The 57,671-nt window shown below is 73.8% G+C and carries 47 protein-coding genes, 1 pseudogene and 1 riboswitch (1 of these 49 running past the window's edge); of the genes and pseudogenes, 30 read left to right on the forward strand and 18 right to left on the reverse strand.

Features of this window, described 5'->3' with window-relative positions; genetic code table 11:
• The coding region (locus ACH01S_RS31715) for a pyruvate carboxylase subunit B (RefSeq protein WP_157406338.1) at window positions 1-1,830 on the forward strand (1,830 nt) is incomplete at its 5' end.
• A gap of 14 nt (window positions 1,831-1,844) precedes the next feature.
• On the opposite strand, the gene ACH01S_RS31720 is transcribed toward ACH01S_RS31715, so the two are convergent.
• A complete protein-coding gene (locus tag ACH01S_RS31720; RefSeq protein WP_067900142.1) occupies window positions 1,845-2,477 on the reverse strand; it encodes a TetR/AcrR family transcriptional regulator in 633 nt (210 codons plus the stop codon).
• 198 nt (window positions 2,478-2,675) lie between these two features.
• On the opposite strand from ACH01S_RS31720, the pseudogene ACH01S_RS31725 reads away from it, so the two are divergent.
• The 3 genes and pseudogenes from ACH01S_RS31725 to ACH01S_RS31735 form a co-directional block, all read left to right on the forward strand.
• Window positions 2,676-3,578, forward strand: a pseudogene (locus ACH01S_RS31725) (RNA polymerase sigma factor); the annotation flags it as partial.
• Window positions 3,579-3,852: 274 nt separating this feature from the next.
• A complete protein-coding gene (locus tag ACH01S_RS31730; RefSeq protein WP_246236593.1) occupies window positions 3,853-5,058 on the forward strand; it encodes a serine hydrolase domain-containing protein in 1,206 nt (401 codons plus the stop codon).
• A 79-nt stretch (window positions 5,059-5,137) separates the two neighbouring features.
• The gene (locus ACH01S_RS31735; protein ID WP_067900147.1) at window positions 5,138-7,675 is read left to right on the forward strand and encodes a DUF7824 domain-containing protein; all 2,538 of its coding nucleotides are present in this window, start codon (window positions 5,138-5,140) and stop codon (window positions 7,673-7,675) included.
• Window positions 7,676-7,761: 86 nt separating this feature from the next.
• Here ACH01S_RS31735 and ACH01S_RS31740 read toward each other — a convergent pair whose 3' ends face one another.
• The 3 genes from ACH01S_RS31740 to ACH01S_RS31750 all read right to left on the reverse strand — a co-directional run bounded on the left by ACH01S_RS31740 (window position 7,762) and on the right by ACH01S_RS31750 (window position 11,415).
• Entirely contained in the window at window positions 7,762-8,703 is a 942-nt protein-coding gene (locus tag ACH01S_RS31740; RefSeq protein ID WP_067900149.1) for a threonine/serine dehydratase, read from the reverse strand.
• A 196-nt stretch (window positions 8,704-8,899) separates the two neighbouring features.
• Window positions 8,900-10,177 carry an RNA polymerase sigma factor gene (locus tag ACH01S_RS31745; RefSeq protein WP_342786994.1) on the reverse strand — a complete coding sequence of 426 codons (1,278 nt, stop codon included), beginning with the start codon at window positions 10,175-10,177 and terminating at the stop codon, window positions 8,900-8,902.
• An 884-nt stretch (window positions 10,178-11,061) separates the two neighbouring features.
• Window positions 11,062-11,415, reverse strand: a complete 354-nt coding sequence (locus tag ACH01S_RS31750) for a YciI family protein (RefSeq protein WP_067900152.1) — start codon at window positions 11,413-11,415, stop codon at window positions 11,062-11,064.
• A gap of 266 nt (window positions 11,416-11,681) precedes the next feature.
• Here ACH01S_RS31750 and ACH01S_RS31755 point away from each other — a divergent pair, with 266 nt between their 5' ends.
• The gene (locus ACH01S_RS31755; RefSeq protein ID WP_067900153.1) at window positions 11,682-12,518 is read left to right on the forward strand and encodes an SAM-dependent methyltransferase; all 837 of its coding nucleotides are present in this window, start codon (window positions 11,682-11,684) and stop codon (window positions 12,516-12,518) included.
• Window positions 12,515-13,438: a Sco1979 family transcriptional regulator gene (locus ACH01S_RS31760; RefSeq protein ID WP_083981370.1), complete on the forward strand. Its 924-nt coding sequence runs from the start codon at window positions 12,515-12,517 to the stop codon at window positions 13,436-13,438. Before ACH01S_RS31755 ends, ACH01S_RS31760 begins: the two co-directional genes overlap by 4 nt.
• On the opposite strand, the gene ACH01S_RS31765 is transcribed toward ACH01S_RS31760, so the two are convergent.
• A complete protein-coding gene (locus ACH01S_RS31765) occupies window positions 13,435-14,001 on the reverse strand; it encodes a dihydrofolate reductase family protein (protein ID WP_067900155.1) in 567 nt (188 codons plus the stop codon). The two genes, ACH01S_RS31760 and ACH01S_RS31765, sit on opposite strands and share 4 nt — an antisense overlap.
• Before the next feature lie 231 nt (window positions 14,002-14,232).
• Here ACH01S_RS31765 and ACH01S_RS31770 point away from each other — a divergent pair, with 231 nt between their 5' ends.
• The 8 genes from ACH01S_RS31770 (at window position 14,233) to ACH01S_RS31805 (ending at window position 26,895) form a co-directional block, all read left to right on the forward strand.
• A complete protein-coding gene (locus ACH01S_RS31770) occupies window positions 14,233-16,809 on the forward strand; it encodes an FtsX-like permease family protein (RefSeq protein WP_067900158.1) in 2,577 nt (858 codons plus the stop codon).
• 127 nt (window positions 16,810-16,936) lie between these two features.
• On the forward strand, window positions 16,937-20,209 hold the full coding sequence (locus tag ACH01S_RS31775; RefSeq protein WP_067900161.1) for an FtsX-like permease family protein: 3,273 nt from the start codon (window positions 16,937-16,939) through the stop codon (window positions 20,207-20,209).
• Window positions 20,206-22,764, forward strand: a complete 2,559-nt coding sequence (gene cas5, locus ACH01S_RS31780; RefSeq protein WP_067900164.1) for a CRISPR-associated protein Cas5 — start codon at window positions 20,206-20,208, stop codon at window positions 22,762-22,764. The genes ACH01S_RS31775 and cas5 overlap by 4 nt, the downstream gene beginning before the upstream one ends.
• Window positions 22,761-23,699 carry an ABC transporter ATP-binding protein gene (locus ACH01S_RS31785; protein ID WP_067900167.1) on the forward strand — a complete coding sequence of 313 codons (939 nt, stop codon included), beginning with the start codon at window positions 22,761-22,763 and terminating at the stop codon, window positions 23,697-23,699. The genes cas5 and ACH01S_RS31785 overlap by 4 nt, the downstream gene beginning before the upstream one ends.
• A complete protein-coding gene (locus ACH01S_RS31790; protein ID WP_067900169.1) occupies window positions 23,696-24,388 on the forward strand; it encodes an ABC transporter ATP-binding protein in 693 nt (230 codons plus the stop codon). The genes ACH01S_RS31785 and ACH01S_RS31790 overlap by 4 nt, the downstream gene beginning before the upstream one ends.
• A gap of 82 nt (window positions 24,389-24,470) precedes the next feature.
• Window positions 24,471-25,667, forward strand: coding sequence for a Tm-1-like ATP-binding domain-containing protein (locus ACH01S_RS31795; protein ID WP_067900172.1), 1,197 nt, complete (start codon window positions 24,471-24,473; stop codon window positions 25,665-25,667).
• Window positions 25,667-26,488 (forward strand): phosphoenolpyruvate hydrolase family protein, encoded by an 822-nt coding sequence (locus tag ACH01S_RS31800; RefSeq protein ID WP_067900176.1) that lies wholly within the window; start codon window positions 25,667-25,669, stop codon window positions 26,486-26,488. Before ACH01S_RS31795 ends, ACH01S_RS31800 begins: the two co-directional genes overlap by 1 nt.
• A complete protein-coding gene (locus ACH01S_RS31805) occupies window positions 26,488-26,895 on the forward strand; it encodes a cupin domain-containing protein (protein ID WP_067900178.1) in 408 nt (135 codons plus the stop codon). The genes ACH01S_RS31800 and ACH01S_RS31805 overlap by 1 nt, the downstream gene beginning before the upstream one ends.
• A 4-nt stretch (window positions 26,896-26,899) precedes the next feature.
• On the opposite strand, the gene ACH01S_RS31810 is transcribed toward ACH01S_RS31805, so the two are convergent.
• Window positions 26,900-28,072 (reverse strand): ROK family protein, encoded by a 1,173-nt coding sequence (locus ACH01S_RS31810; protein ID WP_067900181.1) that lies wholly within the window; start codon window positions 28,070-28,072, stop codon window positions 26,900-26,902.
• A gap of 61 nt (window positions 28,073-28,133) precedes the next feature.
• Between ACH01S_RS31810 and ACH01S_RS31815 the strand changes: the two genes are divergently transcribed.
• Window positions 28,134-29,285, forward strand: coding sequence for an MFS transporter (locus ACH01S_RS31815; protein WP_067900184.1), 1,152 nt, complete (start codon window positions 28,134-28,136; stop codon window positions 29,283-29,285).
• Here the strand turns inward: ACH01S_RS31815 and ACH01S_RS31820 are convergent.
• From ACH01S_RS31820 to ACH01S_RS31830, 3 genes are read right to left on the reverse strand one after another with little or no spacing between them, the layout of a single operon-like run.
• Window positions 29,263-30,378: an NAD(P)/FAD-dependent oxidoreductase gene (locus tag ACH01S_RS31820; RefSeq protein WP_083981371.1), complete on the reverse strand. Its 1,116-nt coding sequence runs from the start codon at window positions 30,376-30,378 to the stop codon at window positions 29,263-29,265. The two genes, ACH01S_RS31815 and ACH01S_RS31820, sit on opposite strands and share 23 nt — an antisense overlap.
• Before the next feature lie 49 nt (window positions 30,379-30,427).
• On the reverse strand, window positions 30,428-31,312 hold the full coding sequence (gene sigJ, locus ACH01S_RS31825) for an RNA polymerase sigma factor SigJ (protein ID WP_067900188.1): 885 nt from the start codon (window positions 31,310-31,312) through the stop codon (window positions 30,428-30,430).
• Window positions 31,282-31,662, reverse strand: coding sequence for a YchJ family protein (locus ACH01S_RS31830; protein WP_083981383.1), 381 nt, complete (start codon window positions 31,660-31,662; stop codon window positions 31,282-31,284). The genes sigJ and ACH01S_RS31830 overlap by 31 nt, the downstream gene beginning before the upstream one ends.
• A gap of 133 nt (window positions 31,663-31,795) precedes the next feature.
• Here ACH01S_RS31830 and ACH01S_RS31835 point away from each other — a divergent pair, with 133 nt between their 5' ends.
• From ACH01S_RS31835 to ACH01S_RS31845, 3 genes are all read left to right on the forward strand, one after another.
• The gene (locus ACH01S_RS31835) at window positions 31,796-32,962 is read left to right on the forward strand and encodes a hypothetical protein (RefSeq protein WP_148344283.1); all 1,167 of its coding nucleotides are present in this window, start codon (window positions 31,796-31,798) and stop codon (window positions 32,960-32,962) included.
• 126 nt (window positions 32,963-33,088) lie between these two features.
• Entirely contained in the window at window positions 33,089-33,901 is an 813-nt protein-coding gene (locus tag ACH01S_RS31840) for an SAM-dependent methyltransferase (RefSeq protein ID WP_370671595.1), read from the forward strand.
• 38 nt (window positions 33,902-33,939) lie between these two features.
• Window positions 33,940-34,812 carry an SAM-dependent methyltransferase gene (locus tag ACH01S_RS31845; RefSeq protein ID WP_083981372.1) on the forward strand — a complete coding sequence of 291 codons (873 nt, stop codon included), beginning with the start codon at window positions 33,940-33,942 and terminating at the stop codon, window positions 34,810-34,812.
• Here the strand turns inward: ACH01S_RS31845 and ACH01S_RS31850 are convergent.
• Window positions 34,785-35,348 carry a CGNR zinc finger domain-containing protein gene (locus ACH01S_RS31850; protein WP_067900194.1) on the reverse strand — a complete coding sequence of 188 codons (564 nt, stop codon included), beginning with the start codon at window positions 35,346-35,348 and terminating at the stop codon, window positions 34,785-34,787. The genes ACH01S_RS31845 and ACH01S_RS31850 overlap by 28 nt on opposite strands.
• Window positions 35,349-35,402: 54 nt before the next feature.
• On the opposite strand from ACH01S_RS31850, the gene ACH01S_RS31855 reads away from it, so the two are divergent.
• Together ACH01S_RS31855 and ACH01S_RS31860 are read left to right on the forward strand one after the other, a co-directional pair.
• Window positions 35,403-36,644: an MFS transporter gene (locus ACH01S_RS31855; protein ID WP_067900198.1), complete on the forward strand. Its 1,242-nt coding sequence runs from the start codon at window positions 35,403-35,405 to the stop codon at window positions 36,642-36,644.
• Window positions 36,645-36,874: 230 nt separating this feature from the next.
• A complete protein-coding gene (locus ACH01S_RS31860; RefSeq protein WP_067900202.1) occupies window positions 36,875-39,496 on the forward strand; it encodes an ATP-binding protein in 2,622 nt (873 codons plus the stop codon).
• Here the strand turns inward: ACH01S_RS31860 and cobF are convergent.
• Window positions 39,469-40,209, reverse strand: a complete 741-nt coding sequence (cobF, locus tag ACH01S_RS31865) for a precorrin-6A synthase (deacetylating) (RefSeq protein ID WP_067900205.1) — start codon at window positions 40,207-40,209, stop codon at window positions 39,469-39,471. The genes ACH01S_RS31860 and cobF overlap by 28 nt on opposite strands.
• Before the next feature lie 96 nt (window positions 40,210-40,305).
• Between cobF and ACH01S_RS31870 the strand changes: the two genes are divergently transcribed.
• From ACH01S_RS31870 to ACH01S_RS31895, 6 genes are all read left to right on the forward strand, one after another.
• The gene (locus tag ACH01S_RS31870; protein WP_303621476.1) at window positions 40,306-40,941 is read left to right on the forward strand and encodes an HAD family hydrolase; all 636 of its coding nucleotides are present in this window, start codon (window positions 40,306-40,308) and stop codon (window positions 40,939-40,941) included.
• A 66-nt stretch (window positions 40,942-41,007) separates the two neighbouring features.
• Window positions 41,008-42,198: a helix-turn-helix domain-containing protein gene (locus tag ACH01S_RS31875; protein ID WP_148344285.1), complete on the forward strand. Its 1,191-nt coding sequence runs from the start codon at window positions 41,008-41,010 to the stop codon at window positions 42,196-42,198.
• A 182-nt stretch (window positions 42,199-42,380) separates the two neighbouring features.
• Window positions 42,381-42,842, forward strand: coding sequence for a hypothetical protein (locus tag ACH01S_RS31880; RefSeq protein WP_148344286.1), 462 nt, complete (start codon window positions 42,381-42,383; stop codon window positions 42,840-42,842).
• Complete coding sequence (locus ACH01S_RS31885) at window positions 42,839-43,099, forward strand: hypothetical protein (RefSeq protein WP_067900215.1); 261 nt, start codon at window positions 42,839-42,841, stop codon at window positions 43,097-43,099. The genes ACH01S_RS31880 and ACH01S_RS31885 overlap by 4 nt, the downstream gene beginning before the upstream one ends.
• Window positions 43,100-43,198: 99 nt before the next feature.
• Window positions 43,199-43,510, forward strand: coding sequence for a hypothetical protein (locus ACH01S_RS31890; RefSeq protein ID WP_067900217.1), 312 nt, complete (start codon window positions 43,199-43,201; stop codon window positions 43,508-43,510).
• Window positions 43,511-43,601: 91 nt separating this feature from the next.
• Window positions 43,602-44,015, forward strand: a complete 414-nt coding sequence (locus tag ACH01S_RS31895; protein ID WP_148344287.1) for a hypothetical protein — start codon at window positions 43,602-43,604, stop codon at window positions 44,013-44,015.
• Between the two features lie 329 nt (window positions 44,016-44,344).
• On the opposite strand, the gene ACH01S_RS31900 is transcribed toward ACH01S_RS31895, so the two are convergent.
• Window positions 44,345-45,064, reverse strand: coding sequence for a hypothetical protein (locus ACH01S_RS31900; RefSeq protein ID WP_067900222.1), 720 nt, complete (start codon window positions 45,062-45,064; stop codon window positions 44,345-44,347).
• A gap of 150 nt (window positions 45,065-45,214) precedes the next feature.
• On the opposite strand from ACH01S_RS31900, the gene ACH01S_RS31905 reads away from it, so the two are divergent.
• The 3 genes from ACH01S_RS31905 (at window position 45,215) to ACH01S_RS31915 (ending at window position 48,133) form a co-directional block, all read left to right on the forward strand.
• Window positions 45,215-46,435 (forward strand): bifunctional cobalt-precorrin-7 (C(5))-methyltransferase/cobalt-precorrin-6B (C(15))-methyltransferase, encoded by a 1,221-nt coding sequence (locus ACH01S_RS31905; protein ID WP_067900224.1) that lies wholly within the window; start codon window positions 45,215-45,217, stop codon window positions 46,433-46,435.
• A 226-nt stretch (window positions 46,436-46,661) separates the two neighbouring features.
• The gene (cobM, locus tag ACH01S_RS31910; RefSeq protein WP_067900227.1) at window positions 46,662-47,405 is read left to right on the forward strand and encodes a precorrin-4 C(11)-methyltransferase; all 744 of its coding nucleotides are present in this window, start codon (window positions 46,662-46,664) and stop codon (window positions 47,403-47,405) included.
• A complete protein-coding gene (locus ACH01S_RS31915; protein ID WP_067900232.1) occupies window positions 47,402-48,133 on the forward strand; it encodes a cobalt-precorrin-6A reductase in 732 nt (243 codons plus the stop codon). The genes cobM and ACH01S_RS31915 overlap by 4 nt, the downstream gene beginning before the upstream one ends.
• On the opposite strand, the gene ACH01S_RS31920 is transcribed toward ACH01S_RS31915, so the two are convergent.
• The 3 genes from ACH01S_RS31920 to ACH01S_RS31930 form a co-directional block, all read right to left on the reverse strand.
• Complete coding sequence (locus ACH01S_RS31920) at window positions 48,124-49,605, reverse strand: precorrin-2 C(20)-methyltransferase (RefSeq protein ID WP_067900236.1); 1,482 nt, start codon at window positions 49,603-49,605, stop codon at window positions 48,124-48,126. The two genes, ACH01S_RS31915 and ACH01S_RS31920, sit on opposite strands and share 10 nt — an antisense overlap.
• 76 nt (window positions 49,606-49,681) lie before the next feature.
• Complete coding sequence (locus ACH01S_RS31925) at window positions 49,682-50,302, reverse strand: precorrin-8X methylmutase (RefSeq protein ID WP_067900239.1); 621 nt, start codon at window positions 50,300-50,302, stop codon at window positions 49,682-49,684.
• Window positions 50,299-51,396 (reverse strand): ferredoxin-like domain-containing protein, encoded by a 1,098-nt coding sequence (locus tag ACH01S_RS31930; protein WP_067900242.1) that lies wholly within the window; start codon window positions 51,394-51,396, stop codon window positions 50,299-50,301. Before ACH01S_RS31930 ends, ACH01S_RS31925 begins: the two co-directional genes overlap by 4 nt.
• Window positions 51,397-51,457: 61 nt before the next feature.
• A riboswitch (cobalamin riboswitch) is annotated at window positions 51,458-51,579 on the forward strand.
• 54 nt (window positions 51,580-51,633) lie between these two features.
• On the opposite strand from ACH01S_RS31930, the gene cobN reads away from it, so the two are divergent.
• Entirely contained in the window at window positions 51,634-55,302 is a 3,669-nt protein-coding gene (gene cobN / locus ACH01S_RS31935) for a cobaltochelatase subunit CobN (RefSeq protein ID WP_067900246.1), read from the forward strand.
• Here the strand turns inward: cobN and ACH01S_RS31940 are convergent.
• The 3 genes in view from ACH01S_RS31940 to ACH01S_RS31950 are tightly spaced (at most 8 nt apart) and all read right to left on the reverse strand, a layout consistent with a single transcriptional unit that may run on beyond the window.
• Window positions 55,257-56,576: a cobyrinic acid a,c-diamide synthase CobB gene (locus ACH01S_RS31940; protein ID WP_067900329.1), complete on the reverse strand. Its 1,320-nt coding sequence runs from the start codon at window positions 56,574-56,576 to the stop codon at window positions 55,257-55,259. The two genes, cobN and ACH01S_RS31940, sit on opposite strands and share 46 nt — an antisense overlap.
• 8 nt (window positions 56,577-56,584) lie before the next feature.
• Window positions 56,585-57,187, reverse strand: a complete 603-nt coding sequence (cobO, locus tag ACH01S_RS31945; RefSeq protein WP_067900249.1) for a cob(I)yrinic acid a,c-diamide adenosyltransferase — start codon at window positions 57,185-57,187, stop codon at window positions 56,585-56,587.
• A gap of 2 nt (window positions 57,188-57,189) precedes the next feature.
• On the reverse strand, window positions 57,190-57,671 hold the 3' end of the coding sequence (locus tag ACH01S_RS31950; protein WP_067900333.1) for a VWA domain-containing protein. 1,423 nt of this gene lie beyond the right edge of the window; 482 of the gene's 1,905 nt are visible here — the last part of the coding sequence; its start codon lies off the right edge, out of view; its stop codon occupies window positions 57,190-57,192.

Genomic DNA, 57,671 nt, shown 5'->3' on the forward strand with positions numbered 1-57,671 from the left:
GAGCAACTCCGGTCGCAGAGCGCTCTGGCCGTCACCGACACGACGTTCAGGGACGCGCACCAATCGCTCCTCGCGACGCGAGTACGCACCTATGACCTTCTCGCCGCCGCCCCCTATCTCGCCCGCATGACGCCTCAGCTCTTCTCCGTCGAGGCGTGGGGCGGGGCAACGTACGACGTCGCGCTTCGCTTTCTCGGGGAGTCGCCCTGGGACAGGCTCGCCGCGATCCGTGAAGCCGCACCGAACCTCTGCATTCAGATGCTTCTGCGAGGGCGCAACACCGTCGGCTACACGCCCTACCCGGACTCGGTGGCGCGGGCATTCGTGAAGGAAGCGGCCAGTACGGGAGTCGACATCTTCCGTGTGTTCGATGCGCTGAATGACGTGGAACGCATGCGTCCGGCCATCGACGCGGTTCTCCAGACCCATGCCGTGGTGGAAGGGACCCTCTGCTACACCGGCGACCTGTCGTCCCCGGACGAGAAGCTCTACACCCTCGACTACTACCTGCGTCTGGCGGAAGAACTCGTCGAGGCGGGCGTCCACATCCTGTGCATCAAGGACATGGCCGGTCTGCTCCGCGCGCCCGCCGCGCACACATTGGTCAAGGCGCTGCGTGAGCGGTTCGACCTCCCGGTCCATCTGCACACCCACGACACGGCGGGCGGGCAGATCGGCACCTACATCGCGGCCATCCAAGCTGGGGTCGACGCAGTAGACGGTGCCGCAGCGCCCCTCTCGGGGACCACGAGCCAGCCGCCGCTCCAGGCGATCGTGGCGGCGACCGATTTCACCGCCCACGCGACCGGCATCGACCTGGACGCGCTGACCTCCATGGAGCCGTACTGGGAAGCCGTCCGGAAGCTGTACGCGCCGTTCGAGATGGGTCTGCCGTCACCCACCGGACGGGTCTACCGGCACGAGATCCCCGGCGGGCAGTTGTCGAACCTTCGGCAGCAGGCCGTCGCGCTCGGCCTCGGTGACCGCTTCGAGGAGATCGAACGGCTGTACGCGGCGGCGGACGCGATCCTCGGACGGCTCGTGAAGGTCACCCCGTCCAGCAAGGTGGTCGGTGACCTGGCACTGCACCTGGTCGCGGCGGGCGCCGCCCCGGACGACTTCGCCGAGAACCCCGACCGCTACGACATCCCCGACAGCGTCATCGGCTTCCTGAACGGGGAACTGGGCGACCCGCCCGGCGGATGGCCCGAACCGTTCCGCACCAAGGCCCTCGCAGGACGCCAATACACGCCCGCCCGAGCCGAACTCACCAGCACGGAAGAGAAGGCCCTGGCCGGGGCAGAGGTACGTGACACGCTCGACCGTCTCCTCTTCCCCGGCCCAGCGAAGGACTACCGGGAGGCACGCGCCGCCTACGGCGACCTCTCGGTCCTGCCCACCGGCCCGTTCCTCTACGGCCTGCGCACAGGACACGAGGTCGCGTTCGACCTCGAACCGGGCGTGCGGGTGCTCGCCGCTCTGGAAGCGGTCGGCGACGTGGACGAGGCGGGCGTCCGGCAGGTGATCTGCACGGTGAACGGGCAGCTTCGCACCCTCTCCGTCCGGGACAAGTCCGTGGCGTCGGACGCGCCGCCGGTCGAACGCGCCGACCCGGACGAGCCCGGCCATGTCGCCGCGCCGTTCGACGGGTCGGTGACGCTCCGCGTGGCGAAGGGCGACGAGGTCGCGGCGGGCGACGTGGTCGCCACGATCGAGGCGATGAAGATGGAGGCCGCGATCACCGCGCCCGTGGCGGGCACCGTCGACCGGCTGGCCGTCAAGGGCGCCACGCCCGTCCAGGCGGGCGACCTGCTCCTGGTGATCGCCTGACCGTGCCGAAAGGGTCAGTTCGGGGAGGGCGTCCCGGCGTAGTCGGCGAGGGCCGGTTCGAGCAGGTCGAACGCGGTCCGCGCGGACGCGGTGAGCGCGGCGGCGATCTCGTCGTCGGTCTCGCCGTTCAGGGTGCGGCGGAGGGTCTCCTGGAACAGGACGCGGTGGACGCCGCCCAACTGCGCGGCCACGAGGCGGGGGAGCGGGTCGTCCGGGCCCGCCCCCGTCTCCGCGGCGAGGACGGCGGCCAGGGCGGCCTCGCGCTCCTCGTGGAACTCGCGGAGCCGCGCCACGAGCGCCGGGCTCTGCACGAGCATGCGCGCGAAGTCGCGGCCGGAGAAGCCGATCACCGGGTCGCGCCGGTCGACCGCCCGCTGGAACTCCCGGCGCAGCGCGGCGAGCGCGGGCTCGCCCGCCGGCCGCTCGGCGACGGTCGCGGCGAGCCGTTCGACGAACGCGTCGCGCAGGTCGAGGGCCAGGTCCTCTTTGCGGGGGAAGTAGTTGGTGACGGTCATCTTCGCCACCTGAGCCGCGGCGGCGACGTCGGCGATCGTCACCCGGTCGAAGCCGTGCCGCAGAAACAGGCGTGTCGCCTGGTTCGAGATGTTCTGCCGCGTCTGCTGCTTCTTCATCTCCCGGAGTCCCATCACCTCATTGTTCCATGGGCGACCTAAATTTGTAATAAGTATATTTCTAGGCTCGTTCAAAGTTTAGGTCGCGAGACTATCGGGTACCGAGACCGGGTGACCCGTTCCCGCCCGGCAGGACGAGCAAAGGACACCGCCCTGAACGCCAGCCACGCGCCCAGCGCGACCCCCCGTGCGACCGTGAACGTGAACCTGGTCGATCCGATGAAGGACTACCTCTCCCGCATCGGCCGCACCGCGCTCCTCACTGCCGAGCAGGAGGTCGACCTCGCCAAACGCATCGAGGCCGGTCTGTTCGCCCGCGAGCGCCTCGAAACCCTAGGCGACGACCTCAGCCTCCAGGACAAGGAGGACCTGGAGTGGATCGCCGCAGACGGAGCACGCGCGAAAGAGCACATGGTGGAGGCCAACCTCCGTCTCGTCGTATCGCTCGCCAAGCGCTACATGGGCCACGGTCTGCCGCTCAACGACCTCGTCCAGGAAGGCAACCTCGGGCTCATCCGCGCTGTGGAGAAGTTCGAGTACCGGCGCGGCCTCAAGTTCTCCACCTACGCCGTCTGGTGGATCAAGCAGGCGATCAGCCGCGCGCTGGCCGACCAGAGCCGCACGATCCGCATCCCCGTCCACGTCGTCGAGGTGCTGAACCGCATGACGCGCGTCCGGCGGCGGATGATGCAGGACCTCGGCCGCGAGCCGACCGCGCGGGAACTGGCCGTGGAACTCGACATCACGGCGGAGAAGGTCGAGTGGCTGCGCAGGCAGGCGCGCGAGCCGCTGTCCCTGCACACCCCGCTCGGGGAGGACGGCGACGGCGAGCTCGGCGACGTCATCGAGGACCCGGACGGCGGCGATCCCGCCGACGTCGTCGCGTCCTCGATGCTGCGCGGGCGGCTCGACGCCGTCCTGGAGACGCTGACCGAGCGGGAGGCGGGCGTGATCTCGCTCCGGTTCGGGCTGTCCGGCGGCGAGCCCAAAACCCTGGAAGAGGTCGGACGCGTATACGGGGTCACGCGGGAGCGGATCCGGCAGATCGAGTCGAAGGGGATGCACAAACTGCGCCACCCGTCACGGCGGGAAACCCTCGCCGACCTGCTCGGCTAGACCGGGCGGGTACAGCCGCCGCACGCCTGTGTGACACGGAACTCGTCCCGCGACGGGGTGACAGCGGGGACGATCTCCGAGGACACTTCTCGTGGACGCGGACGGCGGCTGAGAGACGGGAACGATGGCGAGGCGGTTCGGGCGGCGAGGGCGGGTCACGCGCGCCACGGTGGGTGTCGCCGTGGCGTTCTCGCTGATGCAGTCCCCTGCTTGGGCAGAGACATCTGGGGGCGCGTTCACCGCCCCTACAGCAGTCACCGCCCCTACTACTGCAGTGACGTCCGCACCCGCGGTGGTTCAGCCGCCGACCGGACCGTTCGACCCCGCGAAACTGCGCGCGACCCTCGACGCCACGCACGAGGCGGGGATGTACGGGCTGTTCTCCGCCGCGCAGGACGGGAGCACCGCGTGGGACGGCGCGTCCGGGGTCGCGGACGTCCGGACGGGACGTCCCGTCACCCCCGGCATGCGTCAGCGGATTGGCAGCATCACCAAGTCGTTCTTGGCGACCGCGATCCTCCAGCAGGTCGAGATAGGCCGAATCGACCTCGACGCACCGGTCGGACGGTACCTGCCGAACCTCATCCCGGAACGTCCTGGGAAACAGGTCACCGTGCGGATGCTTCTCAACCACACCAGCGGGATCGGTGACTACGTCCTCACTGCCTTCCCCTCGCTGAAGGCGCTGTCTTCTCAGAGCCTGGACGAGGATCGCTTCCGCTACGTCCGGCCGGAGCAGCTCATCCAGTGGGGTCTGCAAGCACCGCGCACAGGCGAGCCAGGGGAACGGTGGTCGTACTCCAACACGAACTACATCATCGCCGGACGGCTCCTGGAGAAGGTGACCGGGACGACCGCCGAGGAGTACGTCACCCGGCACGTCATCGCCAAGGCCGGGTTGAAGAAGACGTACTTCCCGTCCGGTCCGTGGATAGTCGGACCGCATCCGCGCATGTACGTGTCGCTCTACCAGCACCTCAAACCGCCCCGCGACTACAGCACGTTCAACATGAGCTGGGGATGGACGGCGGGCGCGCTGGTCTCCACCACGGACGACCTCAACCGCTTCTACCGCAAGCTCCTCACCGGAGGGCTCATCGGCAAGGCCGCCCTGGAGGAGATGCAGCGGACCGTCCCCGTGAAGGACGCGGACGGCAACGTCCTCATGAAATACGGTCTCGGCATCTACTCGCTCGACCTCCCCTGCGGGACGTTCTGGGGCCACGACGGCCTCGTCTTCGGGGCGGGCACCCAGTCCCTGTCGTCCGCGGGCGGGGAACGCCAGGTCACGGTCGCGTTCAACCTGACGATGTACCAGCAGCTCGACGCGAACGGGACGCCCGTTCCGCATCCGATCGACAGCGCGCTCGCGGCGCACGTCGTGGAGGCGCTGTGCGGCAGCCGTCCCGCGGCGCGGCCCGAGGAGCCGCAGCGGCCCGTCCAACTGCTGCCGCTGCACCTGGTGCGCGCCGGGCGCTGATCTTCGAGGCAGCGCCCTTTTCTGCGGGCTGACCTGCGAGTTCGAAGAACTGTCAGTGGCGGGTCCTAGCGTCTTCGACATGCCGAGCGCAACGAAGCGAATCGCGGCCCTCATCGACGAGCGCGACGCCGACGCGGTCGCCGCGGCCGTCCGCGACCTGGACGCGGCCGACCGCCGCGCGGTCGCCAGGGCGCTGCCCGGCCACCTCAGGGAGGTGCGGTCGCGGTACGAGCCCTGGGAGGACGTCCTCGACCACGCGCCCGCCTTCCGCGCGGCGGGCGCGGGCACGATGAGCGGCGCGTCCGCGGTCGCGGCCTGGCTCAACCGGCGCGAGTTCAGCACCCGCTGGTCCGGCGAGCACGGCGACACCGACCTCCTCCTCGGCCTCTGGGCCGACCGCGACGACGCCTGGCTCGCCGACCTCGCGCGGCGGCTCACGCTCCGGCTGCGCGGCCCGCGCCACGTCGGGCTCGACCTCGTCCTCGCGCTGCTGGCCGAGACCGGGATCGAGCCGCCCGAGCACGACCCGCTCGTCGTCGGCTGGGTGGCGTCCGCGCCGCCCCGCGCGAAGGACCCGCTGCTCCCGTTCCTGCTCCCGCGCGTCTTCGAGGCGGACGGCGTCGGCCGCGAACTGCGCGACCGCCCGTCCTGGCCGCGGACGCTGGCCACGCTCGCCGCCCGGGGCGAGGTCGACCGGCGCATGCTGCTGGACGGCTGTGTCCGCCGGTTCCTGCGCGGCGGGACGGCCCGCGACCTGCGCTTCTTCGTCCGCCTGCACGGCCTGCTCCTGCCGGACGACCCGGCCGCGCGGGAACGCGAGATCAGCGCCCACGCCCGCGACTACGCGCGGCTGCTCCCGTCCGCGCCGGGCACCGTCGCCGACCTCGCCCTCGGGCTGCTCAGGGAGGTACCCGCGCTGCCGTCCGAGCTGGTCGTCGAGGCGCTGGACGGCGTGCTGTTCCGGCCGGAGGCCGGGCTCGTCAGGTCGGGCCTGTCCTGGCTGGAGCGGACCGTCCAGCGGCGGCCGGGCCTCGCCGCGAGCTGCGCGCCCGCGCTCGCCCGCGCGTTCGGGCACGAGTCGTACGCGGTGCGGCAGCGGGCCGTCCGCATCGCGCTCCGGTTCCCGGACGGAGCCGACGGGCGGGCGTTCGCCGACGCGGTCCCGTTGCTCCCCGCCGACCTCGGCGCGCAGGTCGCCGCCCGGTTCAGCGGCGACGTCGCCGATCCCGACGGGGGCGCCGACGTCCCGCCGCCGCCCCCGTTCGTCCCGCCCCCGCCGCCCGAGCCGCTGCCCCCGCTTCCATCGCCGATCACCACCGTCGCGGAGCTGGCCGAGGCCGTCGAGGACTTCCGGTCCGACTGGGCCGAGGCCGAGCGGACGATGGCCGCGTTCGTCCGGCTGACCTGGGACGACGCGGAGGCCGTGAAGGCGGCGCTGAAGCCCGTCCTGCGGCACGTCTTCTATCCGGGGCTGGAGTCCGACCACCGCTGGCGCGGCCCCCACGAATGGATGATGGCGATCGGACGGGCGCTGACCGGCTCCGGTCCGCTGTCCGCGGGCTGGCGGCACCGGCTCCCGCCCGCCCACGTCGTCGGCGGCCCGAACCTGCTCTACCTGAGCCGGTACGCGGAGCTGTACGCCGCCGTCGAGGACGGGACGCCGCCCCCGGTGCTCCTCGCCACCCCCACCGAGCCGACCGGGCACCTCGACCCGCTGGCACTGGTGGAACGCCTGGAGCGGCTCCAGGCGGCGGGCGCCGACCCCGGCCCGGCCGATCTCCAGCAGGCCCTGCTGCGGCTGCCGCGCGAGATCGACCCGGACGCGGTGAAGCGGGCCGCCGCGCTGACATCGTCCGCCGGACGCGCCGTCGCGCGCCTCCTCGCGGACGGCGGGCTCCCCGTCCCGCAGGTATCGATGCGGCCGTTCGAGGGCGGCCGCCCCGAACCGGTGATCAGCGTGCCGCCGACCGGGCTGCCGCTGGTCGACGCCGTGTTCACCGCCCCGCCGAAGCACGGCGGCGACGGCCACGGCTGGTACCGGGCGACCTGGCCGCGGCTGCTGCCGTCCCATCCGGAGGTCGTCGCGGCGCACGTCCTGCCGCTCCTCGTGGAAGGCCGGTACGCCTTCGAGGTCGGGGCGCCGGTCGAGGAGGTGATCGGGCTCGTCCCCGGCGACGGGCCGTTCGCCGAGGCCGTCGGGCATTTCCTGGCGCGGCAGCTCACCGCGCGGCGGAGCGGGCGGGCCGACCTGGCGCTGCACACCATGGCCGCCCGCGGCGACCTGCCCGCCGCCGCGTTCGGCCGCCATATCGGACGGCTCGTCCTCGACGGCGACATCCGGCTCGCCCGGATCATCGACGCCCTCGAACGCGCGGTGGACGTCGGCGCCCACGCCGCCGTCTGGCGGACGATCGCCGCCGCCCTGCCCGTGCTCTGCCCGGCCCCAGGGCAGCGCCCGGTGCACGGCCTCGACCGGCTGATCGCCCTCGGCCTGCGCACCGCCCGCTGGTCGAACGCCCGCACCCGCATCCCCGAACTGGACGCCCTGGCCTCCCGCAAGGCCTCCACCAACGTGGCCCGCGAAGCCCGCGCCCTCTCCACCTACCTGGCCGGATAGGCGGTGAACCGATGCGGCGCCGCCGGACCGACACTGTGAATCGCGAAGCACGCCCTGGCCTCAGCACCCGGCCGGACGGGCGGCGTCTAGTGCAGGTCGGAGGGGTCGGTGTTGGCGCCGCAGAGGACGATCACGACCCGCTCGTCGGGGGACGGACGGTAGGCGCCGGAGCGGAGGGCGGCGACGGCGGTGGCGGTGCCGTGCTCCACGGCCAGCCGGTACTCCTCCCAGACGAAGCGGCGGGCCTCGACGATCGCCTCCTCCGTGACGAGGACGGGCCGCACCTCCGTCCGCGTCGCGACCGCGAAGGCGATCTCGCCGAGCCGAGTGGCGCCGAGGGAGTCGGCGGCGACGCCGGAGACGTCCACGTCGACCGGGCGTCCGGCGGCGAGGGCGCGTTCGAGCGTCGGGGCGCGCTCCGGCTCGACGCCGACGACGCGGGCGTGGCCGTCGAGGGCGGTGGCGACGCCCGCCATCAGGCCGCCGCCGCCGACCGCGAGGAGGACGGTGTCCACCTCGCCGCCGGTCTGCTCCAGGATCTCCACGCCGAGCGTGCCCTGGCCCGCGCAGACCTCGGGCAGGTCGTAGGCGTGGCAGAACAGGGCGCCGGTGTCGGCGGCGTGCTTGGTGGCGGCGTCCTGCGCCTCGGCGTACCGGGTGCCGACCTGGACCACGGACGCGCCGAGCGCGCGGAGCCGCGCGACCTTCACCGCGGGCGCGGTCTCCGGCACGAACACCTCGGCGGGGACGCCCGCCCGCGCCGCCGCGTACGCGAACGCGAGCCCGGCGTTGCCGCCGGACGCCGCGACGACGCCGGTCTCGGGGAGGCGTCCCTCGTCCCGCGCGGCCAGGACGTGGTTGAACGCGCCGCGCGCCTTGAACGACCCGGTGTGCTGGGTCAGCTCCAGCTTCAGCCACATCCGCTCGGCGGGCGCGAGCGGACCGGGATCGACCGCGATGACCGGGGTACGGCGGATCTCGCCCGCTACGCGGGCGGTCGCGGCGTCGACATCCGAATGAGCGATCACTGGGATTCCCTCCGGCCGGTATCAGTACCAAACCCACCTTGGCACATGACACCCCCTCCGAAGACACCCCTATTCACCTCCCTCACCAGGCCGGAACGCCGGGTCGACAGGGAAGGCCAGCGGCTCTGGGGCGGCGCCGTTGGTACGGGGCGCTGGGTTAGCGGGGGAGGTCGGCGACTTAGAGACGATGCCGGGGTCAGTGGGGAAGGGCGGCGGCTCGGCGGAGGAGGGCCTTGCGTTCGGGGGCGTTGCGGGTCAGGGCGGCGGCGCGCTCGAACTCCGCGCGGGCCTCGGCCGTGCGGTCCAGGCGGGCCAGAAGGTCGCCGCGGACGCTCGGCAGCAGGTGGTAGCCGCGCAGGGACGGCTCGTCCAGCAGCGCGTCCACGATCTCCAGTCCCTTTTCGGGGCCGTCCGCCATACCGACCGCCACCGCGCGGTTCAGCTCCACGACGGGGGACGGGGCGACGCTCGCGAGGATTCCGTACAAGGACGCGATCTGCGCCCAGTCGGTGTCCTCCGGCGCGAGGGCCTGGGCGTGGCAGGCGGCGATCGCGCCCTGCAGGACGTACGGGCCGGGCGGCTCGCCGATCTCCTTCGCGCGGAGCAGGGCGGCGAAGCCGCGGTGGATGAGCAGGCGGTCCCAGCGTCCGCGGTCTTGCTCCAACAGGGGGACCGGCTCGCCGTCCGGCCCGGTGCGGGCCCGCGTCCGCGACGCCTGGATCTCCATCAGCGCGACGAGCCCGTGCACCTCGGGCTCGCGCGGGGCCAGTTCGGCGAGGACGCGGCCGAGCCGCAGCGCCTCCCGGCACAGGTCGGCCCGCAGCCAGTCGTCCCCGGCGGTGGCCGTGTACCCCTCGTTGAAGATCAGGTAGATGACCTCCAGGACGGACGACAGCCGGGCCGCCCGGTCCGGGCCCTCGGGCACCTCGAACGGGACGCCCGCGTCGGACAGGGTCCGCTTCGCCCGGACGATCCGCTGCGCCACCGTCGCCTCGGACACGAGGAACGCCCGCGCGATCTCGTCCGTGGTCAGGCCGCCGAGCATGCGCAACGTCAGCGCGACCCGCGCCTGCGTGGACAGGACGGGATGGCACGCGGTGAAGACGAGGCGGAGCACGTCGTCCTCGATGTGCTCCTCGTCGGGGACGTCGATCTCCGGCGGGGCCTGGGTCTCCAGGTCGCGTCCGAGCTCGGCGAGCTTGCTCTCGAAGCGCTGGTGACGGCGGATCCGGTCGATGGCGCGGCGCTTGCCGACGGCCATGAGCCAGGCCCCCGGGTTGTCCGGGACGCCTGACTCCGGCCACTGTTCGAGCGCGGCGACCAGCGCGTCCTGGGCGAGTTCCTCGGCGAGCCCGATGTCGTTCACCATCCGGGCGAGTCCGGCGATGATGCGGGCGGCCTCCAGCCGCCACACAGCGTCGATGCTCGCGTGCACCCCGGATCCCCGGGCGGACACGCCGTCGGAAGTCGTCACGCCGCCGATGACAGCACCCGCACCACCCCCCACGCAACCTCAACACCACCCCCGCCGCCTGCACGAACCCACCACCACCCGCCGCACAACCCCAACGCCACCCACCCCCGAGCGCCACATGAGCCCGGCAGCGGACGCCCCGCAACCCCAATAGCACCCGCCGCGCGCCCCCAGCCGAGCGCTGTACGAGCCAGGTGGTGACCGCTGCACTACTCCGGTGGGGCCGCCGCGCGAGCCCGACGTCGCCCGCCGTGCGCCCCCGGCCGAGCGCTGCACGAGCCAGGTGGTGACCGCTGCACTACTCCGGTGGGGCCGCCGCGTGAGCCCGACGTCGCCCGCCCTGCGCCCCCGGCCGAGCGCTGTATGAGCCCGGTGGTGACCGCTGCGCTGTTCCGGTGGGGCCGTGGTGTGAGGCTGGGCGGGCGTTGTGCGAGCCCGGTGGTGACGCCGGGCAAACTCTGGTGGCGGCCGTCGTGTGAGGCTGGGCGGGTGTTGTGGGGGCGCGGTGGTTCTTTCCGGCGGTGCCCTGTCGTGTGAGCCCGGCGGCGGCGGGCGCTGTGCAGCTGTGGTGGGGGCCGTTGTGTGAGGCCGGGCGGGCGTTGTGTGGGCCCGGTGGTGAGTGCTGCGCTGCTCTGGTGGGGCCGTCGTGTGAGCCTGACGGCGGCCGTCGTGCGACCCCGGCCGAGCGCTGTGTGAGCCTGGCGGGGGACGCTGCGCAACTTCGGCGGTGCCCCGTCGTGTGAGCCTGGTGGGGGACGCTGTGTAGTTGCGGTGGGGCCGTCGTGTGAGGGCGGTGGGGGTGCGGGGTTCTTGTTGTTTTGAGGTTGGTGGGGGTGGGGGCGGCCCGCCGGGGCGGGGGTGGTTTTGGGCGGGCCGCCCGGGGGTTAGGAGGTGGGGAAAGGGTCTTCGGGGCCGAAGACCTGTTGGATGATGCCCTCGCCGTCGCCGACTATCGAGTAGAAGCGCTTGGAGAGTTCGATGGCCTCCTCGCGGCTGCGGACCTCGATCAGGGCGAAGCCGACGACGGCCTCCTTGGCCTCGGCGAACGGGCCGTCGGTGACGGTGATCTTGCCGCCGGAGGAGGTGATCCGGGTGCCGCCCGGCTCCAGGCCGCCGGTGGCGAGGAGCACGCCCGCCTTGGAGGTCTCCTCGATGAACTTGCCCATCTCCGCCATCATCGCCTCGTCCGGCGGGGCGGCGTCGGAGTTGTCGTCGGTGGTCATCAGCAAGAACCGCATGGCGGGCTCCTCTCTCGCGGGCCGGGTCCCTCCCGGGCCTTCACTGACGCGTCGAACGGGTCGGCCCCGGATCGACATGTCAGCCGAACTTCTTTCAGAATTTTCCCCGAGCCCGTATCGTTCCAGGTCACAGGCGATGCGCGGACGATCCCCGTGCAGAACCGCCGAGATGGCTACGAAGTAGGACAATCTTCCGGTGGGCAAGTCAGCGATTAACGAGTAACTTCGTCCGGTAGTAAGGTTCTTTCGTCCGAGGAGGCCTTCCCGTGGAAGACCCGGCACCGGGTGACGGTGCGCAGAACGAGCCCCGGATCGACAGCACCGTCCCGCAGTCCGCGCGCATCTGGAACTACTGGCTGGGCGGCAAGGACAACTACCCGGTCGACCGCGCCGCGGGCGACCAGTTCGTCGGCGTCTACCCGCAGATCGTGGACGTCGCCCGGCACTCCAGGTCGTTCCTGTCCCGCGCCGTCCGGTACCTGGCCGCCGAGGCCGGGATCAGGCAGTTCCTCGACATCGGCACCGGGCTGCCCACCGTCGACAACACCCACGAGGTGGCGCAGCGCGTCGCGCCCGAGGCCCGCATCGTGTACGTCGACAACGACCCGCTCGTCCTCGCGCACGCCCGCGCGCTGCTGACCAGCAGCCCGCAGGGCGTCACCGACTACATCGACGCCGACCTCCGCGACCCGGGCCGGATCCTGGCCGAGGCCGCGCGAACGCTCGACTTCGACCGTCCCGTCGCGTTGATGCTGCTGAACATCCTCGGGCACGTCCCCGAGTACGACGACGCGCGCGCGATCGTGACGGAGCTGATGGCCGCGCTCGCGCCGGGCAGCCATCTCGCCGTCGCCGACGGCACGGACGTCCTCACCGGCGAGGCGTTCCGGTCCGCGATCGACCTGTGGAACGACGCGGGCGAGACCCCCTACCACCTGCGTACTCCGGAGCAGATCGGCGGATACTTCGACGGCCTGGAGATCCTGGAGCCGGGCGTCGTGTCGGTGTCGCGGTGGCGGGCCGAGCCCGGCCCGTTCGGGCCGCCCGCCGAGGTGGACGAGTTCTGCGCCGTGGGCCGCAAACCCCCGGCGGGACCGGCATGAGCGCGGGCGAGATGACCGGCGACCCCTGGGACGAGACGGCGTCGCTGATCCCGCCGCAGGGTCCGCGGACGGCGGGCCCGACCGTGCTGCGCATGCTGGTCGGCGCGCAACTGCGCCGCTACCGCGAGGCGGCCGGGATCTCCACGGAGAAGGCGGGCTATGAGATCCGCGGCTCGCACTCCAAGATCAGCCGGATGGAGCTGGGCCGGGTCGGGTTCAAGGAACGCGACGTCGCGGACTTGCTGACCCTCTACGGCGTGACCGACCCCGACCGCCGCGAGCCGCTGCTCGACCTGGCCGACCACGCGAACCGGCCGGGCTGGTGGCAGGAGTACGGCGACGTCGTGCCCACCTGGTTCGAGCCGTACCTCGGGCTGGAGCAGGGCGCCGTGGTGGCCCGCGTGTACGCGGTGCAGGACATCCCCGAACTGCTCCAGACGCGCGACTACGCCCGCGCGCTGGTCGCGGCGCGGCACCCGGAGGCGTCCGCGGACGAGGTCGAGCGCCGGGTCGAGCTGCGGATGCGCCGCCGCCGGGTGTTCGAGCGCCCCGACCCGCTGAAGCTGTGGGCCGTGGTCGACGAGGCGGCGCTGCGCCGCACGGTCGGCGGCCCCGAGACGATGCGCGACCAGATCAGGTTCCTGGCCGACATGGCGCGGCTGCCGAACGTCACCGTCCAGGTGCTGCCGTTCGCGTGCGGCGGGCACGCGGCGGAGGGCGGGCCGCTGACGCTGCTGCGGTTCGCCGAGCCGGAGCTGCCCGACGTCGTCTACATGGAGCAGCTCACCGGCGCGGTCTATCCGGACCGTCCGGCCGACATCACCCGGTACCGGGACGTCCTGAACCGGCTCGGGGTGCAGGCGGAGCCGCCCGTCGAGACGCAGAGCATCCTGCGGGACGTCCTGCACCAGCTCGTCTAGCGGCCGTGCGGGCGCGGGCGGTAGGTGGCGACGAGCACGCCGGTCGAGAACGCCGCCGTGTCCGCGAGCTCGAACGCGGCGGCGAAGCCCGCGTGGTTGAGCGAATCGCCCGGCCGGTCGGTGCCGACGAGGACGGGATGGATCCAGAGGCGCAGCTCGTCCAGCAGGCCGTGCCGGACGAGCGTGCGGGAGACCGGGCCGAAACCGTACTGGAGGATGTCGAGGCCGTCCCGCTCCTTGAGCCTGGTGATCTCCGCGACGGCCGCGTCGCGCGGGATCGCCGTCGTGTCGCCCCACCCGGGCTTGCGCAGCGAGTCGGACACGACGTAGTGCGGGAGCGTGTTCATCCGGACGCCGAAGTCCCCGGCCGCGTCCCCGATCGCGGGCCACGCCTGCGAGAAGCCGTCGAACGTCCGGCGGCCCATGAGCAGGGCGCCGCAGGAGAACAGCAGGTCACGCGCGTAGGCGGCGGCCTCGTCCTGGAAGTAGGGGGCGGTCCAGTCGTGCGGTCGCTGGACCACGCCGTCCAGCGACACGTAGGTCGAGTTGATGATCTTCCGCATGGTCCCCCCGGAGTGCGCCGGGCCAGCCTAGGTTCGGGCGGGCCGATTCGGCGGCGTGTCCTTATCTCGGGGAGGTCTGCGAACGGTCAAGGACTCGTCACGGCGTCTTGTGGCCCGCGCCGCGCTGAATGATCATCGGCGGACGTGCGGCCGCGGGGCCCCGCGCCCGGCCGGAGGGCCGATGACCGGACGGGTCCTCCCCGCCGCGCGCCTGCGAATGGGGGACGAACGGTGACCGCACCCGCCCTGCGGCTGGCCCGCGCGCACTGGACGCCTCTCGCGGGCCTCGCCCTGCTGACGTTCGTCTCGGCGCTGCTCGCCGTGCTCGTCCCGGCCCGGACGGCCGCCGCCTACGACCGCGCCGCGGCCGCCGCGGTGGCGGGCACCGACGTGCAGGTGCGGGGCAAGGCGGGCGGCGCGGCGGCGTTCGGCCGGATCTCCTCCGGCGAGGCGATGGCGTCGGCGGCGGTCGGCTGGCGGTCGCTGCTGCCGTCGTCCCTGGCCCGCGTGACCGGCGACCCCGAGCCGTCGATCGCGACGGCCGACCTGACGGTCATCGGACGGTTCAAGCGGCCGCGCATGCTCGCGCTGAACTTCGCGCCGGACGCCTCCCGGCGGATCCGGATCGTGGCGGGCGAGCCGTCGCTGCCGTGGGGCGCGGCCGGACCCGACGAGATCGGCGTCCTGATCCCGAAGACGTGGGCCGACCTGCTCGGCTACCGTCCCGGCGACCGGATCGAGCTGTTCGAGCGGAAGCAGCCGGGGATGGTCAAGGCCCGCGTCGCCGGGGTGTACGCCCCGCTGAACGCCGCCGACCCCTACTGGGCGCCGCACCCGAGCATGCTGCAGCCCCAGAAGGTCACGATCGACAGCGAGGGGACGAAAGCCGAACTCGGAACCGCGCTGATGGACGGCGACGGCTACAGCACCATCACCCGGACGTCGACCCGCATGCTCAACTTCACCTGGCGGTTCCCGGTGCGCCCCGGCGAGGTCGACGCGCGCGACGCGGACGAGGTCGCCGCCGCCCTGGACGCCTACCGCTCCGCCGTCTCCGGCCGCGCGGACATCTTCCCCTGCACCGTGAGCACCGTCCTCGACACGCGGCTGGACGGGTACCTGGGCCGCCTGCGCGCCGCGCAGTCCGTCCTCGCGCTGGCGTTCGGCGGGCTCGCGGGCGTCGCCGCCGGGGTGCTGCTGCTCGCCGCCGGGCTGTTCGGCGAGCGGCTGCGTCCGGCGCTCGGGCTGATGCGGGCGCGCGGCGCGGCGGCGCGGCAGCTCGCGCCGCTCGGCGGCGGGCTCACCGCGGCGGCGGTCGTGCCGTCCGCCGCGCTCGGCTACCTGGCCGGACGGCTGCTCGACGCCGGTCCGCCGCAGCCGTCCTCGGCGTACGTGGTCGGCGCGTCGGCGGTCGCCGCCCTCGCGGTGGCGGCGGTCGGCTCCGTGCTCGGCACCCGCCGGGCCTGGACCGGCGCGGACCGGCGGGACGACGTGGCCGCCGCCCGCCCGTCCCGGCGGCGCCGCGTCGTGGAGGTGCTGCTGATCGCGCTCGCCGCGACCGGCGTCGTGCTGCTGCGCCGCCGCGGCGCGGGCGCCGGGGCCGATCCGCTGGTCGCGGCCGTCCCGGTGCTGCTCGGCGCGGCGGCCGGGGTGCTCGTCCTGCGCGGCTACCCGTACCTGCTGCGGGCCGCCGGCCCGGCGCTGCGCCGCCGCCGCGGGACGGTCGCGTTCCTCGGCCTCGCCCGCGCCGGCCGGCAGAACCCGGTGGGGGCGCTGCCGCTCGCCGTCCTGCTGCTGGCCGCCGCCGTCGCCGGGTTCGCCGCGACGGTGAACGCCGAGCTGCGGGCCGGGCAGGAGCGCGCGTCCTGGGCGCGGACCGGCGCGGACGCCCGCGTCACGGCCGGACCGCTGGACGACGCCGCGCTCCGCCGCATCCGCGCCGTGCCGGGCGTGACGGGCGTGGTCACGGCGCGGGTCATCGAGAACGCGTCCATCGCGACGGACCCCGCGCCGATGACGGTGATCGGCGTGGACCTCGGCGTCTACCGCAAGCTCGCGCCCGGCGTCCCGGACGTGCCGCGCTCCGGCGTCCTCATGTCGCCGCTCGCCGCGCAGACGATCAGGTCGGGCCCGGTGGTGCTCAGCCGTCCGGGGCTGGACCCGCTGCGGGTCACGCCGGCCGGGACGATCGACCGCTTCCCCGGGCAGGACGCGGGCACCGCGTTCGTGATCGTCCCGTACCGGCTGGTCGCGGAGGAGCACGGCTTCCCGCGCGAGGTCTTCGTCGCCGGGCGGCGCATCGACGCGAAGGCGCTGCGCGCGGCCGTCCCCGGACGCGACGTCCGCATGCGGGAGGACGAGCTGCGCGCCCTGACGCGGGGCCCCATGGTCGGCGTCGTGCACGGCACGTTCCGGGACGGCGCGCTCATCGCCGGCGCGTTCGGCCTGCTCGCGGTGCTGCTCGTGCTGGTCGCGGGCGCGCAGGCCCGGGGCCGGGTGACCGCCACCCTGCGCATGCTCGGGCTGAGCCGGCGGCAGGGCCGCCTCCTCGCGCTGGTGGAGGTCGCGCCGGTGCTGCTGTGCGCGGTGGGCGCGGGCTGGGTGCTCGGCCTCCTGCTGCCGCAGATCACCGGCCCGGCGGTGGACCTGCGCCCCTACACGGGCGGCCACTCCGTCATCGCCTACGTCCCGGACCCGCCCGCGCTGCTCGGGCTCGCCGGGGCGCTGCTGCTGGCCGCCGCCGCGACCGTCGCGGTCGACCGCGCCTTCGACCCCGACCCGGGAACGGTGCTGCGAACCGGCACCTAAAGGGTGATTTGTCCTTATTGCGGAATAGTTTCGAATAGTCAAAGAATCATCACGGCCCCTTGTGGTACCCGTCACCTTTCAATGATCATGAGCGGCCGTGGGACGACGGGGGCTTGTACTCAGGCGGATGGCCGGCGACCGCGCGCTCGTACTGGCCGCGTGCGCGACGGCCCTGTTCGCGACGACCGTCCTCGCCGCGCTGGTCGGCTACACCGGGTCGGTCACCCGCGAGGGCCTGCGGCGCACGCTCGCGGACGCGACCTTCGCCTCGGTCGGCACGACGATCGGCACCAACGTGCCCCCGGACGGTCTCGGCGAGGTCCAAAAACGGATCCGGACGGCGCTCGACCAGATCTACGGCGACGTGCCGCTCACGATCTCGATGAGCGTCCGCAGCGACTCCTACACCATGCCCGGCCAGGAGAAGAGCGACCATCCCGACCTGACCGCCTTCGAGACCTACACCGGGATCGAGAAGCACACCCGGCTCAGCGCGGGACGCTGGCCCGCCCAGGCCGCCGGGTCCGCCGAGACCGAGGCGGCGCTGCCCGGCCCGGCCGCCCGCGCCATGCGCGTCGGCGTCGGCGACGTCCTCACCCTGCGCGGGCGCGTCGACAAGAAGTCGGTCGTGAAGGTGCGCGTCGTCGGGCTGTTCGACGTCCCCGACCCCGAAAGCTACTTCTGGCAGGGCGACAAGCTCATCACCACGGGCGTGGAGCGGCTCGACTACACGACCTACGGGCCGTTCGTCGTCCGTCCCGAGGTGTTCGCGGAGCGGTTCACCGGGACCGGCGCCGACGCCCGCTTCACCGTCATGCCGGACCTGCGCGACGTCCGCTCCGGCGACCTCGGCCCGCTCGGCGACCGGGTCGCCGCCGGGCCCGAGACGTTCAAGCGGGCGGGCGGCGGCGCGCAGTTCTCCGTCGTGACGAAGCTGCCGGAGCTGACCGGGCAGTTGCGCGTCGCGCTCCAGGTGGCGCGTTCCACGATGCTGATCCCGGTGATCCAGCTCGTCCTGCTGGCGGGCTGCGCGTGGCTGCTCGTCGCCCGGCTGCTCGCCGACCACCGGCGCAGCGAGGTCGCGCTGCTGCGCACCCGCGGCATGGGGATGCGCCAGCTCGCCGCGCTCGGCCTCGGCGAGGGGCTGCTGATCGTGCTGCCCGGCGCGCTGCTCGGCCCGCTGCTCGCCGGGCCGCTGCTGCGGCTCGCCGGGCACGCGCCCGCCGTCCGGGCGTCCGGGCTGCGGCTGGACGCCGGGCCCGCCGCGCCGCTCTGGATCGTGTCGATCGCGCTGGCGCTGGCCTGCGCGGTCGCCCTGACGGTGCCGACGCTGCGCGGAGCGAACCGGACGTTCGTCGAGACCCAGGCCGGGATCGGACGGCCCGGGCACGGCGGGCTGCGCGGCGCGGGCACCGACCTCGCGCTGCTGCTCGTCGCCGGGCTCGCGATCTGGCAGCTCACCCGGTACGGCGCGGACGGGGTGGGCGGCGGCACGGCCGGGATCGACCCGTTCATCGTGTCCGGCCCGGCGCTGGCGCTGCTCGCGGGCGGGGTGCTGCTGCTGCGGACCGTGCCGTTCGCGTCCCGTGCCGCCGAGCGGCTCGCCACCCGCGGCAGCGGCCTCGTCACCGCGCTCGGCACCCGGCAGGTCGGGCGGCGCAGGCTGCGCTACGCGGGGCCCGTCCTGCTGCTGGTCATGGCGATGGCCGTCGGGATCCTGTCGGTGACGACGATGGCGACCTGGCGCCGGTCGCAGACCGACCAGGCCGACTTCCAGGCGGGCGCCGACCTGCGGCTCGGCGTGCCGACCGGCGGCGTCGCCCCGACGCCGCTCGGCCAGACCGGACGCTTCGCCGCGGTCCCCGGCGTCACCGCGACGACCCCGATGCTGCGCGTCGACGCCGACCTCGGCAACGAGCCGACGACGCTGCTCGCCGCCGACGCGCGGGCGCTCGGCCCGCTGCTGCGCGTCCTGCCCGACCTGAAGGACGCCCTGCGCCTGGACGAGCTCGCGAAGCGGCGTCCCGCGACCGTCGCGCTGACCGTCCCGGGCAAGCCGAAGAAGCTGCTGTTCGACCTCCGGCTGACCCGCACCGGGAAGCCGCCGATGGAGCTGAAGGGCGTCCGGCACACGATCGGGGTGACGGTCGCCGACGCCCGCGGCCTGACCCGCGAGGCGAAGCTGACCGGGCTCGTCCCGGACGGCAGGGACCACACGCTCGCGCTCGACACCGCCGAGCTGGCCGGGCCGGGCGGCGTCCTGTCCTACCCGCTGTCGGTGCGCGGCCTGCACTACTCCTTCGACGACAACGCGCCCGAGGGGACGTTCGAGCTGCGGCTCGGGCGGGTCGCCGGGGAGGGCACCGGGGACGCCCCCAGGCCCGCGAACGGCGTCTGGGACGCCTTCACCGACGCGGCGACCGAGAAGGGCGACCCGCTCCCGACGTCCATGAAGAACAAGGCGGACGGGCTCGCCACGCTCCAGGTCCCCGCCGCGCCGATCGTGGACCAGGGCTACTCGTTCGAGCTGATGGGCACCGTCCACGCGATGCTCGGCGCGGCGAACCCGCCGTCCCACACCCGGCAGAACGCCGACCTTCAGCCGCTGGTGCCGGGCGTGGTCACCGCCGAGACGGCGCGCCGCGCGAAGGTCGGCGTCGGCGGCACCGTGACCGTCAGCACGGTCGACGGCGACCAGCCGGTCAAGGTCGTCGCGATCGCGCCCGCGCTGCCGAGCGTCCCGCCGGACCGGCCGGGCGTCCTCGTCGACCTGCCGACGCTCACGCAGAGCAGGCTCGCCCAGGACGGCGACGCCGGGCCGAACACCGTGCCGCGCGAATGGTGGGCGGCGGCGCGGGACGGCCGCACCGGGCCCGCCGCCCGGGCGCTCAGCCGCGACCCGTCCCTCGGCGAGGTCGTCGCGGACCGCGTCGAGCTGCGCTCCCGGCTCCGCGACGCCCCGCTCGGCGCGGCGCTGCAGGGCGCGCTCGTGCTCGGCTTCGGCGCGGCGCTGGCGTTCGCCGTCATCGCGTTCGTGGTGAACGCGGCGGTGACCGCCGGGGAGCGGTCCCGCGAGTTCGCGGTGCTGCGCGCCATCGGCGTCGGGCCCCGGCAGGTCGCCGGGGTGCTCGCCGTCGAACAGGCGTACCTGGTCGCGCTCGGGCTGCTCGGCGGGACCGTCCTCGGCATCGTGGTGGCGCGGCTCGTCGTCCCGCACGTCGTGCTGAGCGTCCAGGCCGCGCAGCCGTACCCGCCCGCCGACCTGATCGTCCAGTGGCCGGTGGTGGCGGCCGTGCTCGCCGGGGTGGCGGCGGTGCTCGGCCTCGTCCTCGCCGCCGTGATCCGCCTACTCGGCCGCCGCGAGCTCGGCGCGGGGTTGCGGGTAGGTGAGGAGCGGTGATCCGGCTGGTTCGGGCGCAGTGGGTGCCGCTGGCCGCGCTCGGCCTCCTGACGTTCGCGGCGGCGCTGCTCGCCGTCGCCGTCCCGGCCCGGACGGCCGCCGGGTACGACCGCGCCGCCGTCGCCGCGATCGGGCCGGGCGCCGACGTCCGGGTGCAGGGCCGCGCGGCGGGCGCGGCGGCGTTCGGCGCGGTCCCGAGCGACGCGGCCCTCGGCGCGAAGTCGCTCACCTGGCAGCAGGTAATGCCGAAGTCGCTGCAGGACGTCACCGGCGAGCCGGAGCCGTCCGTCACCTCGGACGCCTTCCTCATCGACGGCGAGTTCGTCCGGCCGCGGCTGCTCTACCTCGGCTGGGACCCGCGCGCGGCGGAGCGCGTCCGGCTCGTCTCCGGCATCCCGCCGATCAACCCGCCCGGCGCGACCACCGGCGACATGAAGGTCATCCTCGCCAAGCGGTACGCGGACCAGATGGGCTACAAGGTCGGCGACCGGCTCGCGCTCGGCGACTTCACGGCCCGGATCAACGGGCTGTTCGAGCCGCGGGACCCCGCCGACGAGTTCTGGCTGCCGCGCGCCCGGATGCTGCGGCCGGTCGTGGAGAACATGCCGTCCACCGGGATCGAGGCGGACGCGGTCACGGCGCTCATCGACCAGAGCGCCTACGTCCGGCTGACCAGCGAGCCGTCGTACCGGCTGCTGTTCAGCTGGCGGTTCCCCGTCCGCGAGGAGGCCGTCCGCGCCGGGGACGCCGAGGGCGTCGCCGAGGACCTGGACGCCTACCGCTCGGCCGTCGCGGGCCGCGTCGACCTGTTCCCCTGCGAGATCCGCACCGGTCTTGACGTCACGCTCAAGGAGTTCGCCGCGCGGCTGCACACCGCGCAGTCCGTGCTCGGGCTGGCGTTCGCCGGGCTCGTCGCGGTCGCCGCCGGGGTGCTGCTGCTCGCCGCCGGGCTGCTCGGGGTGCGGCTGCGGCCGCTGCTCGGGCTGATGCGGGCGCGCGGCGCGTCGCTGCGCCAGCTCGCCGTCCCGGCCTGCGGGCTGGTCGCGCTCGCGGTCGTCCCGTCCGCCGCGCTCGGCTACACGGCCGGCCGGCTCCTCGACGCGGGCCCGCCGCAGACCACCTCGATCTTCGCGATAGCCCTGCTGGTCGCGGCCGTGCTGCTGGTGTCCGCGACGATCGTGGCGCGGGAGCGGAGCGGCGGGCTGAGCTCGGTCACCGACCGGCGCGACGACCTCGCCACCGCCCGCCCGTCCCGCTGGCGGCGCGCCGTCGACCTGCTGCTCGTCGTGCTCGCCGCGGTCGGCGTCGTGCTGCTGCGCGAGCGCGGCCCGGACGCCGGGACCGACCCGCTGATCGCGGCCGTCCCGGTGCTGCTCGGCGTGGCGGTCGGCGTCGTCGTGCTGCGCGTCTACCCGTACCTGCTGCGCGCCACCGGGCCGTTCCTGCGGCGGCGCAGCGGCGCCGTCGCGTTCATCGGGCTCGCCCGCGCCGCCCGGCAGAACCTCGTCGGGGCGCTGCCGGTCGCCGTGCTGCTGCTGGCCGCCGCCGTCGCCGGGTTCACCGCCACCGTGGACAACGCGCTGAAGACGGGCCAGGTGCGCGCGTCCTGGGCGCGGGTCGGCGCGGACGCGCGGGTCGAGGCCGGGCCGCTGGACGAGGCGGGCCTCCGGCGGATCCGCGCCGTGCCGGGCGTGACCGGCGTGGTCCGCGTCCGGACGATCGGCCGGGCCGGGATCACCGACGACCCGGCGCCGCTGACCGTCGTCGGCGTGGACCTCGACGCCTACCGGAGGCTCGCCCCCAAGGTGCCGGACATTCCCGGCACGTCCGGGGTGCTCGCCTCGCCGCTCGCCGCCGACACGCTCGGGACCGGCACCGTCACGATCAGCCGGTCCGGGATGGACCCGATCCAGGTCAGGGTGGCGGGGGAGATCGAGCGGTTCCCGGGGCAGGACACGGGCAGCGCGTTCGTGATCGTCCCGTACTCGATGGTGGCGAAGTCGACGGGCTTCCCGTCCCAGGTCTTCGTCGGTGGCCACGACCTGGACGCCAAGGCGCTGCGCGCCGCAGCGCCCGGGCACGCCGTCACGATGCGGGAGGACGTCCTGCACGGCATGACGCGGCTGCCGCTCGTGTCCGTCGTGCACGACACGTTCCGGGACGGCGCGCTCATCGGCGGCGCGTTCGGGCTGCTCGTCGTGGTGTTCGTCCTCGTCGTCGGCGCCCGCACCCGGGCCCGCACGATCGCCCACCTGCGCGCCCTCGGGCTGAGCCGGCGGCAGAGCCGCGCCCTCGCGCTGGTCGAGATCGCGCCCGTGCTGCTCTGCGCGACGGCCGCCGGGTGGGTGCTCGGCCTGCTCCTCCCCGAGATCACCGGGCCGGTCGTCGACCTGCGCCCCTACACGAACGGCTACGCCGTGACCGCGCACGTGCCGGGCGTCCCGGCGCTGCTCGGGCTGATCGGCGCGCTGCTGCTCGCCGCCGCGGCGGCGCTCGCCGTCGACCGCGTCTTCGACGCCAGCCCCGGAACCGTCCTGAGAACGGGGGATTCATGACCGACACGACCAAGGCGCCCGACCTCGCCGAGTTGGAGCGGCGCGCCACCGAACGCGGGCCCGCGTACGGCGAGGGCGCGCACATCGTGTGCGACAACCTCGTCCGCATCTACAAGACCGACGGCGTCGAGGTCGTCGCGCTGCAGGGACTCGACCTGCTCGTCGACCCCGGCGAGCTGGTCGCGATCGTCGGCGCGTCCGGGTCGGGGAAGTCGACGCTGCTGAACATCCTGTCCGGGCTGGACGTCCCCACCGCCGGGGTCGCCCGCGTCGCCGGGTCCGACCTGCTGACGATGGCGGCCAAGGAGCGGCTGAACTTCCGCCGCCACCGGGTCGGGTTCATCTGGCAGCAGACGTCCCGGAACCTGCTCCCGTACCTGACGGCCGCGCAGAACGTCGAGCTGCCGATGCGGTTCGCCGGACGGTCCCGCCGCAGCCGTGCCACCCGCGCCGCCGAGCTGCTCGGCATGCTCGGCGTCGGGGACTGCGCGGGGCGGCGCCCCGAGGAGCTGTCCGGCGGGCAGCAGCAGCGCATCGCGGTCGCCGTCGCGGTCGCCAACGAGCCGAAGGTCGTCCTCGCCGACGAGCCGACCGGCGAGCTGGACACCGCCACCGCCGCCGAGGTGTTCGGCGCGCTCCGCCAGGTCAACGAGGAGTTCGGCACGACCACCGTCGTCGTCACCCACGACGCGCAGGTCGCCGAGCGCGTCGACCGGACGATCGGCATCCGCGACGGCCGGACGAGCAGCGAGGTCCGCCGCCGCTCCGCCGAGGACGGCACCCGGCACGTCGCCGAGTACGCCGTCCTGGACCGGGCCGGGCGCGTCCAGCTCCCGAAGGCGTTCACCGAGGCGCTCGACATGCGCGACCGCGTCCGCCTCGACCTGGAGACCGACCACGTCGGCGTCTGGCCGGACCGGGAGGAGACCGAATGACCGAGCCGATGGTTGCCGTCGAGGCGCTGACCCGCGTCTACAAGAGCGGCAAGATCGAGGTCCCGGCGCTGCGCGGCGCGTCGTTCACCGTCGCGCCCGGCGAGATCGTCGCGATCAAGGGCCGCTCGGGCTCGGGCAAGACCACCCTGCTCAACCTGCTCGGCGGGCTCGACTCCCCGGACGGCGGCACCATCCGGGTGGACGGCCGCGACGTCGGCGCGCTCAGCGAGGACGAACTGCTCGCCCTCCGCCGCGACCACATCGGCTACATCTTCCAGTCGCACGGCCTGATCCCGGTGCTGTCGGCGGCGGAGAACGTCGAGGTGCCGCTCCGCCTGGCCCGCACCCCACCCGCGGAACGCGACGAGCGCGTCCGCGTCCTCCTGGCCCTGGTCGGCCTGGCCGACCACGCGCTCCAGCGCCCCTACGAACTGTCCGGCGGCCAACGCCAACGCGTAGCCATCGCCCGCGCCCTGGCGAACCGCCCGCGCCTGCTCCTAGCCGACGAGCCGACCGGCCAGCTCGACTCCGAAACGGCCGCCGCGATAATGCCCCTCCTCCGCGCCGTCGCAGCGGGCGAGGGCGTCACCATCATCGTCGCCACCCACGACAGCGCCCTCCTGGCCCAGGCCGACCGAGTCCTGGACCTCCAAGACGGCAAGATCACCGAAACCCCCGTCCCCGCCTGATCACTCCACGGGAATCGCGTCCCCCGGGGTGGAGTGGGGGTGTTCTCGGTTGCCGGGTGGGGTGGGTGGGAAGTGACCGTTCATGGCGACTGTGGTGTTGGTGGGGACGCTTGATACCAAGGGGGACGAGTACCTCTGGCTTCGGGAGCGGCTGTGGGAGCTCGGGTGCGAGGTCGTGCTCGTGGACGCCGGGGTTGAGGCTTCCGACGTCGATGCTGATGTTCCTGCGGGGCAGGTAGCGCGGGCTGGGGGCGCTTCGATCGATGCGCTTCGGGATGCCCAGGATCGTGGGGCCGCTGTCACCGTGATGGGTGTGGGAGCGGCGGCCGTGCTCGGTGAGTTGGAGCGGGTGGACGCCGTGCTCGCGGTGGGCGGGAGCGGCGGGTCTTCCATTGCGGCGCGGGCCGTCCGGGATCTGCCGATCGGCGTGCCGAAGCTGATCGTGTCCACGATGGCGTCCGGGGACGTGACCCCGTACGTGGGCGCCAAGGACGTCACGATGATGTACAGCGTCGTGGACATCGCCGGGCTCAACCGGGTGTCGCGGCTGATCCTCGGGAACGCGGCGGCAGCGGCGGCCGGGATGGCGAAGGCGTATGAGGCGGCGGCGCCTGAGGCGGGGGAGCGTCCGCTGGTCGCGGCGTCGATGTTCGGTGTGACGACGCCCGCGGTGGACGCGGCCAGGGAGCGGCTCGACGAGCTGGGTTACGAGGTGCTCGTCTTCCATGCGACGGGGGCCGGGGGACGCGCCCTGGAGGGGCTCGCGGAGAGCGGGCTGCTCGCCGGGGTGCTCGACCTGACGACGACGGAGCTGGCGGACGATCTCGTCGGCGGCGTCCTGTCGGCGGGGCCGGAGCGGCTCACGGCGGCCGGGCGGCACGGGGTTCCGCAGGTCGTGGCGCCCGGCGCGCTGGACATGGTCAACTTCGGGCCGCGCGACACCGTCCCCGACCTGTTCAGGGCGCGGAATCTGTACGTCCACAACCCGACCGTCACGCTGATGCGGACGACGCCGGAGGAGATGGCCGAGCTCGGACGGCGCGTCGCGGCGAAGCTGCGCGCGGCGAAGGGGCCGACCGCGCTGTTCGTCCCGCTCGGGGGCGTGTCGGCGCTGGACGCGCCCGGCCTGCCGTTCCACGATCCGGCGGCGGACGCGGCGTGCTTCGCCGAGCTGGAGGGCGCCGTGGAGACGGAGAAGCTCGACATGAACATCAACGACCCGGCGTTCGGCCGCGCCATGGCGGACCGGCTGCACCGGATGATCTCGGAGGGCGCGTAGTGGAGCGGGAAGAGGTGCTGGAGCGGCTGCGGGCGGTCGTCGCGTCCGGGTGGCCGATCGTCGGGGCGGGGGCGGGCACGGGGCTGTCCGCCAAGTGCGCCGAGGCGGGCGGCGTCGATCTGATCATCATCTACAACTCGGGCCGCTACCGGATGGCGGGGCGCGGCTCGCTCGCGGGCCTGCTCCCCTACGGGGACGCGAACCAGATCGTGGTCGACATGGCGTCCGAGGTGCTGCCCGTCGTCAAGGACACGCCGGTGCTCGCCGGAGTGTGCGGCACCGACCCGTTCCGGCTGATGCCGGTCTTCCTCGACCAGCTCAAGGCCATGGGGTTCGCGGGCGTGCAGAACTTCCCCACGGTCGGCCTGTACGACGGGGTGTTCCGGCAGAACCTCGAAGAGACCGGCATGGGGTTCGACCTGGAGGTCGAGATGGTGCGGCTCGCGCACGAGCGCGACCTCGTCACCGCCCCGTACGTGTTCGACGAGGACCAGGCGCGGGCGATGGCGGAGGCGGGCGCGGACGTCCTCGTCCCGCACGTCGGGCTCACCACGAAGGGCAGCATCGGCGCGGGCACGGCGCTGACGCTGGACGAGGCCGTCGCCCGGGTGCAGGCGATGCAGGTCGCGGCGGCGGAGGTCCGGCCGGACGTCCTCGTGCTGTGCCACGGCGGCCCCATCGCCGAGCCGGACGACGCCGCCTACGTCCTGTCCCGCGCCGAGGGCGTCGTCGGCTTCTTCGGCGCGTCGTCGGTCGAGCGGCTGCCCACCGAGCGCGCCATCACCGAGCAGGTGGCGGCCTTCAAGAACCTGGAGATCTGATGCTGCGCAATCCCGGCGACGTCCCGACGATGACCTTCGACTGGGGCTCGATCAAATGGCTCGTCACGCCGTCCGGCGTGCCGGGCGCGCAGAGCACGCTCGGCGAGGTGATCGTCAACCCGGGGCGCGGGCACGCGCGGCACAACCATCCGGGCGCGGAGGAGGTCATCTACGTGATCTCCGGTGAGGCGACGCAGATGGTGGACGACAAGGAGCCGTTCACGATCCGGGAGGGCGACGCCGTCCACATCCCGAAGGGCGTGTGGCATTCCACCTACAACACGACGTGGCGCCCGCTCCGGCTGATCGTGACGTACACGCCGGGCGGCGAGGAGAAGGCGCTCGAAGGCGCCCCCGATTTCCGGTTGCTGGAAACCGGCGCCGTGCCGGAGTGGCGGCAGGACTAGGCGGTCAGTCCGCGTTCCATGAGTCGAGGCCCGCTTCGGTGAGGAGGGCGTCGAAGGCGGCGTCGGCGGCGCCGGTCAGCGGGCCGCGCGGGCCCAGGGTGGACGGCCGGACGGGCGGCGGCGCGGCCCGGCGGTAGCGCATCAGGGCGGCGGTGTAACCGCCGTCCAGGGCGGCGGGCGCGGTCGCGGCGAGGTCGGTGGCGAGGCCGGAGAGCGTGACGACCTCCGGGTCGAGCGCGTTGACGAGGCCGCCCATGCCGCGTCCCAACGCGTGCGCGGCCTGCGCGACGGCGTCCAAGGCGGCGTCGGAGGAAGCGGCGGCGGCGATGATCCGCTCGGCCTCGGTGCGCGGGTCGCGGGGGGCCGGGCGGCCGAGCGTCCGGGCTATCGCGCGCCCGTCGACCTGGAGGTCCCAGCAGCCGGACGCGCCGCACGGGCAGCGCAGCGCCGGGTCGCCGAACGGCAGGTGGCCGAACTCGCCGCCCGCGCCGGTCGCGCCGTCCATGGGGCGTCCGTCCACGACGAGGACGCCGCCGACCCCGACCTCGACCGTCAGGTGCAGGACGACCCGCGCCCCCGCGCCCGCGCCGCGCCGCGCCTCGGCGAGCCCGGCGAGCGAGGCGTCGTTGCCGACGAGCAGCGCGACGCCCGGCGGCCGCAGCGGTTCGAGCCCGACGTCGTTCCACCCCATCCCGGACGCCTGGACGATCGTCGTCCCGCTGACCGCCGCCGCGACGCAGGCCGACACGGCGCGCAGCCGCCGCCCGTAGACGGCCCGGCGGTCCGCGACGCGGTCGGCGAGGTCGGCGAGGACGGCGGGCGTGCCGGAGTGGCGGCCCGCGTCCTCGCTGACGACGCGTCCGCCGAGTTCGACGCACGCGACCCGCCACCCCTCGTGGCTGATGTCGACCACGCAGACGAGCGGGCCCTCGGGATGGGGGACGAGCGCGGGCGACGGGCGTCCGCGCCCGCCGGTGCGGGGCGGCGCGTCCTCCTCGATCAGCCGGGCCGCCTTCAGCCGCGCCGTGATCTCGGCGGCGGAGCCGCTGCTCAGCCCGAGCGCGCGGGCCGCGTCCGCCCTGGTCGCGGACGGGTGCGCGTGCGCGTGCCGGAGCACGGCGAGGGCGCCCTGGCTGCGCAGCGCTCGTGCCGAATGCGCGGTGGTCGTCGGCTGCATGGTGACATCCTGGCCCGCCCGAATTATCCTCGTGACACGAGCATAATCTGCGGAGGTGCGCATGGACGACACCGCGACGCTGCGCCGGACGTCCGGCACCTACGGGCTCTACGCCACGTTCGCCTGCCTCGGCTACCTGCTCACCGCGCTCGGCGCGATCCTCCCTGAGCTGCGCGCGGAGCGCGGGCTGCCGCGCGCCGAGGTGGCCCTCTACCCGTCGGCGTTCGCGCTCGGGCTGGTGATCGTCGGGCTGGTCGGGCACCGCGCGGCGGCGCGGCTCGGGGCGGCCGCGCCGCCGGCCGCGCTGGCCGCGCTGGTCGGCGGCGCCGCGATCATGGCGGTCGGCGGCGGGCGGCTCGGCGCCGGGCTCGGCGCGCTGGTGCTCGGGCTCGGCGGGGCGGGGCTCGTCCAGCTCGTCCCGGCCGGGTTGCGCGCCCTGCACGGCGGCGACGGGACGATCCCGATCGGCGAGGCGAACGCGGTCGGGAGCGCCGCGTCCGTGCTGTCGCCGCTGCTGATCGGCGCGGCCCTCGCGCTCGGCCTCGGCTGGCGGGTCGCGTTCGCCGGGCCGCCGCTCGCGCTCGCCGCCGTCCTGCTCGCCACCCGGCGGGTGACGGCCCCGGCGCCCGCCGAGGGCGGGGCGACCGGGGCCGGACGGGCGCCGCGCGGCTTCCGCAGCCGGTGGACCGACATCGTCCTCGCGGTCGGCGTCGAGTTCTGCATGGTGTTCTGGGCGGCCGACTTCCTCCGCTCGGTCAAGCACCTCGGCTCCGGCACCGCGACGACGTTCTCCGCCGCGTTCGTGGTCGGCATGGCGGCCGGACGGTCGGCGGCGGGTCCGCTCGTCCGCGCGGCGGGCCGACCCGACCGGCTGCTCGCCGGGGCGGCCCTCCTCGGCGTCGCCGGGTTCGCCGTGCTGTGGGCGTCGCCCGCGCCGCTCGCGGTCGGCGGGCTGCTCGTCGTCGGGCTCGGCGTCGCGCTGCTCTACCCGGTGATCCTCGGGCAGGCGCTCGGCGCGTGGCCGGACCAGCCCGTCCGGGCGGCGGCCCGGTGCGCGCTCGCGTCCGGCGTGGCGATCGGCGCCGCCCCGCTGCTGCTCGGGACGCTCGCCGACCTCACCACGCTGCGCGCCGCCGTGTTCGTCGCGCCCGCCCTGCTCGCCGTCCTGCTCCTGCGGTGCGGATGGCGGCTCAGAACGGCACCGGCATCGTGACGATGCCCGCGTGCGCGAGGATCGCCTCCGCGTCGTCCACCGGCGGGTGGATCACGCTCATCAGCCAGCGCTTCACCCACTTTCCCTCCTTGCCGGACAGCGCGATGATCCGGTCCCAGCCGCGCGTGTAGACGGCGCCCGCCGCGCCGAGGTCCACGTCCGTGACATACGGCGCGGGCGCGAAGTCGACCAGCGGGACGCCGAGCAGGTCCGCCGCCGCGTTGTGCCCCGCCGTCTTGCCCATCGGGACGGCGTGCTGGCAACTCTGCACCGTCCAGTGGTCACCGTCCATGCGGGCGGCGGCGACGTCCCCGGCGGCGAACACCTCGCCCGACGCCCGCAGGTGCGCGTCGACCGTGAGGCGGCCGAGCCGGTCGCGCTCGCCGGGGACGCGGGCGGTGAGCGGGCTCGCCTCCATGCCCGCCGTCCACACGACCGCGTCCGCCGGGACGCGCGACCCGTCGGCGAGGACGGCGCCGCCGTCCGCCACCTCCGTCACCGTCGTGCCGAGCCGCCGCTCGATCCCCAATTCGTCGAGCGCGACCTCGATCGCCGGACGCGGGCCGAAGCCCAGGTCGGGGGCGACCTCGTCCGCCTTCTCCACCAGCACGACCCGGCCCCGCCCGGCCAGCTCGGTCGCGATCTCCAGTCCGGCGAAGCCCGCGCCGACGACCACGGCCGTGTACCCGGCGCGGTCGCGCAGGTGGCCGCGCAGGCGGCGGGCGCCGTCCAGGGTGTCGACGTCGAACAGCCGCTCCGCGCCCGGCAGGTCCGGCCGGACGAGGCGGCTGCCCGCCGCGAGCACCAGCCGGTCGTAGCCGATCGGACGGCCGTCCGCGACCACGACGTGCGCGTCCACGTCGATGTCCTGCACCGCCGCGCGGACGTGCCGCACCCCGACCGGCTCCAGCACCCGCTTCAGCGGCACCGTCGCCCGGTCGGGCTCCGGCTCGTACAGGCGCGGCCGCAGGACGAGGTCGTCGCCGGGCGCGACCAGCGTCACGCGCAGGTCGCCGTCCCCGCGCACCCGCGCCGCCGCGGCCGCGCTCCACACCCCGGCGAAACCGCCGCCGACGATCACCACATGCGCCATGTCCGTCTCCCCTTCGCTCGGTCAGCGGGAGGTAGACACGGCAGGGCGCTCAGATGTGACCGAGCTTCTCCGGATTCGCGACCCGCCGGATCGCGGTGATGCGCCCGTCCTCGTCGATCTCGACGGTGTCGACCCAGACGACGCGGCCGTCCCGGTAGGTGGCGAGGGCGGGCTCGCCGCCGATCTCGACGGGCGCGACGCGCTCCACCCCGTAGTGCCCGGTGATCCGGGCCAGCAGCCGCGCGACCCGCTCCGCGCCGGCCACCGGGCGCCGGGACGCGACGACCTTGCCGCCGCCGTCCGCGACGTACACCGCGTCCGGGTGCAGGAGCTTGACCAGGCGCGCGAAGTCGCCGTCCTCCGCCGCCGCGCGGAACGCCGCGAGCACCCGCTCCCGCTCGGCCCGGCTCGCCGTCGGCCGCTGCTCGCGGGCGTCCGCGACCCGCCTGCGGGCCCGCGACGCGAGCTTGCGGGACGCCGCCGCCGACTTGCCCAGCACGTCCGCGACCTGGTCGAACGGCACGTCGAACACGTCGTGCAGGACGAACGCCACCCGCTCGGGCGGGGACAGCTCGTCCATCACCAGCAGCATCGCCGTGCTGACCGAGTCGTCCACGGCGATCCGCTCGGCCACGTCGCCGCCGGTGGGGAGCGGGGCGGGGAGCCACGGGCCGGGGTACGCCTCGCGCCGCACCCGCGCCGACCTCAGCACGTTGTAGGCCAGCCGCGCCGCGATCGTCACGAGCCAGGCGCGCTGGTCGGCGACGTCCGACCGGTCGGCGGCCGCGGCGCGCAGCCACACGTCCTGGACGACGTCCTCCGCCTCCGCGACGCTGCCGAGCAGCCGGTACGCCGCCCCGAAGACGGCGGGACGGTGCGCCTCCCAGTCGAGATCGTCCACGGTCAGGACGTCCTGCCCCGGACGTACACCCACGCGCCGTCGTGCCGGACGAACCGGCTCACCTCGTGCAGCTCGCCGGGCGCGCCGCCGTCCAGGTAGTGGGCGCGGAACTCGACGACGCCCTTGTCGTCGCCGGGCCCGCCGTCCTCCGTGCGGACGATCTCCAGCCGCGTCCAGCGCAGCCCGTCGTCGAACCCGATCCGCTCGGGACGCGTCGCCGGATGCCAGCTCGCCAGCAGGTACGCCTCGTCGCGCTCGGCGAACGCGCTGAACCGCGACCGCATCAGCTCGGCCGCGGTCAGCGCCCGGGCCTCGCCCCGGTGCAACCGCCCGCAACACTCCCGATACCGCGTGCCGACCCCGCACGGACACTTCTTAGCCACGCCCCCGATTCTGCCGCCCGCCCCCGCATGCCCGAGCCGCGCCCGCGCCGCCCGGGGGACGATCTTGATCGCGACTACCATGGTGGGATCGAGTACCGAGGGGCGGGCCCCGAGGCAGCCTGGAGATCAGCGCGTGATGTTCCAGAGGCGGACGAGCGTCCAGAACAAGGCCGTCGCCCGGCAGATGACCGGCTTCTTCGACAGGCTCACCCCGGCGGAACGCGAAAGCCCCGAGACCGCCGCGAGGAACTACGGCCGCTACCTGTGGTCGACCCGGCGCCAGACGCTCGTCCGGGAGAAGCGGCTGGCGGGCGCGCCGTTTCACGTCGGCCTGGCCACGGGCGACGACGGCGGGATCGGCTTCGCCGACCTCACCAGGCGCACCGCGCTGGTGACCGACACCCTGCTGCTGTCCCACGACTGGAACGGCGGCTACCACGAGCTGGGCGTCCAGAGGGAGGAGGGCACCCGGTCGCGACGGAGGCGGCACTTCGACGTCTTCGGCGTCAATCCCGCCTTCGACCTGGGCCACGTCGCCGACTCCGTCCGGGAGACGCGGGAGCTGAACGCTCGCAACAACATCACGACCACCTTCGGCATGCACTGCCCGGACCTCGGCGCGCTCGGCGGCTGGCTGCTGGACGCGGAACCGCTGCTGAGGAGCGGACTCGCCTGGTACCTGCCGAGCTACTCCCTCGGGCGTTACGAGAGGGTCGAGGGGGTCCGCCGGGAGATCCCCGACCAGCGGGCGGAGCAGGTCAAGGCGATCGACTACCTCGTCCAGGGCGGCCGGGCCGTGGACGCCTCCGGAGCCGAGCCGGTCAAGAGCCGGCTGGTCCGGCCGGTCCTGCGCACCGAACTGCCCTTCCTCCAGGGCGTCACGCTGCGCGACTTCGCCGAGATCACCGCGGCCGAGTTCGACTCCTACCGCGCCTTCCGCGACTTCCTGCGGCTGCGGCTCCTCGACCTCGACGACTCGCTCAACGACGTCCAGTCCGAGCAGGCGATCGTCAAGCTCGGCCTGGAGATCAACGACGAGATCCGCGCGATGAGCGCGCGGCTGACCAAAACGCGGCGGAAGCTCGCGGTCACCGCGGCCGGTGCGAGCGTGGCGACCGTGGGCACCATCCTGACGGCGGTCTACGGCCCCGCCCTGGCCGCCGCCTTCACCGCGGTCGGGGCCACCGGCGGAGTCTGGAGCTTCGTCAACGCCATCGCCGAGAACAACGTGCGCGACCTCCGGCAGGACCGCTGGTACTACGTGTGGGCGCTGGCCCGCAAGAGCACCACCATCGGCTGACCGCCACATCCGGTCTGTCCCTTTGTGGGGGACGGGGCGGTGAGCAGCGGCGCGAGGACGCCCGCCGCCGGAGCCCCGCCGCCGTATTCCGCGTTCGCCTTGCCGGAGGGCGGTCCGCCGGGGACCATGATCGCCATGGCGTTCGGCAGGCTTCCGGAAATCGACAGCACGCGCCCGCATCCCGCCCGGATGTGGAACTACTGGATCGGCGGCAAGGACTACTACCCGATCGACCAGGAGGTCGGCGAGCAGATCGCGGCGGCGTTCCCCGGCGTCGGCGACATCGCCCGCCATTCCCGTGTCTGCCTGGGGCGGATGGTGCGGCATCTGGTCGCCGAGGAGGGCGTCCGGCAGTTCATCGACATCGGCACCGGACTTCCGACCCACGACAACACGCATGAGGTCGCGCAGCGCGTCGCGCCCGAATGCCGCGTCGTCTACGTCGACAACGACCCGCTCGTCCTCCTCCACGCCCGCGCGCTTCTCGCCGGGCGCTCGGAAGGGCGGACCGACTACATCGAATGCGACGTCCGCGACCCCGGCCGGATTCTCGCCGAATCCGCGCGGACGCTCGACTTCGACCGTCCGATCGGGCTGATCCTGTTCGGAATCATGGGCAACGTCATCGACGACGACGAGTCGCTCGCGATCGTCCGGCGGCTCGTGGACGCGCTGCCGCCGGGCAGTTTCATGGCGTTCAACGACGGGACCGGCGTCCTCGACAGGGAAGGGCGCGAAGAGGCGATCCGGCTGGCGGTGGAACAGGGCTCGACGCCGTATGTCGCGCGCACCCCGGAAGAGATCGCGCGCTATTTCACCGGCCTCGAACTGCTGGAACCGGGAATCGTGTCGACGTCGCGATGGCGGCCGGAGGCGACGCCGTTCGGCCCGCCGCCCGAAGTCGACGCGACCTGCGCCCTGGCCCGCAAGGTCTCATAGGATTCCCGCACCGGTCAGGACCATTCGAGGAGTCGACGATGCCCCCTTCCGGTGTCACTCCGGGTGACCCTCTCCTTGACCCGAACGGCGAGCCGAGCGCCGAGCATCCGCCCCGGCTGGTCGCGGACGCGCAGGGCCGATTCCGCACCGATCTGCCCTCGCCCGCGCGGACCTGGAACTACTGGCTGGGCGGCAAGGACAACTACCTGGTCGACCGCCAGGTCGGGGACGCGACCGCCGCGCTGAACCCCGAACTGGTCCCGCTGGCGCGCGAGTCGCGGCAATTCCTCATCCGCGTCGTGCGCTATCTGGCGGAGGAGGAGAACGTCCGCAACTTCCTCGACATCGGGGCCGGGCTGCCGACCGAGTCGAACACCCACCAGATCGCGCAGTGGACCGCGCCCGATTCGCGCGTGGTCTACGTCGACAACGACCCGATGGTGCTGGCTCATGCGCGTGCTCTGATGCGCGGGACGACTCCGGAAGGCGTCACCGACTACATCGACGCCGATTACCACGACACGCAGCAGATTCTGGCGGAGGCGGCGAACGTCCTGAACTTCGGCGAGCCGATCGCGGTGATGTTCATGGGCGTGCTGGGATTCTGCCAGGAGTACCGGACCGTCGAGCGGATCGTGGCGGAGACGATGGCGGGCGTCCCGTCCGGCAGTTTCCTGGTGCTGTGGGACTGCACCGACACTTCCGCGGACGCGCTGCGCGGCACCAGGAAATACGCCGAGTCGGGGACGCTGCCCTATCTGCTGCGCAGCGTCGAGGAGATCGACGCCCTTTTCGACGGCCTGGAGAAAATCGATCCCGGCCTCGTGTCCATCGCGCAATGGCGCCGGGACCCGGAGCACGACGGGCCCGACCACGTCCACGGTTACGGCGCGGTCGCCCGCAAACCCTGACGGTGCGCGGCGACGCGTTCCCTGGTCGCGCAGCGGCGGGAGCAGTACCGGCGCGGCTGGCCGCCGCCCTGGGCAAGGAAGACGTTCGCGCAGGTCGGTGACGCGCAGACGCCGCCGGGGGGCCGCTGCCCGTCCCAGATCAGGACGGTGAGCGCCAGGCAGGACGAGGCCAGGAACCATTCCGCCCAGGGCGCGTCGTCGTGCCCGTCCAGGTGGGGGTGCCAGGGGGTGCGCCCGGCGTGTGAGGTCAGGCGGAGCCGTCCGGCGCCGCGCTGAAGCAGGTCGTTGAGCGTCGCGGCGGCGTGGTCGACGTCCTCGGCCGCGAAGACCTCACGCAGGAGGGCGGCCACGGCGCGCATCTCCTGGACGTCGCGCGCGCTGAGGTCCAGGGGGTCGTCCTCGCCGTGGGCGCGCAGGACCTCGGCGACCGCGCCGGGCTCCGGATCGTCCCCGGACAGGACGTTGACCAGCGCGGACGTCCGGCGTGCGGTGGCGGCCACGGAATGCCGCGACGACCAGTCGGAGGGCGGTCCCATGCCGTGGAGTGTAACGCTTCTCGACAAGGTTTGCGTTACTTGCGTAACGTGACGATGGTGCGAAACCGTTACGCCCTCGGGCTCTACACGGCGGGCGCGGCGGCGGCCCGGACCGGCGACGAGATGTCCGGGCCCGCGCTGATGCTCGCCGGGCTCGCCGCCACCGGCTCGGCCGCCGCCGGGTCGTTCCTGCTCGCGGGCGTCACGATCACCGCGGCGGCGGGCGGGCCGCTGCTCGGCGCCGTGCTCGACCGCTCGCCCCGGCCCGGCCGGGTCCTCGGCCGCGCGCTGGCCGGATACGCGGCGGCGCTGGTCGTCGTGCTGCTGTGCGTGGGGCGGGCGCCGCTCGCCGTCCCGGTGGCGGTCGCGGCGGGCGCGGGCCTGCTCGGGCCCGCGCTGTCCGGCGGGTGGACGTCGCAGTTGCCGCGCGTCGTCCCGCCGGACGGGCTGGCCCGCGCCAACGCGTTCGACGCGATGACCTACAACGCGGCCGGGCTGGTGGGGCCCGCGCTGGCCGGGCTGGTCGCCGCGGCGGCGGGCGCGTCCGGGGCCGTGGCGGCGTCCGCCGCGCTGATCGTCCTCGCGCTGCCCGCGGTGCCGCGGGACCCGGGCGGCGCGCGGGCGGCGGAGCCGATCGGCGCGGCGCTCGCGGCGGGGTTCCGCGCGATCGCCCGCACACCCGCGCTGACCAGGGCGACCGTCGTCACGGTGGTCTCGTGCGCGGGTCAGGGGATGCTGGTCGCCTGCGTCCCGCCGCTCGGCCTGCGGGCCTTCGGCGCGGCGGACCGCGGGACGATGCTGCTCGCCGTCCTCGCCGCCGCCGCGCTCGCCGCCAACGCGGTGCTGGCCCGGCGTCCCGCGCGGTGGCGGCCGGACGCGGTGATCGCGGGCAGCACGGTCGTCCTCGCGGGGGCGCTCGTGCTGGCCGCGTCCTGCCACCCGGTCGCGCTCGTCGCGGCGGCGGTGCTCGCGGGCCTCGGCGAGGGGCCGCAGCTCACCGCGCTGTTCGCGGTCCGGCACCGGGAGGCGCCGGAGGGGCTGCGCGGGCAGATCTTCACCACCGGCGCCAGCCTGAAGATCACGGCGTTCGCGCTCGGCGCGGCCGTCGCGGGCCCGCTCGCCGACCGCGCGCTGCCCGCCGCTCTCCTCGCGGCCGCCGGTGTCCAGGTGGTCGCTTTTGTTGCCTACCACTGCCTCACCCCTAGGAGCGCTGAGCGGGGAGGAGGAGTTTCAGGGTCTGGCGGGCGTCGCGGCGGCGTTCGGGGGAGCGCGCCGCGATCGAGGTCAGGGCGGTGACGGCGACGGTCGCGGCGTAGAGCGCGCCGGCCGCGCCGAGTGCCGAATAAAGGTGCTGGACGATGGCGTGCACTGGGCCTCCTGCTGTCGTTCCGGGAGGCCAGGTGTCGCAGTTCCGGAGGGTTTCCGGCGACCGTTCCGGCGCTCGCCGGACGCTCGATACGCTGTTCAGTCCCGCTTCGGCGGGTTTTCCGGAGGCGACGCGGGTTCGGACGGGGTCGATGGGCGCAGTGGATCACGCAGGCCGCTTCTTCGCCGAACTGTCGGCCGTCAACGACGCGGCGGGCCGTCCCACGCTGGATTACCTGGTGCGCCGGTGCTGGGAGCGCGGGATCGCGGTCAGCGATTCGACGGTCAACGATTGGCTGAAAGGGGAGAGCGTCCCGTCCCGGAGGTCGCAGCGGGCCTGCATGGAGATCGTGAAGATCCTGGAGGCGATGGCCCTTCAGCGGACCGCCGGGTTCGTCCAACGTCCGGACGCGTGGTGGCAGGGCCTTCTGGGAAAGGCGCGCGAGCAGCGGGCGGAGAAGCGCGGCGGGCGTCCTCCTCGCGCTAAGGAAACGCGCCGGGGGCCGATGATGCTGCCCGCGGATGTGCCCGACTTCACCGGACGCGGCGACGCCGTCCGCGAACTGACGTCCTGGCTCGAACCCGGCGGCGAGGGGACGGTCTCCGTGGTCAGCGGAATGGGCGGCGCCGGAAAGACCGCTTTGGCCGTGCACGCCGCGCACCGCGTCAAGCACCGATTCCCAGGCGGAGCCCTGTTCGCGGATTTACGCGGCTACAGCCCCGAAACTCCTTGGGAGGCGGGCGCGACCGCCGAACATCTGCTCCGCGCGCTCGGAAAGACGGAGGCCCCGGCCACCCCGGAAGAGGCGGTGGGCCTGTGGAGGACGGCACTCTCCCGGCTGGAGGCGCCAATACTCGTCGTGCTCGACAATGCCGCGACCGCCGGGCAGATCTCCCCGCTGATTCCCGAGCCGCCGCACCGCCTGCTGGTCACCTCGCGCAATACCCTTTCCGCCCTTCCCGGCCCCCGTATCGAGCTGGCCCCCTTCGACGCCGAAGGGGCGACGTCGCTTCTCGACCGGGCGCTCCGCCGCACGAATCCCGAGGACGACCGCGTCGCCGCGCGTCCGGACGACGCCCGCCGCCTCGCCGACCTTTGCGGGCACCTGCCGCTGGCGCTGCACATCGTCGCCGCCCTCCTCCGGGACGATCCGGACACCTCCCTCGCCGCCCAGGCGGACGAGTTGACCGAGGCCCACGACCGGCTCGACCGGCTGCGCTACGACGACATCGACGAGCAGGGACGCCCGCTGGCCGTCCGCGCCGCGTTCGAGTTGTCCTACCGGCGGCTCGACGCCGCGCAGGCGCGGGCGTTCCGCCTGCTCGGCGCGATGCCGGGCGCCGACACCGACCTGGAGACCGCGTCCGCCGTCATCGACCGCGCCGACACGGGCCGTCTCCTCGCCGACCTGACCCGGCTCCACCTGCTGCGCCGAAACCCGGGCAAACGCTGGGACATGCACGACCTCATCCGCCTTTACGCCGCCGAACTCGCCCGCGACCACGACGACGAGAACGGTGCGGCCCTCGACCGTTTGCTGGAGCATTACCAGCGCGTTCTTGGGCTGGCCACCTGTTGGCTGGGCCCGCACGCCAGTCCGCGCAGCGAGCGTTTCCCGGACAGAAGCAGGGCGCTCCGCTGGCTGGACGACGAAAGCCGCAACCTCGCCGCCTCGGTGGCCGCCGCCCATGCCGACGCGCGCTGGGAGCAGACGTGCGCGATGGCGGCGGAACTCGTCGCCTATTGGGAATTCCGGCGGCACGTCCGCGAATGGATCGGCGCCGGGAAGCTCGCGCTGGCCGCCGCCGAACATCTCGGGCCCGAAAAGGTCCACGCGGCGTCGGGAATGCTCGGCAACGCCTACCGGGTGGCGCACCGATACGACGAGGCGATGCCGCAGCTGCGCCGTTCCCTGGAGCTGGCACCGGATCGCCCGGCGATGGGACGGGCCCGCCACAACCTCGGCCTCGTCCATTTCTGCCTGGGCGACTACGCCGAGGCCGAGGCGTGCCACCGGATCGACATGGAGATCTGCTGGGAATCCGGGGACCTGTACGGCTCCGGCGAAGCACTCACGGCATTAGGCGACGCCTTGCGGATGCAGGGAAAGCACGAGGCGGCGGCCGACACGCTCAATCGCGCCGTTCTGATGTTCTCCCGGCTCAACCATCCCGAGGGCGAGATCCGGGCGCGGACAAATCTCGCCCTCACCCTCCTGGGATGGAACCCCGCACTGTATGGAAGTTGCGGAATCTGGCATCTGTGCCACGCCCTGCGGCTCGCGCGGAAACTGGACCACCACCACGCCGAGGCGACCATCTTCCTGAATTTGGCGGCCCTCTACCTGGGGACGTGCCCGGCCTGCCACGGCCGCGCCGCCCTGAAATGCGCCACCCACGCCGCCACCCGCTACGAACGGCACGACGACCAGCATGGCCTGGCCCGAGCCTGGCGGAACCTCGGCCAGGCCCAACGGGCGGTCGGCGACCCGGCCGCCGGACGGCGCACCTTGGAACGGGCGCGGGCCGCGTTCAAGGCGCTCGGCGCGTTCGAGCCCGCCGCCGAGATCGCGCGGCAGCTCACCCGTCCGGACGAAGGCCAGGAGCACATCCCCGGCTGTCTCGGCGGGAAGGCGGGCGCCCGCCTGTCCTGGCTGGACGAGCTGCCCGACTCCGTCCTGCGCGGGGACTTCAGCGTCCTCGACGGATTCGTCTTCCTCGACTTCCGGTACGCGGTCTGGCAACCGGCCGCCGATCAGGAAGGAGACCGCCGGAGCAGGTAGGTGTCCATGATCCACCCCTTGCGGGCGCGGGCCTCCGCCCTGGTCGCGCGGATCCGCTCGGCGACCTCCGCGACAGGACCCTCGATCAGGATCTCGTCCGGCGTGCCCAGGTAGGCGCCCCAGTAGATGTGGAAACCGTCGCCGACCTCACCGAAGGCACAGGCGGCATCGAGCATGACGAGAACGTCATCGGCCGTCGCCCCCTCGGCGGCGAGCCGCCGCCCGGTCGTGATGTGCACCGGACGTCCGACCCGCGTCAGGCCGACGCGATGCCGCGCGGTGAGTGCCGAAATGCTGCTGATCCCCGGAATGACCTCGAAGTCGAACTCAACGCCGATCTCGTCCAGCGCGGCGAGCGTGCTGTCGTAGACGCCGGGGTCTCCCCAAACAAGAAGCGCGCCGGTCTCACCTTCCGCCAGCTCATCTCTGACGAACGACTCGTAGATCTCAGCGCGGCGCGACCGCCAGTCCTCAACGGCGGCGGTGTAGGCGGACGCGGTCCGGTCGCGCTCAGGATCACGAACCTCAACGACCCGGTACGGCTCGCGCCCGTGCGCGGCGATCAACTCCCGCCGCAGCCCGGTGAGATCGTCCTTGGCCTCCCCCTTCCCAACGAGCAGAAAGGCGTCCGCCGCCCCGATGGCCTTGGCCCCCTGAAACGTCAGCTGATCGGGATCCCCCGCCCCAATACCAATGACCAAAAGCCGCTTCACCCACCCAAGTCTGCCAGACCCCCCATTCCACAACGCACCCTGCGGCGACCAGCAGCGAGCCGTCCTCACCGGCGGCCTGGTTCGTACCCTGGGGCGGTGATCTCTGTGGTCTTCGACGTCGGCGAAACCCTTGTGGACGACACCCGGGAGTGGCAGGCATGGGCCGAGTGGCTCGGGGTTCCGCCGCACACGATGTCGGCTCTCGTCGGCGCCGTGACGGCCCAAGGCCGCGACAACGCCGACGCGCTACGCCTCATCCAGCCGGGGTTCGACCTTCCCGCCGAACGCAGCGCCCGCATCGCCGCCGGACGCGGTGAGCAGATCACCGAGGCCGATCTGTACGGGGACGTCCGCCCCGCTCTGTCGGAGCTTCGCTCCCTGGGAATGTGGGTCGGCATCGCTGGAAACCAGACCTCGCGTGCCGGTGACTGCCTGCGCGCACTCGATCTGCCTGCCGACGCGATCGCGACCTCGCAGGAATGGGGAGCGGCCAAGCCGGACCCGGCCTTCTTCACCCGGGTGGCGGAGTGGGCGCCCGGCAGCCCGAACGAGATCGTCTACGTCGGCGATCATCCGGCCAACGACATCGGCCCGGCCAAGACCGCGGGCTTGAGGACGGTGCTCGTGCGCCGGGGGCCATGGGGATACCTGTGGGCCGACGACCCGGTCGGCGGCGGGGCCGCGGACTGGGTCATCGACAGCTTGACCGACCTTCCCCGCTTGCTCCGCTGAGGTTAACGCTCGACGAAGGCGGACCGTATACCTTTGCCCGTAAGGGGGCCTAGCACGGAGCGCGTGGTGACCAGGGACGGGCGAGTCGGCCATCGCATTGCCGCCAAGCGGGTGGCGCGGGGGCTCACCCAGCGGCAACTGGCAGAGAATGCGCATATCTCACTTAGTACGTTACGCAAGGTCGAGCAGGGCACCCGTCCTGTCACCGACCGGGTCCTGGGGTCGATCGCTGATGCGCTCGGGGTAGAGCCGGAGGTCCTCACCAGCCGCCGGGTCTACAGCGACAGCCGGGTCCACATCGCAATCCCCGACATCCGCAACGCCATCGATGCCTACGACGTCCCCGATGACGGTCCCGTGCGCCCCCTGCCCCGGCTACGCGAGATGACCGAGAATGCGATGAGGCGCCGCCTGACCTCGCAGTACACGCGCCTTGCCGAAGAACTCCCTCCATTACTCGGCGAGTTGGCACGTGTCGTGCTCGAAGAGGGGACCGAGCGGCGCTCCGCGGCGGGCCTGCTCGTCACGGCCTATCGCTCTGCTGACGCCGTCGCCTACAAGTACGGCTACTACGACCTGTCCGCGCGCCTGATCGAGTTGATGCGCAGATCTGCACAGATTGCAGAAGATCCAGCTCTGATCGCCACCGCCGCCTACGTCCGGACCGAGGTGTTCTTCGCAGACAGCCGCAACCTCGCCCCCGGGCTGAAGGCTCTGGAGAACGCGCTGGACGACATGCCCGATCCGACCTCGCCCGAACTCCGTGCCGCAGCGGGCGCCCTGCACATGCGCGCCGCCGTCGTGGCCGCCAGATTGACCGAGGACTTCGCGTCCGTCAGCGATCATCTCCAGGCGGCCTGGGGTCTTGCTCGGGAGACTCCGGAGGGGATCTACAACGGGACTGCCTTCGGCCCGGCCTCATTGCATGTACACGAGGTCTCGGTCGCCGTAGAGCTCGGGGACGCTGCGCGTGCCATCGAGCTCGCGTCAGGTGGCGAGGCTGCCCACGGGAACATGCGCTTGGACGGCCTGCCGGCCGAGCGCCGCTCTCATTACTTCATCGACCTGGCCCGCGCCCAATTGTGGCTGGGCCTGCGCGACGAGGTGTTCGCGTCGCTCCAAGCGGCCCGGCAGATCGCTCCCCAGCATGTGCGCGAGCATCCATTCGTGCACGATGCCCTCGTCACCCTGCTTCGTCTGCATGTGTCCCCGCCGTATGCCCTTGTGGCATTCGCGGAGTGGGCGCGGGCTATTTAGCCAGCTCAGAGGTGGTGACACCAGGTGTGTCACTTCCCGGCCCTGCTAGGCATCAGCATCGGAGCGTGGGCGTAGGCCGACCGTCGAACGGCAGCCCGTCCGCCTGGCCATGAAAACGGCCCCGGCTGGCGCGCGAACGCCAGGAAATCCGGGGCCTCACCGGAAACGAGGTCCGGCTGAGGATGACGATATCTGAGAAGGTGACTCGGCTCCGCGCCGAGAACCCAGGCTGGCAGATCGAGTACGACGCGACCCGGCCGGTGCCGTGGCTGGCCGTGCGCGAGCCGTCCGAGAGCTGGACGGGCGGGCACTCGCTCGTTGAGGCCAAGCTCCCCGGACACCTGGGACGGCTCATGGCCCAGGCGATCGACCTGGCTGCGTTGGCGTCCGGAAAGGAGGCGTTCCCGTACGCCGAGCGGATCGAGCACCTGACCAACCTGCGCAAGTGGTTCCCCGAGTGGGCGTTCGAGGTGTGCGAGAGCCGTCCGGTCTGGCACGGGCAGCGCAACTACGCCGACTACGCCGAGCGCGCCGCCGCCGTCACCGAGGTGCGCGGTAACGACCCGAGGGAGTTGGCGCTGCTGCTGTTGCGGCTCCCGCGTGTGGAGGCCGGGGTGGGAGACGGCCGGGAGGGCGAGCGGTGAGGGCACCGCGCCGCGCGCGTGAGGCCGAGCGGCAGATCGCCGGGTTCGCGGTGTACGAGCTGCCGGACGGTTCCTGGCGAGCCATCTCAGAGCAGGACGGCGCGCGGGTGGTCGAGCACGAGCGATGGTGCGAACTGGCCTGGACATGCATCTCGTCACGGATCTCCGAGGAGCTGCGGGTCGCGGGCGAGGAACTCGCCGCCCGCATGTCCGAGCCCGGCCGCGCCTGGCGCAACGAGCCCGAACCCCTCGAATGAGCGAGGGCGGCGCCGCCGGTCGACACCGCCCCCCTGGTCCCGGCCGCGCCGCCCTTCCGCCCCAGCACACCCCGAGATCGGACGAGACGAGGAAGACCGATGACTCAGGACTACGGGCCGTTGGACCCGCTGTATGAAGCCGTCCGGGCCCGCGCGCCGCAGGTGGAGGCGGCTCGCGTCCATTGTGGCCTCACCACGGAGGCCGAGCGGAACGAGCCGATGCAGTACGTGCGCGTCAGCTACCGGACGAACGGGCCTCGCCGCGTCGTCTGGGACACCAGCCTGGGCGCGTACCGATGGGACAGCGGCCCGCACTCCGGCGTGCAGCTCGGCCCCGACGCCGACGTGGCCGCCGTCCGCATCGCCCATGCGCTCGGCGCGTCGTTCGCCCCGGCTCCGGCCGCGGAGTGAACCAGGGGCGGCGCCGCCGGTGGACACCCCCTGGCCCCGGCCGCGCCGCCCCTTCTCGCCTCTAACCCGTCCTCGACAAGGAGGCTTGCTTATGGCTGGCTGCTGCAGTTCCACCCCGAGCTACCCCCAGTGCTACTGCTCGGCGGGCTGCGACTGCGACTGCGATGCCTGCTGTTGCGATGGCGACCACCTCGCCCGACTCACCGCCGCCGGAGGCATCAGCATGGTGTTCGGCCCCGCCGAGCGGCTGGACGCGGCCGTGCGCCGTATCGCCCCGCAGGTGTCGGTCTCTCTCGTCCGCGATGAGGAGACCGGGCTGACCCGCGTGCACGTCATCTACCGGAACCGGGGACCGCTGATCCTCGGCTGGGACGGGGAGACCTACCGGCGCTGGACGTCCGACGACGGCTACGGGGCGCTCCTCCCGGCCGACCCCGACGCCGCCGCCCGCCGAGCCGCCGACATGCTCGGCGCCCGTCTCCCGACCGCCGACCGGCGTCCATGAATCGCTCGCGCCCTAGCCTGAGGTTGTCGCGACGCTCCCACATCTCCGCGCTGCGCGTGTCGGAGGTCGAACTGGTCGTGGGGCCCGCACTTGACGGTGGGCGAGAAGCTCCCGTCTGGAAGGTCGAGCGCGGCGAGAGTGGCGGCGCCCTGCTGGAGTTGGCCCGTGAGGTGGACGAGAGCGTCATCGCCGCTCGCCGGGGCCGGGCGAGTCGCTGGAACTGTGACGGTAATGGTTCAGCGGCAAAGAGAAGCGGTTGTGGGTCGTGGGCTTGCGGCGCGGATGGGGGTTGCCTGCTGAGTTTTGGTTTGTGAACGTTGGTGGGGTGGTTAGGTGGTTGTGTCGATTATTTGGGGGCGGGTCATTTGGCCGTCCGGGACTTCTATTTCGATTACGGCTGAGAATGGGGTGGTGGGGGGTGGGCGGAGGGCCGCCAACTCGTGGATGCCGTCCCGGGTGGTGACCGTTCTGGCGGCGGCCAGGCTGCCCAAGGTGCCGCATCCGGCCAGGACGATGACGCGTCGATCGGCGTGGAAGGGGCTGGGTAACAGGCTGATGACGGCGAAGTCGCGTGTGGTCTTGGCGTGGACGACCTGCTGGGCGAACACGTGGCCGTCAGAGACTCTGATCATGTCCGCTCGGTCTGGGTAGAGCCGGAAACTGTAGGGCAGCGCGACTTGTTGGTTGAGTTCCTTGTACAGGTCGTTCGCGTTGGGGCCGCCGATGACGACCAGGTCGCATGGGGCGTCCCGGCATCGGGAGAAGTTCTTGGCCCGGATTATCCGGACCGTCCGCACGCCCAAGACCTTGCGCAGATACTCCGACACCAGCATCGCGGCCATCGCGTCGCCCTCGTAGAGGGTGGGTAACGGGGTGTCGTGACCCGGTCCGTCGGGCTGGACGATCACCACCTCGTCGGGCCTGCGCAGCCGCCACACGCGCCGGGCCGGGCCGATGGTCCGCCGCCGCTGGTAGAGGCCCTTGACCGCGGCGCCGGACAGGAAGGCCAGCAGCGAGGACAGCAGATTGAGCGCCAGTGCTGAAGTCATGGCCCGCCTCTTCTCGGATGCGCCAAGCCCCGATTCTTCGAGCGGTCGCGGACGTCCATGGTTCCCCTCATATGGGTGATCCGTGGGGTAACGGGTCAGAACCGCTCTTATAGGCTGGGTCGCCGCAGTCGTGTCGGGACGAGGAGGCCAGTGGACGCGCGTGTCGTCACCATTGTGGGCATCGGCGCCGACGGATGGGACGGGCTCCCGGAGCGCTCCCGCGCCGCGCTGCGGTCCGCGGACGTGCTGCTCGGCTCCAGCCGCCAACTCGACCTCGTCCCCGCCTCGGACGCGGAGCGCGTCGTCTGGCCGTCGCCGCTGCTGCCCGCGCTCCCCGGCCTGATCGAGGAGCACGAAGGACGCGCGGTCGCCGTCCTCGCCAGCGGGGACCCGATGTTCCACGGCATCGGCTCCGTGCTCGCCGAAATGCTCGGCCCGGAGCGGCTGCGCGTCCTGCCGCACACGTCGTCGGTGTCGCTTGCGTGCGCCCGGCTCGGCTGGCGGCTCGACCGGGTGGACGTCGCGAGCCTCGTCGGACGCCCGGCGGGCGCGCTGAACGCGCTGGTCGCGCCCGGCCGCCGGATCCTCGTCCTCAGCGCGGGACGCGAGTCCCCGTCGGTCGTCGCCGCCCTGCTCGCCGGACGCGGGTTCGGGCCGAGCCGCATGACCGTTCTGTCCGACCTCGGCGCAGACGGCGAGACCGTCCAGCACGGCACCGCCGCCGACTGGACGGAACTCGCCGCGACCGCGCTGAACATCGTCGCCGTCGAATGCGCGCCCGGCCCGGACGCGGCGCCGCTGCCCCGCACGTCCGGGCTCCCCGACGCGGCGTTCGACCACGACGGGCAGCTCACCAAGAGCGAGGTCCGCGCGGTCACCCTGGCGCGGCTCGCCCCGCTGCCCGGTGAGCTGCTCTGGGACGTCGGCGCCGGTGCGGGCAGCGTCGCGATCGAATGGGCGCGGGCGCATCCGTCCTGCCGGGCGGTGGCGGTGGAGAGCCGACCGGAGCGCGCGAAGCGGATCGAGCGGAACGCGACGAACCTCGGCGTGCCGGGCGGCGTGCGGGTCGTCGAGGGCGAGGCGCCGGACGCGCTGGACGACCTGCCGACCCCCGACGCCGTGTTCATCGGCGGCGGCCTCACCGTCCCCGGCCTGCTGGAACGCTGCTGGGACGCGCTGCGCCCCGGCGGCCGCCTGGTCGCCAACGCCGTCACCCTCGAATCGGAGGCCCAGGTCGCGCGGGCGCGCGAGACGCACGGCGGCGACCTGGTCCGCGTCGGTGTCGAACGGGCCGCGCCGCTCGGCGGCTTCACCGCCTGGCGCCCCGCGATGCCCGTCACGATCTGGACGACACGGAAGGAGGCGGCATGACCGCAGCGAAGCGAGGATCATGGCGCCGACCCCCCGGGGGTCTGGGGGTCGCCCCCGGAGAGGCAGAGCGGCATGACCGCAGCGAAGCGAGGATCATGGCGCCGACCGCTCGGGGGTCTGGGGGTCGTCCCCCAGAAAGGAAGGGCGGCATGACCGCGGCGAAGCGAGGATCTTGGTGCCGACCGCTCGGGGGTCTGGGGGTCGTCCCCCGGAAAGGAAGGGCGGCGTGACTGTCTACTTCGTTGGAGCCGGGCCCGGGGCCGCCGACCTGATCACCGTGCGTGGGTTGCGGGTGCTGGAGGCCGCGCCGGTTTGCCTGTACGCCGGGTCGCTGGTGCCGCGCGAGTTGCTGGACGCCTGCCCGCCCGGCGCGCGGCTCATCGACACCGCCAATCTGAACCTGGACGAGATCGTCGAGGAGTTGACCGCCGCGCACCGTGACGGTCTTGACGTCGCGCGGCTGCACTCGGGCGACCCCTCGGTGTTCAGCGCGGTCGCCGAGCAGGTGCGGCGGCTGGACGCGGCCGGGGTGCCGTACGAGATCGTCCCGGGCGTCCCGGCGTTCGCGGCGGCGGCCGCCTCGCTCGGCCGGGAGTTGACCGTCCCCGGCGTCGGCCAGACGGTGATCCTGACCCGCACCTCCGCCCGCGCCACCCCGATGCCGGACGGCGAGGACCTCGCCACCCTCGGCGCGAGCGGCGCGACGATGGTGCTGCACCTGGCCGTCCAGCGGATCGACGAGGTGACGGCGGAGCTGCTGCCGCACTACGGCGCGGACTGCCCGGTCGCCGTCGTCGCGCGGGCGAGCCGTCCGGACGAGCTGATCCTGCGCGGCACCCTCGCCGACATCGCGGGCCTGGTGCACGAGGCCGGGGTGAAGCGCACCGCCGTGATCGTCGTCGGACGGGTGCTGGCCGCGTCCGCGTTCCCCGGCAGCCACCTCTACAGCGCGGAGCGGGAACGGGTGTGAGGCGCGTCCTGATCCTCGGCGGGACGGCCGAGGCCAGGGACCTCGCCGCCCGCCTGTCCGACGTCCCGGACGTGCGCGTCGTGTCGTCGCTCGCCGGGCGCGTCGCCGACCCGCGCCTTCCCGCCGGGGAGGTGCGCGTCGGCGGCTTCGGCGGCCCGGACGGCCTCGCCGCCTGGCTGCGCGAGCACCGCATCGACCGGCTCGTGGACGCCACCCACCCGTTCGCGGAACGCATGAGCGCGTCCGCCGCGCGGGCGTCGGAAAGGGCTGGAGTCCCGCTGCTGGCGCTGCGGCGTCCCGGCTGGCGGGCGGAGGACGGCGACGACTGGCGGCGCGTCCCGTCGCTGGCCGACGCCGCCGCCGCGCTGCCGCGCGGAGCCCGCGCGTTCCTCACCACCGGGCGGCGCAGCATCGAGGTCTTCGCCGCCCGCGCCGACGTGTGGTTCCTCGCACGGTCGGTCGATCCGCCGGAGAAGCCCGTCCCGGAGAACGTGCGCGTGCTGCTGTCCCGAGGCCCCTACACGCTCGACGGCGAGCGGGCGCTGATCCGCGAACACCGCCTCGACGTGCTGGTCACCAAGGACAGCGGCGGCGCGATGACCCGCGCCAAGCTCACCGCCGCCCGCGCCGCCGGACTGCCCGTGATCATGGTGGACCGGCCGCCCGTCCCGGACGGCGTCGCGACGGCGACCGATCCGGCGGAGGCCGCCCGCTGGGCTCAGGGGTAGCGGCGCGGCGTGTGGACGGCGCCCCGCTCGGTGACCCGGGTCGTAGACGACCCGACGATGACCAGGCACCGCATGTCCACCTGGTCGGGGTCGAGCTTGCCGAGCGTCGTCACGGTCACGCTCTCCTCGGGGCCGCCGACGTCGCGTCCGACGACCACCGGCGTCTCGGGGGAGCGGTGTTCGAGGAGCAGGTCGCGGGCCGCCGCGAGCTGGTGCCTCCTTCGGCTGGACGACGGGTTGTAGAGCGCGAGCACCAGATCCGCCGCGGCCGCCGCGGTGAGCCGCCGGGCGATCACCTCCCACGGTTTGAGCAGGTCGGACAGCGACAGGACGCAGAAGTCGTGGCCGAGCGGCGCGCCCGCCCGCGCCGCGACGGCCTGCGCGGCGGTCAGCCCGGGGACGACCCGCACCGGCACGTCCGGGAAGTCGTCCGCCGCCTCCAGGACGGCCGTCGCCATCGCGAACACGCCCGGATCGCCGGACGAGACGACCGCGACCCGCGCCCCGTCCCGCGCCAGCCGGAGTGCGTGCCGGGCGCGGTCGTCCTCCACCCGGTTGCCGGTGGCGTGGCGGCGCTGCCGCGCGTTCGGCGGGACCCGGTCGAGGTAGGGGCCGTAGCCGACGAGGTCGGTCGCGGACGACAGGACGTCCTGCGCCTCCGGGGTCAGCCACGGCCGTCCCGCCGGGCCGAGCCCGACGACCGTCACGCTCCCCGGCCCCTCGGGCCGCGCCGGCTCCGGCGCGGTGAACGACTCGCCCGCCGGGCTGGTCAGCAGGGCCAGCGCCATGTACGGGACGTCCGCCGGATCGACGTCGGCCAGCGGGACGACCCGCTCCCGGCCGGTCGAGGCGCGTTCGACGTACCAGGCTTCGGAGAGCCGCCCGGCGTCCTCGAACGCCTGCCTGACCTTGGGGAACGTCCGGCCCAGCTTGAGGACGGCCGCCGCGTCCGCCGCGCGCAGCCGCTCTGCCAGCTCGTCGCCGGGGAGCGTGCCGGGCAGCACGGTCAGCGTCTCCTCGCGCTCGACCAGCGGACGTCCGGCGGCGGCCGACGCCGCGCTCAGCGACGTCACGCCCGGCACGACCTCCGCCGGGTAATGCGGCGCGAGGCGCTTGTGGAGGTGCATGTAGGAGCCGTAGAACAGCGGGTCGCCCTCGCTGAGGACGGCGACCGTCCGTCCCGCGTCCAGGTGCGCGGCGAGGCGGGCGGCGCAGTCGGCGTAGAAGCCGTCGAGCGCGCCCTGGTACCCGCCGGGATGGTCGGTCGTCTCCGTCGTCACCGGGTAGACGAGCTGCTCCTCGATCTGCCCGTCGCGCAGGTAGGGCGCGGCGGCGGCGCGGGCGATGCTGCGCCCGTGCCGCGCGGAATGGTAGGCGACCACGTCCGCCGCACCGATCAGCCGGGCGGCCTTCACCGTCACCAGCTCAGGATCACCAGGGCCGACGCCGACCCCGTAAAGCCGTCCCACCATCACTCCGCCCTGCCCTTCTGGGGGACGCCCCCCAGGCCCCCGCATGGCTCGCGCCATGGTCCTCGCTTCGCTGCGGTCATGGCGCCTCACTGGCAATCGCGTTTATGGCGGCCGCGGTCATGGCGCTGCCGCCGCGCCGTCCGCGGACGACGAGGTGCGGGAGGTCGCTCGCGGCGAGCGCGTCCTTGGACTCGGCCGCGCCGATGAAACCGACCGGTATCCCGAGGACGGCGGCCGGACGGCCCGCGCCCCCGTCCACCAGCTCCAGCAGCCGGAACAGCGCGGTCGGCGCGTTGCCGATCGCGACGACCGCGCCGTCCAGCCGGTCGAGCCAGAGGTCGAGCGCCGCCGCGCTGCGCGTCGTGCCGAGCCGCTCCGCCAGGCCGGGGACGCGCGGGTCGCCCAGCGTGCACACGACCTCGTTGCCCGCGGGCAGCCGGGCCCGGGTGACGCCGGACGCCACCATCCGCGCGTCGCACAGGATCGGCGCGCCGTCCAGCAGCGCCGCCCGCGCCCGCGCGACGACGCCCGGCGACCAGGCCAGGTCGCGGACGAGGTCCGTCATCCCGCACGCGTGGATCATGCGGACGGCGACCCGCGCCACGTCGTCCGGCAGGCCCGACAGGTCGGCCTCCGCGCGGATGGTCGCGAACGAGCGCCGGTAGATCTCCGCGCCGTCCCGGATGTAGTCGTTCACCGTTTCGCTCTCTTCAAGACGACCGGCCCGCGGGGCATCCCGCAGTTCCGGTCACAGCCCGTCCAGTGGACGGGGGTCTCCGGGGCGCGCGACAGGCCGCCGACCCAGCGGCGGGCCGCGCCCTGCACGTCGCCTTCCGACTTCGCGCAGCCGGGGCTTCCCGTGCAGGCCGTCACCCCGACCCAGGGCGAGTCGGGGTCGGTGGCGAAGCCGTATGGGCGTAGGCGGTCCGCGTGCCGGTGCGCGTCGTCGCGGCGCAGGTCGCGCAGGACGATGCTCCGCCACGGCGTCAGCCGCACTTCGTCCGCGATGTCGGCGAGGGCCTCGGCCTGCGTCCCGGACAGGCGTCCGAGCGGCGGCACGACCTCCAGCGCCACCAGGCCATCGCGCTGTTCGACGAGACCCGCGTGCGGCGCGGGCGGAGCCGGGACGCGCGGCGCGTCGGCGAGCGTCCCGCCGAGGAGGTCCGCGACGCGGCGCGGGCCGTCCGGGACCTCGGCCAGCCGCCAGGCGTCGCCGCGCACGTCCAGGAACGCCTCCGCCGCCGCGATCATGACCGCGACGGGATCGCCGGACGAGACGAGCCGGTGCCCGGCCAGGAGCACGCCGCCGGGGGTCAGTGTCACGTCGGCCCCGAGGGACGCGACGTCGCCGGAGCCGTCGTCCAGCGCGAACAGGAACCGGCCGGGGAGCCCGGCCAGCCGAGGACGCCCGCACAGCGCGACGTCGAGCGCCGTGACCAGCGGGTCCGTGGCCGACGCACCGCGCGCGCCGCGCCCGCCGAGCGGGGACGCGACGATGTTGCGCACCCGCTCGTGCGACGCGGACGGCAGCAGCCCGGCCGCCGCCAGCCGCTCCGCGAGCGCCGCCGGATCGCGCACGCCCCGCACCTGGAGGTTGGCCCGCGACGTCAGCTCGACCACGTCCACGCCCAGTTCGCGGGCCGCGACGCCGACCGTCCTGAGCCGGGAGGCCGACACCGCCCCGCCCGGCGTGCGGACGCGGGCGAGCGCCCCGTCGGCGGCGCCGTGGGTCTGGAGCGCGCCGGGGCACGCGTCGGCACGCGACCTCCCCGCCGCACGTACATCTGGCATGAAGGCCACCTTTCTCGGACACCGCGCGCTGCCGTAGTCTGCTGATCGACGACGGCAGTGGAGGAAGCCGGTGTGAATCCGGCGCGGTCCCGCCACTGTCACCGGGGAGCGACCCCCGCTAACGGCCACTGTCCGCGCGGACGGGAAGGCCGGGGCGAGCGCTGATCCGGGAGCCAGGAGACTCCCGCCGTCGTGACACCCGCGACCGGGGCGAGGACCCCAGGGGGAGGACCCGTCATGTCCACCGTTCTGCTGCTCTCGACGTCCGACACCGATCTGCTGAGCGCCCGCGCGTCCGGCGCCGACTACCGGCTGGGCAATCCCGCCCGGCTCGCCGTGGCCGACCTTCCAGCACTCCTGGACGGCGTCGATCTGGTCGTCGTCCGGCTGCTCGGCGGACGCCGCGCCTGGGAGGACGGCCTCGACGCCCTCCTCGCAGCCCCGCGTCCCGGTCTCCTGTGGGGGGACGACCCCCCACAACCCCCGGGCAGCGACGACGGGGCGACTTCCTCCACTCCGCTGGCGCTCCGCTCCGGAAGCCGCCCCGTCGTCGTCCTCGGAGGAGAGCAGGCACCAGACGCCGAGTTGATGGAGCTCTCCACCGTGTCCGGCGGGGTTTGCGCTGAGGCGCACGCCTATCTCGCGCATGGCGGGCCCGCCAACCTCGCCGAACTGCACGCGTTCCTGTCCGACACGGTCCTGTTGACCGGGCGCGGGTTCGCGCCGCCGCGGGCCGCGCCGAGCTGGGGACGATTCGAGCGGACGCCCCGCTCCGAAGAAGGCCCGGTGATCGGCGTCCTGTACTACCGCGCCCACCACATGGCCGGGAACACCGCGTTCGTCGAGGCCCTCTGCGCCGCCGTCGAGGACGCGGGCGGACGCCCCCTCCCCGTCTTCTGCTCCTCGCTCCGCACCGCCGAGCCCGCGCTGCTCGACACGCTCCGCGAGGCGGACGCGCTGGTCGTGACCGTCCTCGCGGCGGGCGGGACGCGGCCCGCGACGGCCGGGGCGGGCGGCGACGACGAGGCGTGGGACGTCGGCGCCCTCGCCGCGCTGGACGTCCCGATCCTCCAGGGCCTCTGCCTCACCACGTCCCGCGCGGACTGGGCGGAGAGCGACGACGGCCTGTCCCCGCTCGACGCCGCCTCGCAGGTCGCCATCCCGGAGTTCGACGGCCGCATCATCACCGTCCCGTTCTCGTTCAAGGAGATCGACGAGGACGGGCTCACCGTCTACCGCGCCGACCCCGAGCGCGCCGCGCGGGTCGCGGGGATCGCCGTCCGGCACGGCCGCCTCCGGCACACGCCGCCCGCCTCGCGCCGCCTCGTCGTGATGCTGTCGGCGTATCCGACCAAGCACTCGCGGGTCGGGAACGCGGTCGGGCTGGACACCCCGGCGAGCACCGTCCGGCTCCTCGCAAGGCTCGGCGAAGCGGGCTACGACCTCGGCGACGGCTTCCCCGGCGTGGCCGACCAGGACGGCGACGCGCTCGTCCACGCGCTGATCGCGGCGGGCGGCCAGGACGAGGACTGGCTCACCGAGGAGCAGCTCGCGGGCAACCCCGTCCGGATCTCCGGAGCGTCCTACGAGCGCTGGTTCCGCACCCTGCCCGCCGACCTGCGCGACGACATGGAGCGGCACTGGGGCCCGCCGCCCGGCGAGCTGTTCGTCCAGGACGGCGACATCGTCCTCGCCGCCCTCCGCGCCGGGAACGTCGTCGTCATGGTCCAGCCGCCGCGCGGCTTCGGCCAGAACCCCATCGCGATCTACCACGACCCGGACCTGCCGCCGAGCCACCACTACCTGGCCGCCTACCGCTGGCTGTCGGACGAGTTCGGCGCGCACGCGATCGTCCACGTCGGCAAGCACGGCAACCTGGAATGGCTGCCCGGCAAGGCGGCGGGGATGTCCGCGTCGTGCGGGGCGGACGCGGCGCTCGGCGACGTCCCGCTCGTCTACCCGTTCCTCGTCAACGACCCGGGCGAGGGGACGCAGGCGAAGCGCCGCGCGCACGCCGTCCTGGTCGACCACATGGTCCCGCCGATGGCCCGCGCCGAGACCTACGGCGACATCGCCCGCCTCGAACAGCTCCTGGACGAGCACGCCACGATCGCCGCGATGGACCCGGCGAAGCTCCCCGCCATCCGCGCGCAGATCTGGACGCTGATCCAGGCCGCGAAGCTCGACCACGACCTCGGCCTGGACGACCGTCCGCACGACACCGAGTTCGACGACTTCCTCCTGCACGTGGACGGCTGGCTGTGCGAGGTGAAGGACGCGCAGATCCGCGACGGCCTGCACGTCCTGGGCGAGGCGCCGACCGGCCCGCAGCGCGTCGACCTGGTGCTGGCCATGCTCCGCGCCCGGCAGATGTGGTCGGGCCGCGAGACCCTCCCCGGCCTGCGCGAAGCGCTCGGCCTCACCGAGGACGGCACCGGCACGCGCACCGACGTCGACGCCGCCGAGGCCGCGGCCCGTTCCCTCGTCCAGGCGATGGAGGACGCGGACTGGTCGCCCGCCGCGGTCCCGCGCGTCGCCGCCGGCCACGGCGAACTCGTCGGACGGGTGCTGGGGTTCGCGGCGACGGAGGTCGTCCCTCGCCTGGCCCGGACCACCGACGAGATGGACCACGTGCTCCACGCCCTGGACGGCGGCTACGTCCCGGCCGGGCCGAGCGGGTCGCCGCTGCGCGGGCTCGTCAACGTCCTGCCGACCGGGCGCAACTTCTACTCGGTGGACCCGCGCGCCGTCCCGAGCCGCCTCGCCTGGGAGACCGGGCAGGCGATGGCCGACTCGCTGCTGGAGCGCTACCGCGCCGACCACGGCGAGTGGCCGCGCTCGGTCGGCCTGTCCGTCTGGGGGACGAGCGCGATGCGCACGGCGGGCGACGACGTCGCCGAGGTGCTCGCGCTGCTCGGCGTCCGCCCGGAGTGGGACGAGGCGTCCCGCCGCGTCACCCGGCTTGAGCCGATCCCGGCGGCCGAGCTGGGCCGCCCGCGCATCGATGTGACGGTCCGCATCAGCGGCTTCTTCCGGGACGCGTTCCCGCACGTCGTGGCGATGCTGGACGACGCCGTCCGGCTCGTCGCCGCGCTCGACGAACCGGACGACGCGAACTACGTCCGCGCCCACGTCGAGGCCGACCGGGAGGAGCACGGCGACGAGCGCCGCGCGACGCTCCGCGTGTTCGGCTCCGCGCCGGGCGCGTACGGGGCGGGCCTGCTGCCGCTGATCGACAGCCGCAACTGGCGCGACGACGCCGACCTCGCCGAGGTGTACGCGGTGTGGGGCGGGCACGCCTACGGACGCGACCTCGACGGCGTCCCGGCCCGCGCCGACATGGAGAGCGCCTACCGGCGGATCGCCGTCGCCGCGAAGAACGTCGACACCCGCGAGCACGACATCGCCGACTCCGACGACTACTTCCAGTACCACGGCGGGATGATCGCGACCGTCCGGGCCCTGACCGGGAAGGCGCCGGAGGCCTACGTCGGCGACAGCACGCGCCCGGACGCCGTCCGCACCCGCACCCTCTCGGAGGAGACCGCGCGGATCTTCCGGGCCCGCGTCGTCAACCCGAACTGGCTGGCCGCGATGCGGCGGCACGGCTACAAGGGCGCGTTCGAGCTGGCCGCGACCGTCGACTACCTGTTCGGCTACGACGCCACCACCGGCGTCATGGCCGACTGGATGTACGACCGGCTGACCGCCGCCTACGTCCTGGACGACGAGAACCGCGCGTTCATGGCCGAGTCCAACCCGTGGGCGCTGCACGGCATCGCCGAGCGGCTCCTCGAAGCCGCCGAACGCGGCATGTGGGAGCACCCGGACCCGGACATCCTGCGACGTCTCCAAGAGGTCTACCTCAAGACCGAAGGCGACCTGGAGGACGACACCAGCCGCTGAGCCGCCTCCGGATGCCCGGCCCAGTGCAGGTGCAGGTAGGACGCGGTGATCAGCTCGTCGCCGAAGCCGTCGCCGCCGTCCTTCCAGCGGAACAGCGGGGCGGCCTCGGTGGTGAGGGACGTCCGGTGGAACTCGTGGCCGTGGAACCGCTCGCCCGGACGGGTCAGCGGCGACTCCGCCACGGCGACCGCCTCCCGGTAGCCGAGCGTCAGCCGGGACGTCATGCGCGCCCGCCCCGGCACGCGCCCGCACATGGCCCGGCCGTCGAGTTCCTCGCACAGGTAGAGGAGGCCCGCGCACTCGGCGGCGATCGGGCCCCGGAACGCGGCGACGGCCGCGCGCAGCGGCGCGTTCGCGGCCAGGTCGGCGGCGTGCACCTCGGGGAACCCGCCGCCGAGGACGAGCGCGGCCGTCCCGTCCGGGAGGGCCTCGTCGCGCAGCGGGTCGACGACGGCGACGTCGGCCCCGGCCGCGCGCAGCAGCTCGGTGTGCTCCGCGTAGGAGAAGGTGAACGCCTCCCCGCCCGCGACGGCGACGACCGGACGTCCCGGCAGCGGCTGCACCTCCGCGCCCGGATCCCAGGGCCGGTCGGGCAGCGGGGGAGCGGTGGCGGCGAGCCGCGTCAGCGCGTCCAGGTCGCAGGACCGGGCGATCAGGTCGCCCAGCCTCTCGACCGCGCGCACGGCCTCCGCCTCGCGCTCGGCGGCCGGGACCAGGCCGAGGTGCCGGGACGGCGTCACGACCGCGTCGTCCCGGCGGAGCGCGCCGAGCACCGGCACGCCGGTCGCCTCCAGCGCGCTCCGGCACAGCTCCTCGTGCCGCTCGGACCCGACCCGGTTCAGGACGACCCCGGCGACCCGCACGCCCGGCTCGAACGTCGCGAAGCCGTGCACCAGCGCGGCGACCGAGCGGCTCTGCCGGGCGGCGTCCACGACGAGCACCACGGGCGCGCCGAGCAGCCGGGCGACGTGCGCCGTCGAGGCGAACCCGGTGTCGCCGCGCCCGTCGAACAGGCCCATCACGCCTTCGACCACGGCGACGTCGCATCCGGCGGCGCCGTGCAGGAACAGCGGCGCGATCCGCTCCTCGCCGACCAGCCACGGGTCGAGGTTGCGGCCCGGACGCCCGGCCGCGAGCGCGTGGTAGCCGGGGTCGATGTAGTCGGGGCCGACCTTGTGCGGGGACACCTTCAGGCCGCGCGCCCGCAGCGCCGCGATCAGCCCGGTCGCCACCGTCGTCTTCCCGCTGCCGGACGACGGCGCCGCGACCACCAGCCTCGGGATCACCACTCGATCCCCCGCTGCCCCTTCTGCCCCGCGTCCATGGGGTGCTTGACCTTGCCCATCTCGGTGACCAGGTCGGCGGCCTCGACGAGGCGGCCGGGCGCGTCCCGTCCGGTGATGACGACGTGCTGGTCGCCGGGACGTCCGGTGAGCGTCTCGACGACGTCGTCCAGGTCGAGCCAGCCCCATTTCAGCGGGTAGGTGAACTCGTCCAGGACGTAGAAGCGGTGCGTCTCGGCGGCCAGCTCGCGCTTGATCTGCGCCCAGCCCTCGCGGGCGTTCGCGGCGTGGTCGTCCTCGGCGCCGGGCCGCCGCAGCCACGACCAGCCCTCGCCCATCTTGTGCCACGCGACCGGGCCGCCCTCGCCGCTCTCGCCCAGCACGCGCAGCGCCCGCTCCTCGCCGATCCGCCATTTCGCCGACTTCACGAACTGGAACACCGCGACCGGCCAGCCCTGGTTCCACGCCCGCAGCGCCATCCCGAACGCGGCGGTCGACTTGCCCTTGCCGGGCCCGGTGTGGACGATCAGCAGCGGCCGGTTGCGGCGCTGCCGCGTGGTCAGTCCGTCGTCGGGGACGGACACGGGCTTCCCCTGAGGCATGATCAGGCCGCCTTCCGATGCTCACGCCTTTGATGGGCGCGGACGATTCCGTCGAGGTCGCCCAGCGGGACGAGCCGCGCGCCGAGTCGCATCGCGAGCCGTCCCGCGAGACCGAGCCGGACGGGGCCGTCCTCGCAGTCCACGACGATCCCGGCCGTCCCGGCGAGCAATCCGGCGGCACGCGGCACGTCGCCGTCGGCCGTCGCCCGCCCGTCGGTGACGACCACCAGCAGCGGGCGGCGGGACGGGTCGCGCAGCCGCTCCGTGTGCAGGACCTCCGCCGCCCTGACCAGCCCGGCGGCGAGCGGGGTCCGGCCGCCGGTGGGGAGCGTCCGCAGCCGCGCGGCGCCCGCCTCCACCGACGACGTCGGCGGCAGCACGACCTCGGCCGTCCGCCCCCGGAACGTGATCAGGCCGATCTTGTCGCGGCGCTGGTAGGCGTCGAGGAGCAGGCTCAGCACGGCCGTCTTCACCGTCGTCATCC

Origin of the sequence: Actinomadura chibensis NBRC 106107 (genome assembly GCF_001552135.1) — a bacterium.
Classification (GTDB): Bacteria; Actinomycetota; Actinomycetes; order Streptosporangiales; family Streptosporangiaceae; genus Spirillospora; species Spirillospora chibensis.

Bases quoted from the DNA above. Each gene is read 5' to 3' on its own strand.
- ACH01S_RS31720 (WP_067900142.1), bottom strand. From the start codon at position 2,477: ATGGGACTCCGGGAGATGAAGAAGCAGCAGACGCGGCAGAACATCTCG.
- ACH01S_RS31735 (WP_067900147.1), top strand. From the start codon at position 5,138: ATGCCGAGCGCAACGAAGCGAATCGCGGCCCTCATCGACGAGCGCGAC.
- ACH01S_RS31750 (WP_067900152.1), bottom strand. From the start codon at position 11,415: ATGCGGTTCTTGCTGATGACCACCGACGACAACTCCGACGCCGCCCCG.
- ACH01S_RS31760 (WP_083981370.1), top strand. From the start codon at position 12,515: ATGAGCGCGGGCGAGATGACCGGCGACCCCTGGGACGAGACGGCGTCG.
- ACH01S_RS31765 (WP_067900155.1), bottom strand. From the start codon at position 14,001: ATGCGGAAGATCATCAACTCGACCTACGTGTCGCTGGACGGCGTGGTC.
- ACH01S_RS31775 (WP_067900161.1), top strand. From the start codon at position 16,937: ATGGCCGGCGACCGCGCGCTCGTACTGGCCGCGTGCGCGACGGCCCTG.
- ACH01S_RS31785 (WP_067900167.1), top strand. From the start codon at position 22,761: ATGACCGACACGACCAAGGCGCCCGACCTCGCCGAGTTGGAGCGGCGC.
- ACH01S_RS31790 (WP_067900169.1), top strand. From the start codon at position 23,696: ATGACCGAGCCGATGGTTGCCGTCGAGGCGCTGACCCGCGTCTACAAG.
- ACH01S_RS31795 (WP_067900172.1), top strand. From the start codon at position 24,471: ATGGCGACTGTGGTGTTGGTGGGGACGCTTGATACCAAGGGGGACGAG.
- ACH01S_RS31805 (WP_067900178.1), top strand. From the start codon at position 26,488: ATGCTGCGCAATCCCGGCGACGTCCCGACGATGACCTTCGACTGGGGC.
- ACH01S_RS31810 (WP_067900181.1), bottom strand. From the start codon at position 28,072: ATGCAGCCGACGACCACCGCGCATTCGGCACGAGCGCTGCGCAGCCAG.
- ACH01S_RS31815 (WP_067900184.1), top strand. From the start codon at position 28,134: ATGGACGACACCGCGACGCTGCGCCGGACGTCCGGCACCTACGGGCTC.
- ACH01S_RS31820 (WP_083981371.1), bottom strand. From the start codon at position 30,378: ATGGCGCATGTGGTGATCGTCGGCGGCGGTTTCGCCGGGGTGTGGAGC.
- ACH01S_RS31840 (WP_370671595.1), top strand. From the start codon at position 33,089: ATGATCGCCATGGCGTTCGGCAGGCTTCCGGAAATCGACAGCACGCGC.
- ACH01S_RS31845 (WP_083981372.1), top strand. From the start codon at position 33,940: ATGCCCCCTTCCGGTGTCACTCCGGGTGACCCTCTCCTTGACCCGAAC.
- ACH01S_RS31850 (WP_067900194.1), bottom strand. From the start codon at position 35,348: ATGGGACCGCCCTCCGACTGGTCGTCGCGGCATTCCGTGGCCGCCACC.
- ACH01S_RS31855 (WP_067900198.1), top strand. From the start codon at position 35,403: ATGGTGCGAAACCGTTACGCCCTCGGGCTCTACACGGCGGGCGCGGCG.
- ACH01S_RS31880 (WP_148344286.1), top strand. From the start codon at position 42,381: ATGACGATATCTGAGAAGGTGACTCGGCTCCGCGCCGAGAACCCAGGC.
- ACH01S_RS31890 (WP_067900217.1), top strand. From the start codon at position 43,199: ATGACTCAGGACTACGGGCCGTTGGACCCGCTGTATGAAGCCGTCCGG.
- ACH01S_RS31895 (WP_148344287.1), top strand. From the start codon at position 43,602: ATGGCTGGCTGCTGCAGTTCCACCCCGAGCTACCCCCAGTGCTACTGC.
- ACH01S_RS31900 (WP_067900222.1), bottom strand. From the start codon at position 45,064: ATGACTTCAGCACTGGCGCTCAATCTGCTGTCCTCGCTGCTGGCCTTC.
- ACH01S_RS31920 (WP_067900236.1), bottom strand. From the start codon at position 49,605: ATGGTGGGACGGCTTTACGGGGTCGGCGTCGGCCCTGGTGATCCTGAG.
- ACH01S_RS31930 (WP_067900242.1), bottom strand. From the start codon at position 51,396: ATGCCAGATGTACGTGCGGCGGGGAGGTCGCGTGCCGACGCGTGCCCC.
- cobN (WP_067900246.1), top strand. From the start codon at position 51,634: ATGTCCACCGTTCTGCTGCTCTCGACGTCCGACACCGATCTGCTGAGC.
- cobO (WP_067900249.1), bottom strand. From the start codon at position 57,187: ATGCCTCAGGGGAAGCCCGTGTCCGTCCCCGACGACGGACTGACCACG.